The organism is Nioella aestuarii (genome assembly GCF_050896395.1).
GTDB classification, from domain to species: Bacteria; Pseudomonadota; Alphaproteobacteria; order Rhodobacterales; family Rhodobacteraceae; genus Nioella; species Nioella aestuarii.
Window position 1 is genome coordinate 1 of the sequence record NZ_JBPBBA010000024.1, and the last position, 55,958, is coordinate 55,958.

Annotated in this window: 55 protein-coding genes and 1 pseudogene (1 of these 56 running past the window's edge); 25 read left to right on the forward strand and 31 right to left on the reverse strand. The window is 58.4% G+C overall.

The genetic code is table 11. From position 1 onward, the window contains the following. The 7 genes and pseudogenes from ACROHD_RS13545 to ACROHD_RS13575 form a co-directional block, all read right to left on the reverse strand. A pseudogene (locus ACROHD_RS13545) lies at positions 1-139 on the reverse strand (IS3 family transposase); the annotation flags it as partial. 147 nt (positions 140-286) lie between these two features. Further along, complete coding sequence (locus ACROHD_RS13550) at positions 287-1,291, reverse strand: ABC transporter ATP-binding protein (RefSeq protein WP_432678626.1); 1,005 nt, start codon at positions 1,289-1,291, stop codon at positions 287-289. Further along, positions 1,288-2,322, reverse strand: a complete 1,035-nt coding sequence (locus tag ACROHD_RS13555) for a Gfo/Idh/MocA family protein (protein WP_432678630.1) — start codon at positions 2,320-2,322, stop codon at positions 1,288-1,290. The genes ACROHD_RS13550 and ACROHD_RS13555 overlap by 4 nt, the downstream gene beginning before the upstream one ends. 142 nt (positions 2,323-2,464) lie before the next feature. Next, positions 2,465-3,304 carry a carbohydrate ABC transporter permease gene (locus tag ACROHD_RS13560; RefSeq protein ID WP_432678632.1) on the reverse strand — a complete coding sequence of 280 codons (840 nt, stop codon included), beginning with the start codon at positions 3,302-3,304 and terminating at the stop codon, positions 2,465-2,467. A 13-nt stretch (positions 3,305-3,317) separates the two neighbouring features. Beyond that, positions 3,318-4,232, reverse strand: coding sequence for a carbohydrate ABC transporter permease (locus ACROHD_RS13565; protein WP_432678635.1), 915 nt, complete (start codon positions 4,230-4,232; stop codon positions 3,318-3,320). A 66-nt stretch (positions 4,233-4,298) separates the two neighbouring features. Further along, positions 4,299-5,555: an ABC transporter substrate-binding protein gene (locus ACROHD_RS13570; RefSeq protein ID WP_432678637.1), complete on the reverse strand. Its 1,257-nt coding sequence runs from the start codon at positions 5,553-5,555 to the stop codon at positions 4,299-4,301. 39 nt (positions 5,556-5,594) lie between these two features. After that, complete coding sequence (locus tag ACROHD_RS13575; RefSeq protein WP_432678639.1) at positions 5,595-6,491, reverse strand: N-acetylmuramic acid 6-phosphate etherase; 897 nt, start codon at positions 6,489-6,491, stop codon at positions 5,595-5,597. Positions 6,492-6,638: 147 nt separating this feature from the next. On the opposite strand from ACROHD_RS13575, the gene ACROHD_RS13580 reads away from it, so the two are divergent. The 10 genes from ACROHD_RS13580 to ACROHD_RS13625 all read left to right on the forward strand — a co-directional run bounded on the left by ACROHD_RS13580 (position 6,639) and on the right by ACROHD_RS13625 (position 14,414). Continuing rightward, on the forward strand, positions 6,639-7,520 hold the full coding sequence (locus ACROHD_RS13580) for a glucosamine kinase nucleotide-binding domain-containing protein (RefSeq protein WP_432678641.1): 882 nt from the start codon (positions 6,639-6,641) through the stop codon (positions 7,518-7,520). Further along, positions 7,517-8,272, forward strand: coding sequence for a GntR family transcriptional regulator (locus ACROHD_RS13585; protein ID WP_432678643.1), 756 nt, complete (start codon positions 7,517-7,519; stop codon positions 8,270-8,272). Before ACROHD_RS13580 ends, ACROHD_RS13585 begins: the two co-directional genes overlap by 4 nt. Before the next feature lie 16 nt (positions 8,273-8,288). Continuing rightward, positions 8,289-9,320, forward strand: coding sequence for an SIS domain-containing protein (locus ACROHD_RS13590; protein WP_432678645.1), 1,032 nt, complete (start codon positions 8,289-8,291; stop codon positions 9,318-9,320). Beyond that, positions 9,317-10,483 carry an N-acetylglucosamine-6-phosphate deacetylase gene (nagA, locus tag ACROHD_RS13595; protein WP_432678648.1) on the forward strand — a complete coding sequence of 389 codons (1,167 nt, stop codon included), beginning with the start codon at positions 9,317-9,319 and terminating at the stop codon, positions 10,481-10,483. The genes ACROHD_RS13590 and nagA overlap by 4 nt, the downstream gene beginning before the upstream one ends. A 135-nt stretch (positions 10,484-10,618) precedes the next feature. Then, on the forward strand, positions 10,619-11,230 hold the full coding sequence (locus tag ACROHD_RS13600; RefSeq protein ID WP_432678650.1) for a ribonuclease D: 612 nt from the start codon (positions 10,619-10,621) through the stop codon (positions 11,228-11,230). A 10-nt stretch (positions 11,231-11,240) separates the two neighbouring features. Continuing rightward, positions 11,241-11,837 (forward strand): LPS export ABC transporter periplasmic protein LptC, encoded by a 597-nt coding sequence (locus ACROHD_RS13605; RefSeq protein WP_432678653.1) that lies wholly within the window; start codon positions 11,241-11,243, stop codon positions 11,835-11,837. Positions 11,838-11,847: 10 nt separating this feature from the next. Beyond that, on the forward strand, positions 11,848-12,333 hold the full coding sequence (gene lptA / locus ACROHD_RS13610) for a lipopolysaccharide transport periplasmic protein LptA (RefSeq protein WP_432678654.1): 486 nt from the start codon (positions 11,848-11,850) through the stop codon (positions 12,331-12,333). Positions 12,334-12,336: 3 nt separating this feature from the next. Continuing rightward, positions 12,337-13,098 carry an LPS export ABC transporter ATP-binding protein gene (gene lptB, locus ACROHD_RS13615; protein WP_432678656.1) on the forward strand — a complete coding sequence of 254 codons (762 nt, stop codon included), beginning with the start codon at positions 12,337-12,339 and terminating at the stop codon, positions 13,096-13,098. Positions 13,099-13,330: 232 nt separating this feature from the next. Continuing rightward, positions 13,331-13,897, forward strand: coding sequence for a ribosome hibernation-promoting factor, HPF/YfiA family (gene hpf / locus ACROHD_RS13620; RefSeq protein WP_432678657.1), 567 nt, complete (start codon positions 13,331-13,333; stop codon positions 13,895-13,897). A gap of 52 nt (positions 13,898-13,949) precedes the next feature. Next, positions 13,950-14,414 (forward strand): PTS sugar transporter subunit IIA, encoded by a 465-nt coding sequence (locus ACROHD_RS13625; protein ID WP_432678659.1) that lies wholly within the window; start codon positions 13,950-13,952, stop codon positions 14,412-14,414. On the opposite strand, the gene ACROHD_RS13630 is transcribed toward ACROHD_RS13625, so the two are convergent. From ACROHD_RS13630 to cysQ, 8 genes are all read right to left on the reverse strand, one after another. After that, the gene (locus ACROHD_RS13630) at positions 14,411-15,841 is read right to left on the reverse strand and encodes a nodulation protein NodH (RefSeq protein ID WP_432678661.1); all 1,431 of its coding nucleotides are present in this window, start codon (positions 15,839-15,841) and stop codon (positions 14,411-14,413) included. The two genes, ACROHD_RS13625 and ACROHD_RS13630, sit on opposite strands and share 4 nt — an antisense overlap. A gap of 3 nt (positions 15,842-15,844) precedes the next feature. Continuing rightward, positions 15,845-17,545, reverse strand: coding sequence for a DUF5927 domain-containing protein (locus ACROHD_RS13635; protein ID WP_432678662.1), 1,701 nt, complete (start codon positions 17,543-17,545; stop codon positions 15,845-15,847). Further along, on the reverse strand, positions 17,542-18,552 hold the full coding sequence (locus tag ACROHD_RS13640) for a glycosyltransferase family 2 protein (RefSeq protein ID WP_432678663.1): 1,011 nt from the start codon (positions 18,550-18,552) through the stop codon (positions 17,542-17,544). The genes ACROHD_RS13635 and ACROHD_RS13640 overlap by 4 nt, the downstream gene beginning before the upstream one ends. After that, entirely contained in the window at positions 18,549-19,436 is an 888-nt protein-coding gene (locus ACROHD_RS13645) for a glycosyltransferase family 4 protein (protein WP_432678664.1), read from the reverse strand. The genes ACROHD_RS13640 and ACROHD_RS13645 overlap by 4 nt, the downstream gene beginning before the upstream one ends. A gap of 342 nt (positions 19,437-19,778) precedes the next feature. Then, the gene (gene galU / locus ACROHD_RS13650) at positions 19,779-20,672 is read right to left on the reverse strand and encodes a UTP--glucose-1-phosphate uridylyltransferase GalU (protein WP_432678665.1); all 894 of its coding nucleotides are present in this window, start codon (positions 20,670-20,672) and stop codon (positions 19,779-19,781) included. 84 nt (positions 20,673-20,756) lie between these two features. Continuing rightward, the gene (locus ACROHD_RS13655; protein ID WP_432678666.1) at positions 20,757-22,007 is read right to left on the reverse strand and encodes a glycosyltransferase family 2 protein; all 1,251 of its coding nucleotides are present in this window, start codon (positions 22,005-22,007) and stop codon (positions 20,757-20,759) included. Further along, a complete protein-coding gene (locus tag ACROHD_RS13660; protein ID WP_432678667.1) occupies positions 22,004-22,804 on the reverse strand; it encodes a 3-deoxy-manno-octulosonate cytidylyltransferase in 801 nt (266 codons plus the stop codon). Before ACROHD_RS13660 ends, ACROHD_RS13655 begins: the two co-directional genes overlap by 4 nt. Next, positions 22,805-23,602, reverse strand: a complete 798-nt coding sequence (cysQ, locus tag ACROHD_RS13665) for a 3'(2'),5'-bisphosphate nucleotidase CysQ (protein ID WP_432678669.1) — start codon at positions 23,600-23,602, stop codon at positions 22,805-22,807. It abuts the gene before it with no gap. Between the two features lie 258 nt (positions 23,603-23,860). On the opposite strand from cysQ, the gene ACROHD_RS13670 reads away from it, so the two are divergent. After that, positions 23,861-24,559, forward strand: coding sequence for an ABC transporter permease (locus ACROHD_RS13670; RefSeq protein WP_432678670.1), 699 nt, complete (start codon positions 23,861-23,863; stop codon positions 24,557-24,559). Beyond that, positions 24,556-25,176 (forward strand): SH3 domain-containing protein, encoded by a 621-nt coding sequence (locus ACROHD_RS13675; protein ID WP_432678672.1) that lies wholly within the window; start codon positions 24,556-24,558, stop codon positions 25,174-25,176. The genes ACROHD_RS13670 and ACROHD_RS13675 overlap by 4 nt, the downstream gene beginning before the upstream one ends. On the opposite strand, the gene ACROHD_RS13680 is transcribed toward ACROHD_RS13675, so the two are convergent. Continuing rightward, complete coding sequence (locus ACROHD_RS13680) at positions 25,173-25,781, reverse strand: alpha-ketoglutarate-dependent dioxygenase AlkB family protein (protein ID WP_432678673.1); 609 nt, start codon at positions 25,779-25,781, stop codon at positions 25,173-25,175. The genes ACROHD_RS13675 and ACROHD_RS13680 overlap by 4 nt on opposite strands. Before the next feature lie 207 nt (positions 25,782-25,988). On the opposite strand from ACROHD_RS13680, the gene dnaK reads away from it, so the two are divergent. Continuing rightward, positions 25,989-27,902, forward strand: a complete 1,914-nt coding sequence (gene dnaK, locus ACROHD_RS13685) for a molecular chaperone DnaK (RefSeq protein ID WP_432678675.1) — start codon at positions 25,989-25,991, stop codon at positions 27,900-27,902. Positions 27,903-27,982: 80 nt separating this feature from the next. Next, complete coding sequence (gene dnaJ, locus ACROHD_RS13690; protein WP_432678677.1) at positions 27,983-29,131, forward strand: molecular chaperone DnaJ; 1,149 nt, start codon at positions 27,983-27,985, stop codon at positions 29,129-29,131. A 60-nt stretch (positions 29,132-29,191) separates the two neighbouring features. Here dnaJ and ACROHD_RS13695 read toward each other — a convergent pair whose 3' ends face one another. Beyond that, positions 29,192-31,453: an NADP-dependent malic enzyme gene (locus ACROHD_RS13695; protein WP_432678679.1), complete on the reverse strand. Its 2,262-nt coding sequence runs from the start codon at positions 31,451-31,453 to the stop codon at positions 29,192-29,194. 133 nt (positions 31,454-31,586) lie between these two features. Between ACROHD_RS13695 and mutS the strand changes: the two genes are divergently transcribed. After that, a complete protein-coding gene (mutS, locus tag ACROHD_RS13700; RefSeq protein WP_432678680.1) occupies positions 31,587-34,226 on the forward strand; it encodes a DNA mismatch repair protein MutS in 2,640 nt (879 codons plus the stop codon). A gap of 98 nt (positions 34,227-34,324) precedes the next feature. Here the strand turns inward: mutS and ACROHD_RS13705 are convergent, their stop codons facing one another. Both ACROHD_RS13705 and hrcA read right to left on the reverse strand, forming a co-directional pair. Further along, positions 34,325-34,900: a nucleotide exchange factor GrpE gene (locus ACROHD_RS13705; protein ID WP_432678681.1), complete on the reverse strand. Its 576-nt coding sequence runs from the start codon at positions 34,898-34,900 to the stop codon at positions 34,325-34,327. Between the two features lie 10 nt (positions 34,901-34,910). After that, positions 34,911-35,975 (reverse strand): heat-inducible transcriptional repressor HrcA, encoded by a 1,065-nt coding sequence (gene hrcA, locus ACROHD_RS13710; RefSeq protein WP_432678721.1) that lies wholly within the window; start codon positions 35,973-35,975, stop codon positions 34,911-34,913. Positions 35,976-36,096: 121 nt separating this feature from the next. On the opposite strand from hrcA, the gene rph reads away from it, so the two are divergent. Genes rph through hemW form a run of 3 tightly spaced genes read left to right on the forward strand, consistent with a single transcriptional unit; the run spans position 36,097 to position 38,568 of the window. Next, positions 36,097-36,810, forward strand: a complete 714-nt coding sequence (rph, locus tag ACROHD_RS13715; protein ID WP_432678682.1) for a ribonuclease PH — start codon at positions 36,097-36,099, stop codon at positions 36,808-36,810. Next, on the forward strand, positions 36,810-37,418 hold the full coding sequence (rdgB, locus tag ACROHD_RS13720; protein WP_432678684.1) for an RdgB/HAM1 family non-canonical purine NTP pyrophosphatase: 609 nt from the start codon (positions 36,810-36,812) through the stop codon (positions 37,416-37,418). Before rph ends, rdgB begins: the two co-directional genes overlap by 1 nt. Then, a complete protein-coding gene (hemW, locus tag ACROHD_RS13725; RefSeq protein WP_432678722.1) occupies positions 37,381-38,568 on the forward strand; it encodes a radical SAM family heme chaperone HemW in 1,188 nt (395 codons plus the stop codon). The genes rdgB and hemW overlap by 38 nt, the downstream gene beginning before the upstream one ends. Here the strand turns inward: hemW and ACROHD_RS13730 are convergent. The 7 genes from ACROHD_RS13730 to hemJ all read right to left on the reverse strand — a co-directional run bounded on the left by ACROHD_RS13730 (position 38,565) and on the right by hemJ (position 45,924). Beyond that, entirely contained in the window at positions 38,565-39,464 is a 900-nt protein-coding gene (locus ACROHD_RS13730; RefSeq protein ID WP_432678685.1) for a ParB/RepB/Spo0J family partition protein, read from the reverse strand. The genes hemW and ACROHD_RS13730 overlap by 4 nt on opposite strands. 13 nt (positions 39,465-39,477) lie before the next feature. Then, the gene (locus ACROHD_RS13735; RefSeq protein WP_432678686.1) at positions 39,478-40,278 is read right to left on the reverse strand and encodes a ParA family protein; all 801 of its coding nucleotides are present in this window, start codon (positions 40,276-40,278) and stop codon (positions 39,478-39,480) included. Next, positions 40,262-40,888 (reverse strand): 16S rRNA (guanine(527)-N(7))-methyltransferase RsmG, encoded by a 627-nt coding sequence (gene rsmG / locus ACROHD_RS13740; RefSeq protein WP_432678687.1) that lies wholly within the window; start codon positions 40,886-40,888, stop codon positions 40,262-40,264. Before rsmG ends, ACROHD_RS13735 begins: the two co-directional genes overlap by 17 nt. Then, entirely contained in the window at positions 40,885-42,750 is a 1,866-nt protein-coding gene (gene mnmG / locus ACROHD_RS13745) for a tRNA uridine-5-carboxymethylaminomethyl(34) synthesis enzyme MnmG (protein ID WP_432678688.1), read from the reverse strand. Before mnmG ends, rsmG begins: the two co-directional genes overlap by 4 nt. 11 nt (positions 42,751-42,761) lie before the next feature. After that, positions 42,762-44,045 carry a tRNA uridine-5-carboxymethylaminomethyl(34) synthesis GTPase MnmE gene (gene mnmE / locus ACROHD_RS13750; RefSeq protein ID WP_432678689.1) on the reverse strand — a complete coding sequence of 428 codons (1,284 nt, stop codon included), beginning with the start codon at positions 44,043-44,045 and terminating at the stop codon, positions 42,762-42,764. A 16-nt stretch (positions 44,046-44,061) separates the two neighbouring features. Further along, positions 44,062-45,333: a transcription termination factor Rho gene (gene rho / locus ACROHD_RS13755; RefSeq protein ID WP_432678690.1), complete on the reverse strand. Its 1,272-nt coding sequence runs from the start codon at positions 45,331-45,333 to the stop codon at positions 44,062-44,064. Between the two features lie 132 nt (positions 45,334-45,465). Beyond that, positions 45,466-45,924, reverse strand: coding sequence for a protoporphyrinogen oxidase HemJ (gene hemJ, locus ACROHD_RS13760; RefSeq protein ID WP_432678691.1), 459 nt, complete (start codon positions 45,922-45,924; stop codon positions 45,466-45,468). Positions 45,925-46,338: 414 nt separating this feature from the next. Between hemJ and ACROHD_RS13765 the strand changes: the two genes are divergently transcribed. From ACROHD_RS13765 to dnaQ, 4 genes are read left to right on the forward strand one after another with little or no spacing between them, the layout of a single operon-like run. After that, a complete protein-coding gene (locus ACROHD_RS13765; protein WP_432678692.1) occupies positions 46,339-46,935 on the forward strand; it encodes a Maf family protein in 597 nt (198 codons plus the stop codon). Continuing rightward, positions 46,932-47,765 carry a shikimate dehydrogenase gene (locus ACROHD_RS13770; RefSeq protein WP_432678693.1) on the forward strand — a complete coding sequence of 278 codons (834 nt, stop codon included), beginning with the start codon at positions 46,932-46,934 and terminating at the stop codon, positions 47,763-47,765. Before ACROHD_RS13765 ends, ACROHD_RS13770 begins: the two co-directional genes overlap by 4 nt. Beyond that, complete coding sequence (coaE, locus tag ACROHD_RS13775) at positions 47,762-48,355, forward strand: dephospho-CoA kinase (protein WP_432678695.1); 594 nt, start codon at positions 47,762-47,764, stop codon at positions 48,353-48,355. Before ACROHD_RS13770 ends, coaE begins: the two co-directional genes overlap by 4 nt. After that, positions 48,348-49,085 carry a DNA polymerase III subunit epsilon gene (gene dnaQ, locus ACROHD_RS13780; protein ID WP_432678696.1) on the forward strand — a complete coding sequence of 246 codons (738 nt, stop codon included), beginning with the start codon at positions 48,348-48,350 and terminating at the stop codon, positions 49,083-49,085. The genes coaE and dnaQ overlap by 8 nt, the downstream gene beginning before the upstream one ends. Here the strand turns inward: dnaQ and secB are convergent, their stop codons facing one another. Continuing rightward, a complete protein-coding gene (secB, locus tag ACROHD_RS13785) occupies positions 49,086-49,589 on the reverse strand; it encodes a protein-export chaperone SecB (protein WP_432678697.1) in 504 nt (167 codons plus the stop codon). Positions 49,590-49,644: 55 nt separating this feature from the next. After that, the gene (locus ACROHD_RS13790) at positions 49,645-50,121 is read right to left on the reverse strand and encodes an FxsA family protein (protein ID WP_432678698.1); all 477 of its coding nucleotides are present in this window, start codon (positions 50,119-50,121) and stop codon (positions 49,645-49,647) included. A gap of 119 nt (positions 50,122-50,240) precedes the next feature. Here ACROHD_RS13790 and ACROHD_RS13795 point away from each other — a divergent pair, with 119 nt between their 5' ends. From ACROHD_RS13795 to ACROHD_RS13805, 3 genes are all read left to right on the forward strand, one after another. Beyond that, positions 50,241-50,897, forward strand: coding sequence for a Tim44/TimA family putative adaptor protein (locus ACROHD_RS13795; RefSeq protein ID WP_432678699.1), 657 nt, complete (start codon positions 50,241-50,243; stop codon positions 50,895-50,897). 66 nt (positions 50,898-50,963) lie between these two features. Beyond that, positions 50,964-51,929 (forward strand): murein transglycosylase A, encoded by a 966-nt coding sequence (gene mltA, locus ACROHD_RS13800; protein ID WP_432678700.1) that lies wholly within the window; start codon positions 50,964-50,966, stop codon positions 51,927-51,929. A gap of 1 nt (position 51,930) precedes the next feature. Then, complete coding sequence (locus tag ACROHD_RS13805) at positions 51,931-52,536, forward strand: Smr/MutS family protein (protein ID WP_432678702.1); 606 nt, start codon at positions 51,931-51,933, stop codon at positions 52,534-52,536. Here ACROHD_RS13805 and ACROHD_RS13810 read toward each other — a convergent pair. The 3 genes in view from ACROHD_RS13810 to hslU are tightly spaced (at most 36 nt apart) and all read right to left on the reverse strand, a layout consistent with a single transcriptional unit that may run on beyond the window. Then, positions 52,519-53,745, reverse strand: coding sequence for an MFS transporter (locus tag ACROHD_RS13810; protein WP_432678704.1), 1,227 nt, complete (start codon positions 53,743-53,745; stop codon positions 52,519-52,521). The two genes, ACROHD_RS13805 and ACROHD_RS13810, sit on opposite strands and share 18 nt — an antisense overlap. Beyond that, positions 53,742-54,833, reverse strand: a complete 1,092-nt coding sequence (locus ACROHD_RS13815) for an alpha/beta hydrolase (RefSeq protein ID WP_432678706.1) — start codon at positions 54,831-54,833, stop codon at positions 53,742-53,744. Before ACROHD_RS13815 ends, ACROHD_RS13810 begins: the two co-directional genes overlap by 4 nt. A 36-nt stretch (positions 54,834-54,869) precedes the next feature. Then, a protein-coding gene (gene hslU, locus ACROHD_RS13820) for an ATP-dependent protease ATPase subunit HslU (protein ID WP_432678708.1) crosses the window boundary here: on the reverse strand, positions 54,870-55,958 show its 3' portion. It continues 225 nt past the right edge of the window; the window shows 1,089 of its 1,314 coding nt (coding positions 226-1,314); its start codon lies beyond the right edge, outside the window — the gene reads right to left on this strand; the stop codon is at positions 54,870-54,872.

The following is a 55,958-nucleotide window of genomic DNA, read 5'->3' on the forward strand; positions in this document are numbered from 1 at the left end:
CGCCCCTGACGTGCTCCATGCCCTTTTCTTCGATGTAATCCGCCAGGTCGCCAGCAATGTAGGACGAGCCGTTATCGATGAGCAGTCTGGGCTTGGCGACCACGGTTGCGCTGTCGCAGCCGGAGGCGGCGAGCGCCAGAACGCACATTCTTCGTGCGACATGAGGCCATGTACCAAACGGGTCTCTATCGTAGAGGCCCGCCTGAATCATACCTGAAACCCGTCTTCCAGGCTGCCGCAAAAAGTCTGGAAACTCGAAAGTATACGTCGGATTTGAACACGATACTTACGTTTCGTAAATCCGCGAGCCATCCGATCCAAAGATGAAGGAATCACCGATGGCATAGTCCAACCCAATGTCCTGATCTGCCTTGATACTATGTTGCCCGAAAAGGCGCAGCGTCACGGAGTGTCCGCTTTCCGTCGTCGCCAGAACGTTGGTGTCGCCCCCAAGATTTTCGACATGGGTCACGGTTGCCCGCAATCGGCCCTGATCCGTGATACGCAGATATTCTGGGCGAATACCGATGGTCTGGCCCTGTTCACCACCCAAGGTCTCGGCGGGCAGGAAGTTCATCGCAGGTGATCCGATGAACCCAGCCACGAACTGATTTGCGGGGTTATTATACAGCTCCATCGGGCTGCCAACCTGCTCCACTCGACCATCCCGCAGCACAACGATCTTGTCTGCCAGTGTCATCGCTTCGATCTGATCATGTGTGACATAGATCATGGAGGCGGCAAGGGTCCGATGCAGTCTGGCGATTTCCACACGGGTGTTCATCCGCAAGGCCGCATCAAGGTTGGACAGCGGCTCATCAAAGAGGAACAGCTTGGGCTGCCGTACCACGGCCCTGCCGATGGCGACGCGCTGGCGCTGACCGCCTGACAGTTCCGAGGGGCGGCGGTCCAGATATTCACCTAGCGACAGCATTCGCGCCGCTTCGGCCACGCGCTCCTCAATCACCTGTTTCGGTTGGCCTTCCTGCTTCAGCCCAAGCGCCATGTTCCCGCGCACCGTCAGATGCGGATAGAGCGCGTAGCTTTGAAACACCATGGCGATGCCACGTTTGGCAGGGGGGACGGTGTTCACCTCTTCGCCCGCAATTTCGACAGTGCCCGAGGTCGCATCCTCCAACCCCGCTATAACGCGCAACAATGTTGACTTTCCGCAGCCGGATGGGCCGACGAAGACGACGAATTCACCGTCCTCGACCTCCAGGTCGATGTCTTTCAAAACATGGACAGAGCCGAAGGACTTGTTGACATTTTTCAGGCTGAGGGCGGTCATGATTTGCGTTCCTTCAGGTCGATCGGTTTGCCGGTGCGAATGCTTTCATCTGCGGCAAGGCAGATGGCCAGCGATTGCACGGCGTCTGTCATGTGTCGGGTCAGGTCGATATCCTCGGCAATGGCGCGTAGCATGTAAGCCTGTTCGGCGGCGCACAGATCGTCATGACCGGGCTCGCCCTCCATCTCGATCAGCGTGTCGCCAGTGGGTCGGTGGACCAAAATACCGCCGACCTTGGTATGGCCGTCCACGTCGTCGGAGGAACCCTTGTTGCCCTCGGTGATCGACACGGCACCATTGGGGCTGACGATGTCTTTCACGAAGAAGGCAGTTTCCGACATCATCGGGCCCCATCCGGCCTCATACCAACCGACAGAGCCATCTTCGAAAATCACCTGGAACTGGCCATAATTGTACATGTCCGGCGCTATCTCGTCCGACAGGCGCAGGCCCATGCCATGAACGCGCACTGGGGCCGCGTCGGTGATCTGGCACATCACATCAACGTAATGCACTCCACAATCCACGATGGGGCTGGTGGTCTGCATGAGGGCCTTGTGCACTTCCCATGTCTCGCCCGTTGATTGCTGGTTCAGGTTCAGCCGGAAGACATATGGCCCACCAAGACCACGCGCCTCGGCAATCAGCCGCATCCATGACGGATGATGGCGCAGGATATACCCCACAACCAGTTTCCGCCTCTTGGCCTTGGCCGTGTCAACGACGCGCTGCGCTTCACTTACGGTCATCGCCAGCGGCTTTTCCACGAACACATGCGCACCAGCCTGCAACGCAGCGACGGCATAGTCCGCATGAGTATCCGTGTAGGTGGCAATGACGGCCAGATCGGGAGTCACATCGGCCAAGGCTGCGTGGAAATCGGTGAACACGGGATATCCCTGCAATTCCGGATGATCCGTTTGGCCAGACCGGTTCACCAAACCCACGATTTGCGCGTCGGGGTGACGGTGATGGGCCAGGGCGTGGCTCAGCCCCATATTGCCGAGACCTGCAATCAGAACACGGGTCATTTTCCACCCCCTTGCGAAGTCGAGGTCGGGACGGGCTTTCGAAAGCCCGTTGCGAAGCCGCGTCGACGCGGCTTGAAAGCGGTTTCGAAACCGCTTGGCAAAAGCCCGTTCGAACGGGCTTGCGGGTGGTTTGCGAGAACGTTCATTTCACCGCCCCCGAGGTGATGCCGCGGATCAGCTGGCGCGAGAAGATGACGTAGAGCACCATGACCGGCAGGATCGCCATGCCAAGCGCCGAGAGAACCGCGTTCCAGTCGGTGACGAACTGTCCGATGAAGACCTGGCTGCCAAGGGTCAGGGTCTTGGTTTCCTCAGCCGGTGCAAGGATCAGCGGGAACCACAGGTCATTCCAGATTGGGATCATGTTGAACACTGCCACCGTCGCCATGGCGGGCCGAACCAGCGGCAGCACGAGGCGAAAGAAGATCGTGTACTCACTAAGCCCATCAATCCGGCCCGCATTCTTCAAGTCATCTGACACCTGCCGCATGAACTCGCTTAGGATGAAGACCGCCAGCGGCAGGCCTTGCGCGGTATAGACGAGGATCAGCGCCCAAAGGGTGTTCACCAGCCCGGTGTTGACCATCATTTCCAAGATCGCGACGGTGCCGATGCGGATCGGGATCATGATGCCAAGGGCCAGATACAACCCCATAAGGGTGTTGCCTTTGAACCGGTATTCACTGAGTGCAAAGGCCGCCATCGCACCAAAGAGCAGGATGAAGAACAGCGACGCCACGGTCACGATCATCGAGTTCTGGAAGTAGCCAAAGAAATCACCCTGGTTGAAGACGGTTTCATACCCGACGGTGGAAAAGCTGTCGGCATCGGGCAGCGCCAGCGGTTCGCGAAAGATGGCACGGCGGGTTTTAAAACTGTTGATCAGGATCACGAAGACCGGGAACAGCGCGATGACCGTGTAAAGGATCAGGATGCCATGCGCGGCGGCGATGTTGACGGGGTTTCTGCGGGCCTTGTTCATGCTCTCATCCCCCTCAGAACTGATACCGGCGCATCCGGGTCTGGATACCGAAGAGGTAAATGCAGACCCCGATCAGGATGATCGCGAACATGGCACTGGCAATGGCGGACCCCATATGCGGATCACCCAGTTGCAGCTGGAAGCCAAAGAAGGTGCGGTACATGAAGGTGCCCAGAATATCAGTTGAGAAATCCGGCCCCGCCAGCGCGCCTTGCGCAGCATAGATAAGGTCGAAGGCGTTGAAGTTGCCCACGAATGTCAGGATGGAGATAATCCCGATGGACGGCAGGATAAGCGGCAGTTTGATCTTCCAGAAGGCCGCAGCCCCGGTGATGCCGTCGCATTCGCCTGCCTCCAGAATCTCCTCCGGGATCGACAGCAATGCGGCATAGATCAGCATCATCGGGATGCCGACGAACTGCCAGACGGAGATCAGCGCCAGCGTGGTCAGCGCAGTGCTTTCCAGCCCCAGCCATGGCAGGAAGAAAGCGTCAAGACCGACCGCATCCATCATGCCGGGCGCAATGCCCCAGATGGGTGACAGGATCAGCTTCCACGCGAAACCAACGATCACGAAGCTCAGAATCGTGGGCACGAAAATGGCGGTGCGATAGAGCGCGGCAAAGCGCAGGCGCGGGTGGCTCAGGATCGCGGCCAGAAGAATGCCGATAGGGTTCTGAACCAGCATGTGAATGAGGAAAAACCAGAAGTTGTTGCCAAGCGCATTCCAGAAGGCATCGGACCACAGCGGATCCCCGAACAGGGTGCGGAAATTGTCCAACCCGACAAACACGCGTGTCCGGTCGACCTCGTCGAACAGGGCCAGCCTCAGAGTGTTGAAGAGTGGGATGATCATGATCGCCGTGTAGACCAGCACCGCAGGGGCGAGGAACACGAGGATATGCCATCTGATCGGGGGTTTGCGCATCACGGCCTCCGGTGACTTGAGGTCCGGGCAGCACGAGGCCGCCCGGATAATTTGCAGCAGGGGAGGTTACTGCTGCGGTTCGTACCAGCTGGCCAGACCAGCTTGCAGGCGGGCGCCGGCCTCTTCCGGGGTTTCAGCCCCGCGGATCACCTGGGCGGATGCGTTCCAGGTGTCGTTTTCAAGGTTTGGAGTTCCGCGCGACAGGATCTGGTAGGTGGAGCGAATGGTGGAGTTACATTCACCCCGCCAGGACACAAATTCCTGCGCCAGCGGGTCTTCCATTGCCACGTCGAAGTTCGACAGCGAGAAGAAACCAGGCAGGGCGTTGGCGTAGATCGTCGCGAACTCTTCCGAGCCGACCCATTCCAGGAAGGTGCGCGCTGCTTCGGCATTGGGCGATGCCGGGTTCAGACCGATGGCGATGTCGGTGTGATCCGAGATGTAGCATTCATCGCCCGCATTCGGCACCGGCGGCGGGAAGGCCCCCATGGCGAAGTCAGCCTGCGCGTTGAAGCCGGTGATTTCCCACGACCCGGCGGGATAGATCGCCGCGCGGCCAAGGGTGAACAGGTTCTGGCTGTCAGGATAGGTCTGTGCCTCGAACCCGCGGCCCAGATACTGGCCCCAACGGGCAAGCTGGCGATAGGGGGCAACCCATGCCTCGTCTGTCAGTGATTGTTCACCCGCGATCAGGGCAAGACGGCCTTCTTCACCGCGCCAATAGTTCGGGCCGATATTGTTATAGCCCATCGTGGCCGCTTCCCACTGGTCATTAACGCCCATGGCCATCGGGATGTATCCGCCATCTTCCTCAATCGCGTCGAGCACGGCGAAGAATTCGTCCACAGTGGTGGGTTCTTCCAGGCCAAGCTCAGCAAAGGCGTCTGCGTTGTAGATGAAGCCGTGGATCACGGAGGCCATCGGAACGCAGAACGTGGCAGAGCCGTCATCGGTCTGCCAGGCGGATTGCGCCACGGAGGAGAAGTTGGACATTGCGTCCAGATCGCTCAGATCGGCAAGGTGGCCGGCTTCATATAGTGCCAAAGACGCATCGAACGGACGGCAAGTGATCAGATCACCGGCAGAGCCTGCCTCCAGTTTGGAATTCAGCACCGCGTTGTATTCCGCCGGGGCAGACGGGGTGAATTCCACGTGGATGCCGGGATTATTGGCCTCAAACGCGGGGATGATCACATCCTGCCACAGCAGAAGGTCATCGTTGCGCCAGCTTTCGATGGTCAGGGTGACATCCTGGGCCGAGGCGACGGTTCCCGCCAGAATGGTTGTCGCCAGAAGGCCGGCGCCGAGTTTTTTCATGGACATTTTGTTTTCCTCTCTGTGGTCCTGGTAAAAGCCCGCTTCTCAGGCGTGGCTGTGCAAAGCCGCCATTGCGGCACGAAGTCGGCCGTCTGCTTTTGTCAGCAGATTTTCGGCCAAAGTCAGATTTGGGGCACCCATGGCCAGCAGAACGGCGGGCTTAACCCGGCCCTCTGCTTTTGCCAGGGCTTCGATCGCATCCGCGTGCGGCACCGAGGCGATATCGGCCACCATGCGGGCAGCGCGGTCTCGCAGCTTGTCGTTATCGGCATACAGATTGACCATCATTCCGTCATGCACATGGCCCAAGGCCACGCCCATGATCGTCGACATCATATTGAGCGCCGCCTTCTGCGCCGTACCGGCACCCATCCGTGTAGAGCCAGAAATGACCTCTGGCGGAGTCGGCAGGCAAATGGCCACATCTGCCAGCTCCAACAGCGGTGTGTCCGGGTTGTTCGCGATGCAGATCACATGGGCCCCACGGTCGCGCGCAATCGCGGCGATTGTCAGGGGATATGGGGTGCGGCCAGAGGCGCTGAGCAATATGACCGCGTCACCCTTACCGATGATGGCCGCCGCGTTTTGTGCCTCTTGCGCGTCATCCTCGGTATCGCCGGGCATTGCAGAGCTGGTAGGGATACCGCCAGCCATCAGGATGCGGGTTCGTTCCGGCGGCAACCCGAAGGTGCCGGCCAGTTCACAGGCATCCGCCATCGCCATAAGGCCGGAAGACCCGGCTGCGGCGTAGACAAGCTGCTGGCCTGCGCGCACGGTCTGGGCCATCAGCTGACCGCCGCGCGCGATCTCTGCGGTGGCGCCAGAAACCGCCCGCAGCGCATCAAGCTGACCAGACAGAAGAACGGCGCCGATCTCCTCAACCGGGCGCATATCCAGCCCACGGGCTGAAGTATGCAGGTCTTCTGTCTTGCGCTGAGGCATGTGATTCCCCTTTCTGACGATGAAAGATACCATTTACGTACCTTTTAGCCAAGAGGGAATATTTCAGTCCTTTTTTGGCACTGTTTGGTACCATATTTTGGATACCACCCCTAGAAATGCCTCAAAAGGTATTGTAATGGTTTCTCCATGGAACGAACCAAGTCAAACCTCGTGATCGGCGTTGATGGTGGTGGCAGCAACTGCCGCCTTGCCCTGGATACAGGCTCGCATGTGCATGAGGTCAAAGCCGGGTCAGCCAATGTTTCAACCGACCTCCACGGGGCTTTGGCCACCCTGCGCAACGGGCTTGAATCCCTTGCGGAATCTGCCGGGATGACCCTTGACGATCTGCGTATGGCGCGGACCTACCTCGGCCTTGCAGGTGTTGTCAGTCCGGCGATTGCCGAGACGGTGGTGAAAGCTCTGCCCTTGGACAATGCCGTGGTGGAGGATGACCGAATCGCTGCCGTTGTCGGAGCGCTCGGGCAGGACAGTGGTGCGGTCATCGGCATCGGCACCGGATCTTTCCTCGCGCGTCGATCTGCTGGCGGGATCGACCTGATCGGCGGTTGGGGGTTCGTTTTGGGTGACGAGGCATCGGGCGCCGACCTGGGCCGCAAGCTGCTTGCCCGCGCATTGCATACCGCCGATGGTCTGACCCCAGGTTCCGTGCTCACGTCCGAAGTCCTAGACGAGATGAACGGCCCCGCCGGGATCGTCGGCTTCGCTACGACAGCAAAGCCGGTGGACTTTGCCCGCTTCGCACCGCGCATTGTGGAAGCGGCCGGGAATGGGGATGCGATTGCCCACAAGCTGATGAGCGAAGGGGCCGCCTACATCCTGGCTGGTCTTGACCGGCTTGGCTGGCAGCGAGCGGAGAGGCTCTGCCTGATCGGCGGGCTGGCTCAGCAGTATCGCGCGTTTCTTCCTGCCCAAGTGTCCGAAGCGCTCACCGATCCTGATGATAGCGCATTGGGGGGGGCCTTGGCGCTGGCCCGGAAGATGCCAGAAACCGGAGGCGCGGCATGAAGATCACCGATTATCTCAAAGACGATGGCTGGCTCGATCAAGTTGCGGGTCCACGCTATGTGCAGCTGCGCAAGAGAATCGAGAGGGCGATGGAACCCGATGTTGGCATTCTGCCTCCGGGCGCATCCTTGCCTTCAGAAAGAGAGATTGCCTCGCTGACCGGGCTGTCTCGCGTCACCGTGCGCAATGCGATTCAGGCGCTGGTAGAGACCGGGACAGTTGTTCAGCGACAGGGATCCGGCACATTCGTTACCGAAAAGGCGCAGAGGGTCGAACAATCGCTATCCCACCTGACCTCGTTCTCCGAGGACATGGCCCGGCGCGGTATGCAGTCTACCTCTGTATGGCTGGAACGCAGTGTCTGCCTGCCATCACCCGAAGAAACCATCGCACTGGCACTATCGGCCAATGACTCCGTCTCGCGCATCTCACGTCTGCGCATGGCGGACGATCGGCCCATGGCCATCGAGCGTGCTGCGCTGCCCGTCGATATTCTACCCAATCCGATTGCCGTCTCATCCTCGCTCTATGATGTGTTGGAACGGGACGGGAACCGACCGGTGCGGGCCATCCAGAAGATTTCGGCCATCAATCTTTCCAAGGACGACGCAGACCTGCTTGGCGTTGCCGAAGGGGCTGCGGGACTGCGGATTGAGCGCGTGTCCTACCTACGCTCGGGCCGGGTCGCAGAATTCACAAAATCCATCTATCGCGGCGATGCCTACGATTTCGTAGCAGAGCTGCGCCTGTAGCAAAGGCAAACCGACCATGACCGATCATTCCACTCAGATGCGCAGGGAGATCCTTGAAATCCCACATGTGGTCGCCCGCCTGGTAGCCGAGAAGTCGGCCAGTATCGCTGCGATTGCTGAGGCCGCCCGCGCCGCCGATCCCCGGTTCGTGGTGACTGTGGCGCGTGGGTCATCAGACCATGTCTGTACCTTTCTGAAATATGCGATCGAGCTGGAACTTGGTCTGCCTGTCGCGTCCATAGGGCCGTCTGTTGCCTCGATATATGGGGCTGATCTGAAGCTTGCGGGCGGGCTGTGCCTATCGGTATCGCAGTCGGGCAAAAGCCCCGATATCGTCGCGATGGCCAAGGGGGCGGGCAAGGGTGGTGCTCTAACGGTTGCGATCACCAACGATCCCACCTCGCCCCTCGCACAGGCCTCGGCCCACACAATCGACATTTTCGCTGGCCCCGAACGCAGCGTCGCGGCGACCAAGACCTTCGTGACCTCTGCCGTCTCCGGCCTGTTGCTGCTGGCCCACTGGTCACGCAATGATGCGCTGCTTGCCGCCCTGACGGACCTGCCCTCCCATTTGGAGCACGCGGCAGAACTTGACTGGCCGGACCTGCGCCGCAGCATCGGGCAGAAAAGATCTCTCTTTACCCTCGGTCGCGGTCCGTCCTGGGCCATGTCCAACGAAGCGGCGCTCAAGTTCAAGGAAACCTGCCAGATTCATGCAGAAAGCTATTCTGCTGCAGAGGTGCTGCATGGCCCGGTTTCCATCGTCGAGGAAGGGTTCCCCGTGCTGTGCTTTGCCGTTGGTGATGCGGCGGAATCCTCTGTCGCAAGAGTTTCTGACGATCTGGCCGAAAAAGGCGCAAGCGTCTTCCTGACGTCCGATCTACCCTCTGGCGCAAAGCAATTGCCGCATGTGCGCACGGGCCACGCCCTGACAGATGCCATTGCCCTTATGGTGTCCTTCTACACGATGGTAGAGCGGGTCGCGGCAGATCGGGGTATCAACCCGGATACCCCGCGCCATCTGCGCAAAGTGACGGAAACCGTATGACAGAGAATCGCACAGCCTATTTATGCCCCCGTATATTCGATGGCTCGGCGTTCCACATGGAAGGCGCGCTGCTCGTTGACGGTGGTCGGGTTGTTGGAATTGTTCCCATCGGCGATCTGGACGACGCCATTCCGCGCCATGTCCTTACCGGCGGCATCCTCTCACCGGGCTTCGTGGACCTACAGGTAAATGGCGGTGGTGGGGTCATGCTGAATGACGACCAATCTGTTGACGCTCTGCGCCGTATCTCCAAAGCACATGCCACACTTGGGGCCACTTCCATTTTACCAACGCTGATCACGGACAGCCCCGAGAAAACCGTGGCTGCCATCGATGCAGTTGAAGCTGCCATCACGGCAGATATTCCCGGCATCATCGGACTACACCTGGAAGGCCCGCATCTGTCGGTGGCCCGAAAGGGTGCGCATGAGGCGCGGTTCATCCGGCCAATGACGGATCGAGACCTTGCCATTCTGACGGAGGCAGCGCGCCGGTTGCCGGTGCTGAAGATGACCGTCGCCGTCGAAAGCGTGACGCCCGCGCAGATCCGGCAACTGACGGATGCTGGGTTGATCATCTCGCTTGGGCATACCGAGGCAAGCGCCGCCCAGGCGAAAGAAGCAGCCGCCGCCGGGGCCACTTGTGTGACCCATCTGTTCAACGCGATGAGCCAGCTAGGCAACCGGGAACCGGGCCTGGTGGGCACGGCTCTATCTCAACCAAATCTGTCCGCAGGCTTGATCGCGGACGGCATTCACGTACATCCCGACAGCATCGGCATCGCGCTACGGTCCAAAACGGGACCAGGGTCGATATTTCTGGTCAGCGACGCAATGGCTGTTGCTGGATCGGATCTGCAGGAGTTCAGGCTTGGCACACGCCGCGTGCTGCGGACAGATGGCAGGCTGACACTGGAAGACGGCACTTTGGCGGGGGCCGATCTGGATCAGTTGACCGCTATACGCAATCTGATCCGATGGGGCTTTGCCGATCATGCAACTGCGCTGGCCATGGCAACCACTGCCCCCGCCGCTGTCATAGGTGAAACCGGTCGTCTGGGATGCCTTGGTCCTGGCACGTGGGCGGATTTCGTACATTTCGATCCAGGCGGCTCGGACCCGGCCTCCGTCTGGCTGAAAGGGACCCGATTGACTGGCGCATAGCCAGGTCGATGCCAATTGACCGGATGCAATTGGCAAGCCATCCCCAAGTTGCCTATCTTCGTGAAAAGTGACATGAACCCCGCCTACAGGACCATTGCACCTGCTGCCCGGCCTGCGATTGATCAGGGGAAGACGATGACGATCCATCTTTACAAGAACGATCTGCCCGACGGGCTGGAGCTTGGTCCTGTTGTGGCAATTGATTGCGAAACAATGGGTCTGAACCCGCATCGCGACCGGTTGTGCCTCGTGCAGATGTCGGGCGGGGACGGCCATGCACATTTGGTTCAGGTAGAAAAAGGGCAGACCCAAGCCCCAAACCTTGCGCGGATGCTGGAAGACCCTGATGTGCTGAAGCTGTTCCATTTCGGCCGCTTCGATATCGCCGCTATGTATCATGCTTTCGGTGCGCTGGCGGCGCCGGTCTTTTGCACCAAGATCGCCTCCAAGCTGGTGCGCACCTACACCGACCGGCACGGATTGCGGAACCTGTGTCAGGAGCTTCTGAATGTAGACATCTCCAAGATGCAGCAAAGCTCGGACTGGGGGGCATCGAAGCTGACCGATGCGCAGATGACCTATGCCGCGTCTGACGTGCTGTACCTTCACCGGCTGAAGGAGATCTTTGAAACCCGGTTGGAACGCGAAGACCGGACCGAGATTGCGCAGGCTTGTTTCGATTTCCTGCCCACCCGCGCCAAGCTGGACCTAGCGGGTTGGCCAGAAATCGACATCTTCTCGCACTGAGGGGACGGGAATGGCCGCACCCAACACCTATTCACGGGTCGTTTCCTGGGTGAAGGTGATCCTTCCGCTGGTGGCACTTGCGTTGCTGTCGACGCTGTTCATGTTTTCCCGAACACCGGACCCCAACCGCGCCATTCCTTTCGCGGATGTAGACGTCGAAGCATTGGCCCGCGAACAAAGCCTTGGCCATCCACGCTTTGCCGGCACCATGTCGGATGGGCGCGAAGTCATCTTTACGGCCGCACGCGTGGTGCCACGTCTATCCAATCCCAACATGTTGGATGCGGAAACGATTGAGGCCCGCATCGATCTGAACGCAGAGTCCATCTTGCTGATCGTGGCGGGAGAGGGTCTTTTTGACTTGCGCAACGAAGCCGCAGATTTGGGCGGGGAAGTGCAGTTGACCACCTCTACCGGGTTTCGGCTAAACACCGAGATCCTGCATTTTGACATGGGCACTTCCAGCGCCGATGCGCCCGGCGAGGTGGAGATAACAGGCCCCGGTCTGACCCTTTCAGCGGGATCCATGCGAATCAGCGTTGTTGATGGAAACGACGTTGTCCTTTTTAATGACGGGGTTCGGGTGCTATACGAGCCCGGAAGTTAACGGAGCTTTCATGCGCGCCTTTCTCATCGCCCTATGCCTGGCCAGCCTTTCCGCCCTGCCGATCTCGGCGCAAACCTCTATCGGGTTTGGCGGTGTTTCGCACGATTCCAACCAACCGATCGAGGTGACATCCGATAGCTTGCGGGTAGATCAAACCACTGGAAACGCGGTGTTCTCCGGGAATGTCGTGGTAATCCAGGGGGATCTGAGGATGGCCGCTGGCGAGGTTTCGGTGATCTACGGAACCTCGGACGCGCAACAAGTCCAAGAGGTGCTGGCCACAGGCGGAGTGCTAATTACCCGTGGTCAGGATGCTGCCGAAGGCGCACAGGCGGAATATTCGGTGGAAACCGGCCATGTGTTTCTGTCAGGCGATGTTCTGGTCACGCAAGGGCGCACAACGATCGCCGGAGACCGGCTGAATATCGATCTCAACACCGGAAACGGGACCGTTGAGGGTCGGGTGCGCACCATCCTGCAACCTGCGGGGCAGTAATCCATGGCGGACCGGCCCGATCTTGTGATGGAACAAGGCCAACAGGGCCTGCGCGTTACCAATCTGCGCAAAAGCTACAAGCGTCGCCCGGTGATCCGCGACGTGACGATGACGTTGGACCGGGGCGAGGTTGTGGCGTTGCTCGGACCCAACGGGTCGGGCAAGACCACCTGTTTCTATTCCATCGCAGGGCTTGTGGCACCCGAGGGCGGCAAGGTCATTCTGGATGGTCAGGACATCACCTACCTGCCGATGTATCGCCGCGCCAAGGCGGGCATTGGTTATCTGCCACAAGAAATGTCCATCTTTCGCGGCCTGACGGTCGAGGAAAACATCACAGCGATTCTCGAAGTGGTCGAAAAAGACCGCCATAAGCGCCATGAGCGGCTTGAAGAACTTCTGTCGGAATTTTCCATTACCCATCTGCGTGCAGCCCCGGCGCTGTCCCTTTCCGGGGGCGAACGTCGCCGGGCCGAGATCGCCCGCTGTCTCGCCTCGAACCCTCGCTATCTGTTGCTCGATGAGCCCTTCGCAGGTGTTGACCCAATCGCCGTTGCGGAAATTCGTGCACTGGTATCCGACCTTAAAAAACGGGGCATTGGCGTGCTGATCACGGATCACAACGTTCGCGAAACGCTGGAAATCGTGGACCGCGCCTACATCCTGCATGACGGCACGATGTTGATGAGTGGCACCGCCGAGGAAGTCGTAAGAGATGAAAACGTGCGGCGGGTCTATCTGGGCCACAGTTTCCGCATCAGTTGATCTTCGCTGCAATCCCGATCACAGCGAGTTGCCGTTGACAGACCGCCCCGATTCAGCGCCAAATAGGGGGGATGTACGAAAGCGTTTCCGATTTTGCACTGCACATCGCCGGACCCACCGGGCGGACGAATGCAAGCAAATATCAGGGGCGCTTTTTCGTTACATCGCTGCACTGACCAACGGCCGATCGGGGACCATCCCCGCGTCGGTCGTTCGCATTTATGGAGGTCCTATGCGCTACCAGATCAGCGGAAAACAAATCGATATCGGCGACGCTCTGCAAACCCATGTAAAGGATAGTCTTGGCGCCGTCGTGGAAAAATACGCTGAACGCCCGACGGATGCGAATATCGTATTCTCGCGCAGTGGCCATGAGCATGTCTGCGAAGCCACGATCCATCTGTCGACCGGTCTGACCGCATCGGCAAAGGCCGCAGACCATGAAATCTACGCATCTTTTGACCAATGCTGCGAGAAAATGGAAAAGCAGCTGCGCCGTTATAAACGCCGCCTGAAAGACCATCACATCAAGCGAGCAGAGCCCGTTGAAACTTTCGCAGGTTCCTCGTATATCCTCGCGGGCTCGGACCATGGGGATGAGGACGAACCGGATTCGCTGCAGCCGATGATCATCGCCGAGATGGAGACGAAAATTCCGTCCCTATCGGTTGGTGAAGCGGTGATGCAGATGGAAATCTCAGGCTCGCCTGTTCTTATTTTCCGCAACGAGGGACACGACGGGTTGAATGTGGTCTACCGCCGCGACGATGGGAATGTCGGCTGGATTGATCCCCGCTAACTGAAACAACCGGGACCGGGCAAATGCGCGGTCCCAACACCGGGACATTTTCATGGATCTTGCGTCACTATTGCGCCCACAGTCGGTTCGTATCATCGCCGATGTCAGCAGTAAGAAGAGACTGATTCAAAGTGTGGCGGATATCGCCGCGCCATTGACTGACCTTTCAGTAACCGATGTCACCTCGGCCCTGCTGGAACGCGAAAGCCTTGGACCGACTGGATTCGGCAAAGGCGTCGCCCTACCCCATGCGCGGCTTCCTGGCCTGACCGCCGTGGAAGGCGTGTTTATCAAGCTGGACCGCCCCGTTGATTTCGACGCCGTGGACCGACTGCCTGTTGACCTGATCTTTGCGCTTTTCGCACCCGAGGAATCCGGCACCGAGCACCTCAAGGCGCTCGCGCTGGTATCACGGACCCTTCGTGATCCGGCCCTGTGTGAAAAGCTGCGCTCCAATTCGGACCCGGCCACTCTGCACACGCTGCTCACGGAAACCCGTGCAACGCAGGCGGCTTAAGGTTCCCACGTCTGGAAGCCAAAATTCAGGAAATCCTTGCGATAGATGTCGAAGATCAATGAACTGATCTCGGCATCATAGATCTCTTCCAGCGGAAACGGCTCCTCTGGCAGGGCCATGTCGAAATCTGCGCCGTCGCGGCCCTGTGCAGCGGCCAGTTTTGGCAGCTCTTCGATCAGATCCTCTTCCCTCAGAATACGGTCAGGCAGGGTGAAATTCGCCATGCCCTGAAGCAACGCCGTCTGCGATGCGAAAATCTGTTCGACCTTCAGGCTGGTCTGGCCCGCCAGGTTGCCCTTTAGGAAATGAAGAAACGCAACAAACGCCTCTTTGTGCTGATCGGCATAGTAGCCGGGAATCAGACCGTCCTTGGGGATAGGTACGCCATAGCGGTTCTTCAGAACCCGTCGGATATTTGCATAAACGGGCCGATCGGCGGGCAGAATGCAGCTGTTGAACACGTGATAAGCGCGTTCCAGCGGGTGGCGCAAAACGGTGAAGCTGCGATGCCCCTCATGTTTGCGCATCCACTGGCGGATGTCTTTCTGCTTCAACCCGGTCAGCAGCTTGTCGGTCGCAAGACCTTCGAGTCCCGCCATCCAGTCTTTGATAGGCTCGACCGCTGCGCCACGGATCGGCATGAACATCAGGCCGGTTTCCGGCATCAAAACAAACCCGGGCACAGCCGCATGGCGCAAAGGCTCAAAGTTCGGGGTTCTTGTCAGATCGAACCGGTCCAGCTTGGCCAATGACCTGACCATATGATCGTAGTTTTCAACTTTCTGACTCAGATCGCTTGGGTTTTGCTTTTTCAGCTTGGAGTTTGTTGCCTCCAACGTGTGACCCGACCCAAGGAACCGCGCCAGGCCGTTCACAATCTCCACATCGTTGATGTCCTCATAGCGGATGTAGAACGCTGCCTGTCCCGTGCTCTGCATTCCCCGCTGCAACAGGATCTGAAACGCCTGAAGATCATCAAGCATCGTCTCGAACTCCCACAGGCGGAACTCTACCTTGGCGCTTTTCTGATGCTTCATATCCGTCAGCCGCCATTGCCCGGTTTCGGTAGCAATCCGGCGGCTGACATAGCTTTCCAGCGGATTGCGGGTCAGGATCACCTTGGCAATGCGAGGATCAGGCAGAATCCGGTCCAGGACACGCGGGTCGTGATCGTGGAAAAACCGAAACCCAGGCAACGCATCGCCCGCATTTTCGACAATTGCATCCAGCAGATCGAGCGGCCTTTTCTCGCGCCGGTCCATATCGATGCCGTGCATCTCGAACGTGTTGTGATGGCCAATGAAGGTAGGATTATAGACCTCTCCCAGACAGTTCAGGTCCGGCAGGTCGTTCAGCGTCGCCTCCAGATAGTTCGAGCCTGTGCGCATTTCGGCGAAGATCACGAAGGCGTCGAAGCGGTCTGACATGGGTTACCTGACAAGATAGGGTCGGGGGCCGCCCGACTTGGATTGCGTTCCAGTCTGATTGACCGGGAAATCGCCGATAATATGAGGGTTCATCCCCTGGTTCTTCAGGTTCTGAAGGAACTGGCCAAAGCCGGTCAGATCAACCATGCGCGGCGCTTCGGATATGCGCGCGCCCGAGGAAGGGCCGCCGATCGCATCGAGGATCGCCTGAAGATTTTCCATCGGCTCCTCAACAAACTCCGCCAGCGACCAGATCCTCACTTCGGCACGCGTCTGAACCCGGCGCAGTATGTTGACGAAATCGATCTCTTCCTTTTGAAGCAGGGCCGCGGTTTTGCGGATTGTCAGAAAATCGAGGTTCGACCGGAACAACGGCACCGCCCATGCCCCGGTGATGACGGAGATCTGTGCATTCCCATCAGAAGCAAGGAAAGACCCGATCCGCTGCTTGTCACGCGGGCTGAACTGAAACACCTGACGTTCACCGCGCGTGTTCCAGATCAGGCTGGTGAGGAAATGTTCCGGGTCATAGTCGCGCAATGCCGCTGCTGATGACAGACAACCAGCATAGACATCCGCATCGCCCGAAAACCGCACGCGGGCTGGATCGAACAGGTTGCCATGCACCCGGGTTCCAAGCCGTCGCGCCAGCCAAGGCTCAAAATTCTCGAAGAGATCGTTAAAGCCCTGAAAGACCGAATAGGGCGCGCTGGTCTTACCGTTTTCCCAGTCGGGGTTGGGAAAGCGACTGTGCATATACATGCCAGCCCGACCCCTCGTCCGCCGCTCCAGCGCCTTGGCAAAGACCCGGTCAATCTTGCCCGGTGCCGGTTCGGCCATGACCGTCCCGCGGTCCTGATCGGCAAGGAAGGTTTCATATAGCCGCTCGGCCTTGTGCCAAATCTTGCGCGCCACAAAGCAATCCGATCGGCGCAGCAAATGCAGATGGTCGTCATAGAAGACATGCGGTTTGCCCTGAAAGTCGAATTTCGACAGGGTCAGCGACCGGCTTTCGATATGGGTCGAATACTTGCGAACCAGTGTCTGATAATAGCTTTCGTCAGGGATCCAGACCAGTTTGAAAAACCGGTCATAGGCGTTGCGCGACGGGTCTTGCAGAATTGCAGACAGGGTCTGCCGTGTCAGACACCACCACTGGCTGCCAAGATGCGCCACGAGGTCATCCGGCATGGTCCGCATGAAGCCAACCTTGCGTTGCAGTTCGACATAGCCGTCAAACAGCCTGCGGTGACGTTTCCAAGAGAACGGAAAGCGCAGTTGAAACCGCTCCGCATGAAGGCCATCGACCGTCCAATCGACATCCTCGGTCGTTACGCTTTCGATGAAGTCCGTTCGCGGTCGGGCGGCAAGATAGGCCTTCAATTCCTCAACCGGGCGCAGGGGCAGGCACGATCCGCTCGCCAGAAAAACGTGTCTGACACTGGGGAATTCGGCCAACATCATCTCTGACGCGGTCTGTGATGCCGCGACGAGCGACCACGTCCCCCATTCGCATTTATGCCGCCCGCTGAACTTTACGTTCGGCAAGTCTGACAGATCGGATTTCAGACCCGAAAACGCCTCTTTCGACACGCGCTGATCGACATGGATCACCACCGGGCAATCCCGTTCCGCCCAGTGCCGCGCCACCTGTGCCGCGCGGTGTAGAGCCGTGTGGCAGAGCATGACGAACCCAACACTCATGCCCAGTTCCCCTTGGACATCAGGCCGAGGATTTCCAGCTGCCGCCAATTGATAAAGCGTTCAGACCACTTACACCACAGGTTCGGGTCTTCCTCCAAACCAGCAGCATATGCCTTGTATTCGTGACTGTTGGCATAGTGCTGTTTGCGTTCCAGTTCTTCGCGCGCCTTTTGGCTGAAGGTGTCCAGGAACTTGGCATGCATCAGAACGCCCGAAGCCTTTTCGCCCCCCCATTCGTCAAACACCAGGTTCAACCCGCGCGGCAACAACATGTGGGTAGAGCTGGCGAAGGCATAGTTCTTGTCCCATTTCACCAGCGGTATCTTGTTCAGTGCCGGGGCGCGTTCGGGATTATCCGGAAAGAACAGGCGCGCCCGTGGGCCGCCCTGAATCCACAGATTGCCGAAATCCCAGTTCCGCTTGATCATGTAGTTGCCGCTGTCGAACCAACAGGCGATATCAAACGGGTTCTGCCCCTCGCTATAGGGTTGGGTCGTGATCGGGCCCTTTGGATACATATCCAGCAGCATGGCGCCGAAAGACTTGATCGAACTGCTTTCCAGCCAATCGGTTAATGCCGGGATCGGGCGCGTATCGCAGAACGGGTAAACGAGGAATTCATCCGGATCGACCACAACGCACCAGTGACCATGCCCATACTCCCGCAGCAGCGCATTCAGCCAATCCATTCCGAAACGGGATCGCTTATAGCTCGCGGGTGTGGTCCAGACCGAACAGTCACCCTGCCCGGCAAGATATTCGCGCGTGCCATCGGTGCTGTCATTGTCCACGAAAATGAAATGCGACACGCCGCGGTCACGGTAGTAGCGCAGGAAGTACGGCAGGCGGATCCGTTCATTGCGCAGAGTGACGAAACACAGGATGTCCTTTGGGCGGATCTGTTCGGTTCGGTCGGCAACAAGAAGCAGGTCCCGCGCCTTTCGCCAGGCACGGATCAAGAACCGCTTACGTTCCAGGCGCAGTTTGTAGCGCCGAACCACTTTCATCCCAAGTCCCCTGCCCGGCCCCCGATCAGAGCCGCCGATACCGTTTCGAAATGTGCCTGCCACGTCGGAAGCTTGACCGCTGGCAGCACATCGTCCGCCAGTCTATCCGCCGATCGTTTCTTAATCGTTTCCACCCAAGAATACGCATCTCGGGGATCAAGGTAAACGGCGCATTCGTTAATGGTTTCACGCAAGACGGGTAGGTCAGAGCAGATCGGCAACACCCCAAGCCGTGCGGCCTCTAGTGGAGGATAACCGAACCCTTCGGCCAGGGATGGGAAAAGCAGCCCATGCGCGCCTTCCAAAAGGGTCCGCATCTGGCCATCCGTTAGGTTGTTATGTTCGAAAATGGCATTGTTTCTAAGAGGGTGGGTATCGAGTTGATGAAAGAATGCATCGGTCACCCACCCCCGTTGACCGATGATATGAAGGTTCGGGCGATTGGTTTCTGGCAGCATTGACCAGACATCGAGCAGCAGCTGATGGTTCTTGCGCGGCTCTATTGTGCCGACACAGACAAATCTCGGTGTATCAGTATCTAATTCAAGGAAAACAGGCTCTTTCTCCGGCAGATCTGCCAACCCTAGATGCGCAGTAACATAGGTTATGTCTGTCCCCAAATGGCGCGCCAGGCATTGCTTTGTGTCTTCTGAATTGCAGATGATCAGGTTCGCATGGTCCCTGCTGGCCTCTAACATCTTCCCGAAATGATCCGGGATCTCGGGGCGAGAATACTCCGGAAAATCCACCGGAATCGCATCATGCAGCAGAACGGCAACCCGCACATCTGGGTTTGCTCTAAACGCCCTCAGGCAATCTTTGGTCAGGTTGCTGTGGCCCGTGTTCAGATAGATCGTGTCCTTGCGCAAGTGCTGGGACAGCATCCGAAACAGGTTGGCATGAAGACAGCGAGCAACGGCATGGCGGCGCAACAATGCCTCTGCCCGGTGGCGCGGCACGTCGGCTTTACCAGTCAAGCGAGACAGAAAATCGGGGGCAGGCCAGTCCGCGTCGCCATCCAATGCGGCCAGGAACGCGCGGGCACCTTCTGCGCCGAGCAAGATGTAACCACGCGAGCTGCGCACAAGAAACCTGGGGTCGGAGTCCACCTCCAGAACCCAGGTTGCATAAGCCCGTTCCACCCGATCCACACCAGTCAAAGGTCCACGCCCGACGCGGGACAATAGCCGCGTCAGGTCAAGGCACAGGGCGGGCTCGGGCATCCGTTATTGGGCGGCGTTCTTGGTGGCCGTCATTTGGTCAAGGAACTGGGAAAACTCGCCCCGCAGGTCTTCACGCGCAAGACCAAAGGCAACCGTGGCATGAAGGAAACCGGCCTTGGACCCACAGTCATAGCGCTGACCACGGAAGCGGAAGCCATAGACGTTGTCCGAGGTTGCGATTTCTTCAGCAATGGCGTCGGTCAGCTGAATCTCACCGCCCGCGCCAGACTTCGCACGGTTCAGGTTGCGCATGATATCTGGGGTCAGGATATAACGGCCAATGACCGCCAGGTTGGACGGCGCCTCATTGACTGCGGGCTTTTCAACCATGCCCTTGACCGACACGACAGATCCCATGTCTTCGCGAACATCCAGCACCCCGTAGGACGAGGCCATCTCAGGCGGAACTTCCATCGCGGCAACCATGTTGCCACCGGTTTCAGCATGGGCCTCGATCATCTGTTGCAGACAGGGTTTTTCTGCTGCGATCACGTCATCGGGCAGGATAACCGCGAAGGGTTCATTCCCCAGCAAACGCCGTGCACACCAGACGGCGTGTCCAAGTCCAAGGGCCTTGTTCTGGCGGATATATGCGATCTGGCCGGAATCCATGTTGGTGGATTTCAGATTCTGCAAAAGTTCGGTCTTGCCCTTCTTTCGCAGCGTATTCTCCAGCTCTGGCGCGATATCGAAATAGTCTTCCAGCGCGCTCTTACCGCGTGCGGTGACGAAGATGAATTCCTTGATCCCCGCTGCGCGTGCCTCGTCGATCGCGTACTGAATCAACGGACGATCGACGAGTGTCATGATCTCCTTAGGAATGGACTTTGTCGCGGGCAAAAAACGTGTCCCAAGTCCTGCAACGGGAAAAATCGCTTTGGTAACTTTTTTCATCATCGTCTCCAACGGGGTGGAACGTTCGGTTTGTCTGCTCCACCCTTCAATATCGGTGAAACACGGCAAACTTAGCTCCTAAGATCGCTAACATTGTGACACTTTGCCCGTATTGCATTCAGGTGGGCCGGAAATCCAGCGAATTTTTTTCTGACGCTGAATCTCAGAGCCAACTCGCCTATCGAATGACCATACTGTGAAAAGCCGCTGATTTCTTAACGATTTTCCGAACAATCCGCCGCTTTGGATCCAGTAGCCCTCAGAACAGAAGCTTACTTTGTGTGCGCGGATCGTGTGGTCAAAGACCATCAGCGTGACAGACTTGCCTGCACGCGCAAGGAAATGCGCCTTTTGCATCAGTCGTGTGCGAGAAAACCAGCGCCCGGCAAGCAGTGCTGATCCCGGTGCAGATGTGGTCAGCAGAGGGCGAAATTCCGCGCCGGGCGTGCGAGACAGAGGCGTTGGGGTGGTCAGGGTCTGACCGGCAACCAACCCAGCCTCGAATCCTTCAAGCAGTTTTGCGCCGTCATTGCGGCTCAATCGCCCTGCCTTCACCAACCGCTCTATCCTGTCGGTCTGCTCTGCTCTTATCTGTTCAACGCCGGCCTGTAGCTCTTGGTTTGACGCGTGTTTCCGCAAGTACCGCATGCTGCTTTGACCGATCTGAAACAGGCTGAGCGGAACACGATCGTCGGTGCGTCTTTCGCTGGCTGCAAACCCGTGATGCACGGTTGCAAGCGGCGCGTGAACCACCCGATGATCTGCCAACATTAGCCTATAGGCCAAATCCGTTTCATCGAGATAAAATCCGAATCCGTCGTCAAACCCGCCAAGCTGCTGGACCACGTCCCGACGCATGGCCATGTTTGTCCCTTCCAGCTTTAGTGCCATCCCCTTCGGCAATGCACCAGAAGGGGCTGAATGCGCTCTTCCCAGACTGTCAACAACGCGGTTTGCCCATTGCACACTAATCCCGTTTCGACCCAGAACCGTCCCCGTAGACGCGGCAATTTCAGTGTCTAACAAAGGGGAAACGAGATGATTTAGCCATGTCGGTTCAGGCACGGCGTCATCGTCGATAAAAGCAGCGATCTGACCGGAGGACATGGCAAGGCCCAGGTTCCGAGCGGCAGAGATATTGGGGCTGTCTTGAACGGCTGTCTTGATGTGGGTCGAAAAGGGAAGATCCGAAATCGCAGCAAGGCCAGGCCCGTCGGCCACGACCACCAGTTCAAACGGGCGATAGAAAAGCTGTCCGATTCCAATCAGTGCGCGGCGCAGCAGGGCGGGACGCCCGTAGCTGACAACGATCACGCTGACGGAGGGCTGATCTGTCAAGGCGCCCCCATCTCAGCCAGCATTGTTTCAATCCGCGGCACGTCTTCTGGGTTGTTCAACTCCCAGAATTTGCGGCCGCGTGCCTCGACCTCAACACACAGAACATTGTGCCCGTTCTCAAGGAAGCGAAGCTGTTCCAACCCCTCCAACGTTTCCAGCGCCCCGACAGGCCAGGTTGGATAGGCTGACAGGGCTTCGGGCCGGTAGGCATAGACACCAACATGGTGAAACACCGGCGTCGGTTCGTCACGCTGATAGATGCGACCGGTATAGGGGATCACCTCTTTCGAGAAATAAAGCGCATGGTTATCCCGGTTGAAAACTGCCGTTGTGCCACCCACGCGGCCCGCATGTCGATCCGCCATCAGCGCCGAATGGGTTTCTCCGTCGCAACACAGCACCGGCGTCGCCAACGCCGCATCCGGCGCGGCCTTAAGCCCGTTGATCAACTCTTCAAGGAACCACGCCGGGGTCAGCGGCGCGTCACCCTGAAGATTCACAACCATATCTACATCATCCCCGAGAAGGCCCAGCGCCTCGGCACAGCGTTCGGTCCCGTTGCGGCAGGTGTCAGAGGTCATCAGAACCTCTGCCCCGAAAGCCTCTGCCGCCTCTCGAATGCGGTCATCATCCGTCGCGACATAGACTGCGTCCAAGCCCTCAACCTCCTGCGCGGCAAGCCAGCTGCGTTCTATCAGGCTGCGGGAAATACCGGTGGCGCCTTTCAGCTCGGCAAGCGGCTTGCCGGGATAACGGGTCGAAGCGTACCGCGCGGGGATGATGCAGACATTGGTCATTCAGCCAGCCTTTAGATCGACGCCTGGGGCATGGGCGATAAAGAAAGGGTTCTCATATTCTGGTTTACCATAGGTGAACGGGGTGTGGTCATCGAACCGGATCACCTGCCCTCCGGCGCCGCGCAGAACCGCATCCCCCGCGGCGGTGTCCCATTCCATCGTACGGCCAAGTCGGGGGTAAAGATCGGCCTCACCCGTGGCCACCAGACAGAACTTGAGCGACGAGCCCGCACTCTTCATGTCTTCGACACTGTACTTGCCGATATACGCATCGGTCGCGGCATCCCGGTGCGACTTGCTTGCGACCACCAAAAGAGCCGAATTGTCCGGTTTAGAGACTGAAATTGGGGTCACGGTACCCTTTGTATCAGTGTCGAACGGGCCGGTTTCCTCCACCGAGCGGCCATCGGCTTCGGTATAGAACAACCGCCCCTTGGCAGGGGCATATACGACACCACGGATCGGCACGCCGTCCTGGACAAGGGCGATGTTGACAGTGAAGTCACCACGCCGCTTGACGAATTCCTTGGTGCCATCCAGCGGGTCGACGATGATGAAATTGTTGGCGGATTGTGCGTGGCTGGCAGCCTGTTCCTCAGTCACCAAAACCATGTCCGGAAACGCCGACCGAATCCCTGCCGAGATCAGCGCATCGGCTGCTTCATCCGCCTCGGTGACAGGGCTGTCGTCCGACTTTGCCTTCACCTCGAAATCATCGGAGTTGTAGATCTCCATGATCCGTTTACCCGCTTGCAGGGCCAGAGTACGAAAGACACGTTCGATACTGGGGAAATCCATCCCGTTCCTCCTTGGGAGTTTCATTGAAAAAACCACTTTTTGCCGTTATCGTCACCTAACAAGAATTGAGCAAGGTATCCCTGCGACAAAGATGGGGGCCGTTCGTTCGGGCAGATTAAAATCGGTATCCACATGCAGTTCGGTCATTCCAGACGAAAATCTACGCTTAGCATTTTGTTAAGTTTGACAGAGTTGATCTACACCTCAACCGTTCGGAAGGTCAGGGCAACGCATGGCAATGCCATCATGGCGCTGCTGATGAGTATGCTGCAGGCGATCCTGTTCGTTGTGGCGTTCTACTTCATGTTTACGGTTCTGGGCACTCGCAACATGGCAATCCGTGGGGATTTCCTGATTTACCTTGTGACCGGGATCTTCCTGTACCTCACTCACATCAAGGCACTAACCGCTGTCATGGGGGCAGAGGGACCGACCTCTGCCATGATGCTACATGCGCCGATGAACACAATTGTCGCTATCGTGTCTTCGGCGCTTTCGACGCTGTATATCCAGACACTTTCACTCTTCGTGATCATGTTGGGCATTCATACGATCTTTGACGGTCTCGTGATCCACGACTGGTCAGGCGTTATTTTCATGTATCTTCTGGCTTGGGCGACAGGGTGTGCCGTGGGCCTGATCTTCATGAACCTGAAACCTTGGTTTCCCGACGTGATAGGGATCGTGCAAAGCATCTATACGCGCGCGAATATGATCGCTTCCGGGAAGATGTTCGTTGCCAACGCTTTGCCTGCGATGATGATCCCTTGGTTTTCATGGAACCCGCTCTTTCATCTGATTGATCAGGCGCGCGGGTTTGCCTTCAACAATTACTTCCCGCATCACACCAATTGGCACTACCCGATTTATTTCACCATCGCCCTCGTGATGCTGGGTCTGATGGGCGATTTTTATACCCGGAAACGGGTTTCCGCTAGCTGGACGGCAGGACGATGAAAAAGCTTTTCTTGACCCTATTCCTTGTGTTTTTTGGCCATGCTGTGGCCGCCCAAGTACATGATTACCCCGCACTCTACCGTGTCACTGGTGTTGTGGCGACCGACGTGCTGAACGTCCGGGCCGGACCCGGCGCAAACCACCAGATCATCGGGTCATTCGCCCCGAACCAGACTCATGTCGAGGTTGTGGGAACGACCGAAGACCGCAGATGGGGCCGCGTGATCATCGGAGAAACATCCGGCTGGTCGTCGATGCGTTATCTGACCCGCATGGGACCGGACTGGAACGCAGGTCTTCCGGCGCCGCTTTACTGTCACGGAACAGAACCTTTCTGGAGCTTTGAGCGCCTGATCGGCGGCGGCAACTTCAACAGCGTCACAATGGCCGCCCCCGAACCTTTCGCAGAGTTGTGGAGCGGGGAACCCTCTGGCAGGGGTCCGCAAACCTTTGGGATGGTCCTCGATAGCGGAAATTCCAGGATGACAGCCTTTATCCGCCGCGGCATCTGTTCCGACGGGATGAGCGACCGGGACTACGGCATGATCGCATATTTCCTGCGCACGACTTCTCAAGGGTCGGAGCTGTTGGAAGGCTGCTGTTCTCTGTCGCGCTAATCGACCACCCGTAAGGTCAAATTGATCCTCCCCCCGTTCGGCAAGAGCGGGGAGGAGCCGAATCTCAGTCGGTCGACCCCGTGATGACGCAGCCTTGCCTCACCGCCCATAACCACCACATCGCCTGACCTTAGCCAGACAGATTTCGTCGGGCCGCCGCGTTCGACATTGCCCATTCGAAACAGTGCATCATCCCCGAGTGAGATGGACAGAACCGGCTGGCTAAAATCCTGTTCGTCCTTGTCCTGATGCAGACCCATGCGCGCCGCTTCGCCATAGAAGTTTACCAAACAGCAATCCGGGTCCCTCTCCGTTCCTGAGAGATCCCGCCAGACAGTCAGAATGCTGTCCGGTATCGGCGGCCAGGACATGCCGTCGGGATGCACCCGATCATAGCGATACCCGCGCCGGTCGCTGACCCAACCAACACGCCCGGCGGAGGTCATCCTGACCGACATTTTCCGACCGCTCGGGGTGATCGGATGAAACAACGGGGCTGCGCTTGCTATAAGCCGAACATCCGCAACCATCCGCGATTGGACATCGGGTGAAAGGTAGTCCGGGTAGATATCAAAGCCCTGAACCTGCACCCTGTTGAAATCCATATGCTCCTACATCCCTGCTTGCATGACGAAACTGAATCAGATTCCGCCCATTTCACCGCTTTGCCATGCTTGCAGCGGCTTGAAGCCCCACTTATATACCCTCCGAAGCTTGGTTGGGGCACTCTCTGACCAAATTGGGATAAGGGGCCGGGGGCCGCAATCGGACCCGCTCCTGCAACATCGCCTTGAAGAAGGAATGACAAAGACATGGCCAAAGTGATTGGTATCGACCTCGGCACCACGAACTCGTGCGTTGCCATCATGGACGGATCTCAGCCCCGGGTTATCGAAAACTCGGAAGGCGCGCGGACCACGCCCTCGATCGTCGGCTACACCGATGATGAAAAACTGGTGGGTCAGGCTGCTAAGCGTCAGGCTGTCACCAACCCCGACAACACGATTTTCGCCGTCAAACGCCTGATCGGCCGCCGCGTGGGTGACCCCGCGGTCGAGAAGGACAAGAAATTGGTGCCCTATGCCATCGTCGATGGCGGCAATGGTGACGCATGGGTTGAGGTGAAGGGCGAAAAGTTCAGCCCCAGTCAGGTGTCCGCACTGATCCTTGGCAAGATGAAAGAAACCGCCGAGAGCTATCTTGGCGAAGAGGTGACGCAAGCCGTCATCACCGTGCCCGCCTATTTCAACGACGCCCAGCGTCAGGCCACCAAGGACGCCGGCAAAATCGCCGGTCTAGAAGTGCTGCGGATCATCAACGAACCGACTGCAGCTGCCCTCGCCTACGGCTTGGACAAGAAAGACAGCAAAACCATCGCGGTCTATGACCTTGGCGGTGGTACCTTCGACATCACCATCCTCGAAATCGACGATGGCCTGTTCGAAGTGAAATCCACCAACGGTGACACGTTCCTGGGTGGTGAAGACTTCGACATGCGCATTGTCGATTACCTCGCCAACGAGTTCAAAAAGGAACATGGCGTTGACCTGACCAAGGACAAGATGGCCCTCCAGCGTCTGAAAGAAGCTGCCGAGAAAGCCAAGATCGAACTGTCCTCGGCCACCCAGACCGAAATCAACCAGCCCTTCATCTCGATGGGCAAGGACGGCGCGCCGCTTCACCTGGTGATGAAGCTGACCCGTGCCAAGCTGGAATCTCTGGTCGGTGATCTGATCAAGGCGTCGCTCAAGCCCTGTCAGGCCGCACTGAAAGACGCTGGCATTTCCAAGGGTGAGATCGACGAGATCGTTTTGGTCGGCGGTATGACCCGTATGCCCAAAGTGATCGCGGAAGTGTCGAACTTCTTCGGCAAGGAGCCCCACAAAGGCGTGAACCCCGACGAAGTCGTTGCCATGGGCGCCGCCATTCAGGCCGGTGTTCTGCAAGGCGACGTCAAGGATGTGGTTCTGCTGGACGTGACGCCGCTGTCGCTTGGCATTGAAACGCTTGGTGGTGTGTTCACCCGTCTGATCGACCGCAACACGACGATCCCGACCAAGAAGTCGCAGATCTTCTCGACCGCGGAAGATAACCAGAACGCCGTGACGATCCGCGTCTTCCAGGGTGAACGCGAGATGGCCGCTGACAACAAGATGCTCGGCCAGTTCAACCTCGAAAACATCCCGCCCGCACCGCGTGGTATGCCCCAGATCGAAGTGACCTTCGACATCGACGCCAATGGCATCGTGTCCGTCGGCGCCAAGGACAAGGGCACCGGCAAGGAACAGCAGATCACCATCCAGGCATCTGGTGGCCTGTCCGATGAGGACATCGAGCGCATGGTGCGTGAAGCCGAGGAAAACGCCGAGGCCGACAAGAGCCGTAAGGAACTGGTCGAAGCGAAAAACCAGGCTGAAAGCCTGATCCACTCGACCCAGAAATCGATGGAAGAACATGGTGACAAGGTTGACCCGACCACCATCGAAGCCATCGAGCTGGCCATCAAAGCGCTGGAAGAAACGCTGGAATCCGAAGACGCAGCCAAGATCAAAGGCGGCATCCAGAACGTGACCGAAGCGGCCATGAAACTGGGCGAAGCCATCTACAAGGCGCAGGCCGAGGAAGCTGGTGAAGACGCGCCGGACGGCGTGGATGAGCCCGGCGGCGTCGACGATGATATCGTGGACGCAGACTTTGAAGACCTCGACAACGACCGTCGGTCGTGATCGCGTGAACTGACCCACGTGCGACCGGCTGAGGAAAACCCCTTGGCCGGTCTGCTCGTTTGAGGAAGGCAGCAATCCAAATGGCAAAACGCGATTATTACGAGGTTCTCGGGGCCTCCAAAGGGGCCTCGGCGGACGAGTTGAAAAAGGCCTACCGCAAGAAGGCCAAGGAACTGCACCCGGATCGCAACGCGGACAATCCGGACGCCGAAGCTCAGTTCAAGGAAATCAACGAAGCCTACGAAGTGCTGAAGGATGCCGACAAGAAGGCCGCCTATGACCGCTATGGTCACGCGGCATTCGATGGTGGCATGGGTGGCGGCCCGCGTGCGGGCGGCGGCCGGGGCCAGGGTGATTTCGCCAGCGCCTTTTCCGACGTGTTCGAAGACCTGTTCGGCGATTTCATGGGCGGTCAGCGCGGTGGCGCCCGGCAACGGGCAACGCGCGGCTCCGACTTGCGCTACAACCTCGGAATTACTCTGGAAGAGGCATTTACGGGTCTGCAAAAGGCGATCACCGTTCCCACCTCTGTCGCGTGTGGTGAATGCAGCGGCAGTGGCGCGGAAGGCGGGGCCGAACCCCAGACCTGCCCGACCTGTTCCGGCATGGGCAAGGTTCGCGCGCAGCAGGGCTTCTTCACCGTTGAACGCACGTGCCCCACTTGTTCGGGTGCCGGTCAGATCGTGAAAAACCCCTGCCGTGTCTGCGGAGGTTCGGGCCGGACCGAGAAGGAAAAGGCCCTGTCCGTGAATATCCCCGCCGGCGTCGAAACTGGCACCCGCATTCGCCTTTCTGGCGAGGGCGAGGCCGGGCTGCGCGGCGGCCCTACGGGTGATCTCTATATTTTCATCGAAGTGCAGGATCACGCAATCTTCCAGCGTGACGGGCTGGACCTATTCTGCCGTGTGCCCGTGTCTATGACCAAGGCCGCCCTTGGCGGGGAAGTCGAAGTTCCTACAATCGACGGTGGCCGCAGCCGTGTGAAGGTTCCCGAAGGGTCACAGTCAGGCCGGCAGATGCGCCTAAGGTCCAAGGGGATGCCAGCGTTGCGCGGCACCGGTCAGGGCGACATGTACATTGAGCTGGCCGTTGAAACCCCCGTGAAACTGACCAGCGAACAGAAAGAGCTGTTGCGCCAGTTCGAAGAATCCTGTGCCAAGTCGAACAACCCCAATGCCAGCGGGTTTTTCGACAAGGTCAAGAATTTCTGGGACGGCATGACAAGCTGATTTCGCCCGGTTCAGAGACGAAAATGGCCCGCTGGAAACGCTCCGGCGGGCCTTTTCTGTTCAGTGACCGATGCGGCTTGCGGCCATCGCGGCCATGTTCAGAATGTCGTTCGAGGTCGAGCCCGTCGAACAGATCTGTACCGGATGTTCCAGCCCCGTAAGGATCGGGCCGATCACCGTCGCCCCGGCCATTTCCTGCATCAGCTTGACCGAAATCGACGCCGAATGCCGCGCCGGCACCACTAGAACATTCGCGGGGCCAGACAATCGGGTAAACGGATATTGCGCCATGACATCGCGATTCAGGGCGACGTCAACGGTCATCTCGCCGTCGTATTCGAAATCCACGCCCAACTTGTCCAAAACCTTCGGCGCGAGGTGCATCTTTTCGGCCCGCTCGGACACCGGATAGCCATAGGTCGAGAAGCTGACAAAGGCGACGCGGGGCTCGATCCCCAAACCGCGCGCCACGGTTGCACCGCGCTGCGCGATCAGGGCCAGATCCTCTGCCTCGGGCCATTCATGGACCAGCGTATCGCCGACCAGCACGATCTTGCCCTTGTTCATCAGAACCGTGACACCAACCGCACCATCCTGCGCCCGCGCGTCGAAGACATGCCCGATCAGCCCCAGCACATGCGCCGATTTGCGAGTAGCGCCAGTCACCAGCCCGTCACCATGACCATGCGCCAGCATCAGCGACGCAAACACATGGCGGTCGCGGGCCGCAAGCCGGTGAATATCCGTCCGGTCAAAACCCTTGCGCTGCAACCGGTCGTAGAGAAACGCCTTGTAGGTATCCAGATGCTGGGTGTTGGCGGCATTCACGATCTGCAATTCGCGCACCGCATCGGCCAGGCCGACACTTTCCAGCTTTTGCTTCACATCAGGCTCTCGTCCGACGACGATGGCCTTGCCCATGCCGTTGCGTTGATAGGCAACCGCAGCACGCAAAACGCGCACATCGTCCCCTTCCGCAAAGATCATGCGGGCTTGGGCTGCACGGGCACGGGCATTGATCCCCCGCAGGACCGACGCCGTTGGATCCATCCGCGCGTTCAGGGTCTGCGCGTAGGCATCAAGGTCGATGATCGGCCGCCGCGCCACGCCAGTTTCCATCCCGGCCTTCGCCACGGCGGGTGGGATCGTATAGATCAGCCGCGGATCAAAGGGCGTTGGAATGATGTAGTCGCGCCCGAATGACAGTTTACGGCCATAGGCCATCGCAACCTCATCCGGCACATCTTCACGAGCCAATTCAGCCAGCGCTTCGGCACAGGCAATCTTCATCTCGTCGTTGATGGCGCGCGCGTGAATGTCCAGCGCCCCGCGGAAGAGATAAGGAAAGCCCAGAACGTTGTTCACCTGGTTTGGGTAATCACTGCGGCCTGTGGCGACGATGGCATCCACCCGGACTTCATGCGCCTCTTCCGGGGTGATCTCGGGATCTGGATTGGCCATGGCGAAGATCACCGGGTTATCGGCCATCGACAGCACCATGTCCTGCGTCACAGCACCCTTGGCAGACACGCCAAGGAACACGTCGCAGCCCTTCATCGCATCTTCCAGAGTGCGCGATTCGGTCTTCACTGCATGGGCCGATTTCCACTGGTTCATACCTTCGGTGCGACCCTGATAGATCACGCCCTTGGTGTCGCACATAATGCAGTTTTCGTGCCGCGCACCCATAGCTTTCAACAGCTCAAGACAGGCAATTCCGGCAGCGCCCGCGCCGTTCAAAACGATCTTCACATCTTCGATCTTCTTATTCGACAGATGCAGCGCATTGATCAGCCCCGCAGCGCAAATCACCGCAGTACCGTGTTGGTCGTCATGAAACACCGGAATGTCCATGATCTCTTTCAACTGCTGTTCGATGATGAAGCATTCAGGCGCCTTGATATCCTCAAGGTTGATGCCGCCAAAGCTCGGCCCCATCAGCTTGACCGCGTTGATGAACTCAGTCGGGTCTTCTGTGTCCAGCTCGATATCAATGGAATTGACGTCGGCAAAGCGCTTGAACAGTACCGCTTTGCCCTCCATCACCGGCTTGGACGCCAAGGCCCCAAGGTTCCCGAGCCCCAGCACCGCCGTGCCATTGGAAATAACCGCCACCATGTTGCCCTTGGTGGTGTAGTCATAGGCCAGTTCCGGGTTCTCAGCGATCGCTTCGCAGGGAACGGCCACGCCGGGCGAATAGGCCAGGCTAAGATCCCGCTGTGTGGTCATGGCGGTCGAGGCCTGAATGTCGATCTTTCCTGGACGCGGTTCCAGGTGGTAGGCCAAGGCCTCTTCGCGGGTGACTTTGGTCTTGTTCGACATTTTTTGATCGGTCTCCGTTTTTCCAGCCAGATCGTATTAGAGCGATTGCCCCTACGTCACAACCAAGCATGTTTGCGGCCTTTTACCCGGCCCGCGCAATTTGTAGTGTGGCGGCGCAGGCAAGGGGATGTCGATGACCGCACAAGTGACGCCGATGATGGCGCAATTCCTGGAGATCAAGGCGCAACACCGCGACGCGCTGCTGTTTTACAGGATGGGCGACTTTTACGAGATGTTTTTTGACGATGCCGTGGCGGCAGCCGAGGCGTTGGATATCGCGCTGACGAAACGCGGCAAACATCTGGGCGAAGACATTCCGATGTGTGGCGTTCCCGTACATTCGGCCGAGGGCTATTTCCTGACGCTGATCCGCAAGGGGTTTCGGGTCGCAGTCTGCGAACAGATGGAAGACCCGGCAGAGGCGAAAAAGCGCGGATCAAAGGCCGTGGTTCACAGGGCGGTCGTGCGGCTGGTCACCCCCGGCACCCTGACCGAAGACACACTGCTAGAGGCACGCCGCCACAATTATCTGGTGGCCTACGCAGATATCCGGGGCGAATCATCGCTCGCCTGGACCGATATTTCCACCGGTGCGTTTCACGTCATGCCCTGCCCCCTGGTCCGGCTTGCCCCGGAACTTGCGCGGCTTGCGCCACGGGAGATTCTGGTTGCCGACGGCATGTCCAATGACACCGTTTCGCTGATCGAAGAAACCGGTGCTGCAATCACTCCGTTGTCGCCATCCAGCTTTGACAGCGGGTCGGCTGAGCGGCGAATTCAGTCTCTATTTCAGGTGAAATCAATCGAATCGTTTGGGTCTTTTACCCGCTCAGACCTCGCTGCTATGGGCGCGATCATCGACTATCTGGAGATCACACAGAAAGGCAAACTGCCGCTTCTTCGCGCGCCATCGCGGACGCTTGCACAACGGATGATGCAGATTGACGCCGCGACCCGGCGCAACCTGGAACTGACGACATCGATAAACGGGGGACGCGCCGGATCGTTGTTGGCGACGATCGACCGAACCCTGACCGCCGGTGGTGCGCGTCTTCTTGAACATCGCCTGTCCAGCCCCTCGACCCAGATACCGATTGTCACCGAACGGCTGGATGCCGTTTCCGCCTGCGTCGCGGATTCTGCGCTGTCCGAAACGCTACGCGACACGTTGCGCAAGGTGCCAGACATGGACAGGGCCCTGTCCCGGCTTGGGCTCGATCGGGGCGGCCCGCGGGATCTGGCCGCCATTCGCAACGGTCTGGCTCAGGCTGCACACCTTCATGAAACCCTTCGAAATCAAGACCTTCCAAAGGTTTTATCAGACAGTGTCAACGCTTTGTCCGGGCATGATGATCTTCTGAACCTTCTCGAGGCCGCCCTGATCGCAGAGCCGCCCCTATTGGCGCGTGACGGTGGGTTCATCGCGCCGGGCTATGACGCAGATCTTGATGATACCCGGCAATTGCGGGACGAAGGCAAGGGCATCATCGGCAAGATGCAGGCCGAGTTCATCGCCACCACCGGCATCCAGTCGCTGAAGATCAAGCATAACAACGTGCTTGGGTATTTCATCGAAACGACCGCGACCCATGCCCAAAAGATGCTGTCGCCGCCGCTGTCCGAAACCTTCATCCACCGGCAGACAACCGCAAACCAGGTGCGCTTCACCACGGTAGAGCTATCTGAAATCGAGACGAAGATCCTTAACGCCGGCAATCGGGCATTAGAGATCGAAAAGACCCTGTTTCAGTCTCTAAAACAGGCAGTTTTAACCCGAAACGAGCAAGTGGGCGCCGCCGCAGCTGCCCTGGCTGAGATCGATCTGACGGCCGCGCTGGCCCATCTCGCTCGGTCTGAGAACTGGGTGCGTGCCCAGATTGACGACAGCCGAGATTTCGTGGTCGCCTCGGGTCGTCATCCCGTCGTGGAACGCGCGCTTCAAAAGGAGGGAGAGCCATTCATTGCTAATGACTGCACCCTGACGGCAGAGGGCGACAAGGCCGCGCTTACCTTGCTGACCGGCCCCAATATGGCCGGTAAATCAACCTATCTGCGCCAGAACGCCTTGATTGCCATCCTTGCCCAGATGGGCAGTTTCGTCCCCGCGACATCCGCGAAAATCGGCTTGGTCAGCCAGGTTTTCAGCCGCGTCGGTGCTTCGGACGATCTGGCGAGGGGCCGGTCGACCTTCATGGTTGAAATGGTTGAAACGGCTGCGATCCTAAACCAGGCCGATGAACGGGCGTTGGTCATTCTCGATGAGATCGGACGCGGCACCGCCACATATGATGGCCTGTCCATCGCATGGGCCACACTGGAGCACCTGCACGAAGTGAACCGCTGCCGTGCCCTGTTCGCCACCCACTATCACGAGATGACAAGCCTCGCTGATCGGATGGACGGCGTGAAGAACGCCACCGTCGCTGTCCGAGAATGGGAAGGAGAGGTCATTTTCCTGCACGAGGTACGCCCAGGTGCCGCAGACCGCAGCTATGGTGTTCAGGTTGCAAAACTGGCTGGCCTACCAGCCTCAGTCGTCGCACGGGCCCATGATGTTCTGGATGCGCTTGAAAAAGGCGAACGCGAAGGGGGAGAACGCCAAAAGGCCCTGATCGATGACCTGCCGCTGTTCTCCGCCACCCCGGCACCTGCCCCGCAATCTGTGAAACCGTCTCCGGTTGCAGACAGGCTGAAGGACATTCACCCAGATATGCTGACCCCAAAAGAGGCGCTGGACCTGATCTACGAACTGAAATCGCTCGAAAAAGACTAGACGCGAGCAATTTCACTGAAACTGTCCGCGCCCCTTCTTCTTGGCTCAATTACTCCGGGGGTGCGGGGGCTGGCCCCCGCTGCGCGCCCTGTCCGCCTTCACGACGCCGGGGTAGAAGACACGCCGACCTGCGCAGGGCGCAACAAGCGGTCATGCAGCAAGAAGCCAACCGCCATAACCTGAATGATCTCGCCCGCCTTTGTGCCGGGCACGGGCGCTTCGAACATGGCCTCGTGCTCATTCGGGTTAAAGACGTCGCCGTTTTCCGGAACGATCGGGGTCATACCGTGCTTGGAAAACACGTTCAGCAGCTCTCGCAGGGTCAGTTCAACCCCCTCGATCACAGCCGCCGCAACTTCGTTTTCTTCCTTATTCGCTGCTTCCAGCGCGCGTTGCAGGTTGTCATAGACCGGCAACAGATCCCGTGCCAAACGGGTGCTGCCGTAATGCTCGGCCTCGCGCCGGTCACGGTCCGCGCGTTTACGCACGTTTTCGGACTCCGCCAGAGTCCGCAGCAGGCGGTCCTTCAGCTCATCGCGTTCTGCGCGCAGAGCATCCAGTTCCAGCGCTTCAGCAGAAAACTCTTCCTGCTCTTCATCTTCCAGCGCGGCGTCCAGTTCTGCCTCGAGCGCATCGGGGTCGTCCAGGAACATCTCTTCCTTGGGGTCTGCCATCTCAAACCTCTTATGACTGGTCCGAAATCAGCTTTCCGACCAGTTGTGCCGTGTAATCCACAATCGGAACGATCCGGCCGTAATTAAGCCGCGTGGGCCCAATCACACCGACCGCGCCGATGATCTTTCGATCAGCGTTCATATATGGGGAAACCACCAGAGAGGAACCCGAAAGTGAGAAAAGTTTGTTCTCTGACCCGATAAAAATGCGCACACCGTCGCCCTCTTCGGTCAGTTCAAGGAATTCCGCGATGTCCCGCTTGCGTTCAAGGTCATCGAAGAGCGTCCTGATGCGCTCCATTTCTTCGGACTCGCCACCCGACTCGAGCAGATGAGACCGGCCACGCACAATCAGCCGTTCCGTACGATCGCCTTCGTTTTCCCAGATTGCCGCTCCGCTCTCGATCAGTTCACGCGCCAGCTGATCGATCTCCTGACGCCGGGCGCGCACCTCGGTCTCCATGAGGCGGCGAATCTCGGTCACGGTCTTTCCTTCCGCCAGCGCGTTCAGGAAATTTGCCGCCTCTCGCATGGAGCTTGGCGTCTGACCCGGCGGCGGGGTAAAGATCCGGTTCTCAACATGACCATCGGCAAAGACCAGCACCACAAGCGCCTTGTTGGACGCCAGTTGAACGAACTCGATATGCTTGATCGGCGCTTCATGTTTCGGCGCCAGAACAAGGCTTGCGCCTTGGGTGACGCCAGACAAAGCCGACCCCAGCAGATCAAGCTTGTGTGCAACGTCAGTGTTATTGCCACCTACTGTAGCTTCAAGCTTTTCACGGTCTGACAGGGTCAGGTCGCCAACTTCCAGCAGCCCGTCTACGAACATTCGCAAGCCCAGTTCAGTCGGGATGCGGCCCGCCGATACGTGCGGGCTGTTGAGCAATCCAAGAAACTCCAGATCCTGCATCACATTTCGGATCGTAGCTGCTGAAACTTTCTCTGACAGGGTGCGCGTCAAGGTGCGCGATCCCATAGGCGATCCGGTTTCCAGATAGCCTTCGACCACCCGGCGAAACACCTCGCGCGAGCGTTCGTTCATCTCAGCAAGTATATTCGCGGTTTCCGGCATCTTTTTCTGTGCTGTCATGTCAGAAACATTAAGCGGCGGCAGCGACGGAAGGTCAATCGGGGTTGCGTGTCGCAGGGGCTAGGGACTATCCCCATGCCCAAGCGATATGCAGGAGATAGATATGCGCCCGTCAGGCAGAAACCTAGACCAGATGCGTCCGATTGCAATTGAAACCGGCGTAACCCGCCATGCAGAGGGCTCGTGCCTGATCAAGGTCGGCAACACCCATGTGCTGTGCACCGCATCATTGGAAGAGCGTGTACCGCCCTTCCTGCGCAATACCGGGCTTGGCTGGGTGACGGCAGAATATGGGATGCTGCCACGCGCCACCCATACCCGTATGCGGCGCGAGGCATCGGCTGGCAAACAATCTGGCAGAACGCAGGAAATTCAACGGCTTATCGGTCGCTCCCTGCGGGCAGGCATCGACCGGGTTGCGCTTGGCGAACGTCAGATTACCGTCGACTGTGACGTGATCCAGGCCGATGGCGGCACCCGCTGCGCCGCGATCACCGGTGGTTGGGTTGCGCTGCGCCTTGCGGTGAACAAGCTGATGAAGGCGGGTGACATTATCTCTGACCCGATCATGGATCATGTGGCAGCGGTATCCTGCGGGGTTTTCGCCGGTCAGCCGGTGCTGGATCTCGACTATGACGAGGATTCCGAGGCCGGAACCGACGGCAATTTCGTCATGACGGGATCTGGCCAGCTCATCGAGCTGCAAGCCAGTGCCGAGGGCGCCACCTTTAGCCGTGCTCAGTTCAACGAACTGATGGATTTGGCCGACAAGGGTGTTGCCGATCTGGTTGCAGCCCAGAAAGCGGCCGTCGCCTGATGCGCAAGTTCACCGGCGATACCCTTCTTGTTGCGACCCACAACCAGGGCAAGCTGGAGGAGATCGCACATCTTCTGGAACCTCTGGGCATTTCCGTAACATCCGCCAAGGAACACGGACTGCCCGAGCCAGAGGAAACTGGGACGACCTTCGTCGAGAATGCCCGCATCAAGGCCCATACGGCGGCGAAGGCCACCGGACTACCGGCGCTTGCTGATGATTCCGGCATCGAGATTGACGCACTTGGCGGCGCGCCGGGTGTCTACACCGCCGATTGGGCGGAAACGCCGAATGGGCGGGATTTCGTGATGGCCATGACCCGGACACATGAAGAACTGGAGAAGGTCGGGGCCAAAGCCCCCCGCACCGCCCGGTTCTGCTGCACTCTGGTGCTGGCCTGGCCCGACGGACATGACGAGGTCTTCCCCGGCGTGATGGAAGGCGCGGTCGTCTGGCCAATGCGGGGCGATCAGGGTCATGGCTATGACCCGATTTTCCAACCGAAGGGGTATGACATCACCTTTGGCGAAATGGATCGTTGGGAAAAGAACCAGATCAGCCACCGCGCTGATGCGTTCCGCAAACTGGTGGCCGCACTTGGCAAGTGAGGACTGGCAGAAAGGCGGGTTCGGGCTCTACCTGCATTGGCCTTTCTGTCTGGCGAAATGCCCCTATTGCGACTTCAACAGCCACGTCGCCTCGCATGTAGATCAGTCTCGCTGGAAGGCAGCCTATCTTTCGGAAGTCAGAAGATATGGTGAGCTCACCCATGGGCGCACACTAAATACGGTGTTCTTCGGCGGCGGCACGCCATCCCTCATGAACCCCGATCTGGTTCATGCAGTGCTAGAGGAAATCCGCGCAACATGGTCTGTTTCCAATAGTTTTGAGGTCACGCTAGAGGCGAATCCAACATCGGTTGAGGCAGGTCGCTTTTCCGGCTTCCGCGATGCGGGTGTTAACAGAATTTCCATGGGAATTCAGTCACTTAACGACAGTGACCTAAAGCGCCTTGGCAGGATGCACACCGCCAAGGAAGGGCGAGATGCCTTTGATGTCGCCAGAAAGCTGTTTGATCGTGTCAGTTTCGACCTGATCTATGCCCGGCAACACCAGACCCCACAGGAATGGTCAGAGGAGCTAAAACAGGCTCTAAATATGGCGATTGATCACCTTTCGCTCTACCAGCTGACTATCGAGGACGGCACCGCCTTCGGGGATCGCTATGCCATCGGCCGCCTGCCCGGCCTGCCGACGGATGACAGTGCCGCTGATATGTACGACATCACACAAGAGATCACGGAGGCGGCAGGAATGCCCGCTTATGAGATCTCGAACCATGCGCGCGATATGGCGGAGAGCCGGCACAACCTGATCTATTGGCGCTATGGCGACTACATCGGCATCGGCCCCGGCGCGCATGGGCGCTTGACCTTGGGCGGAACCCGCTACGCGACCGAGACCCCGCTGACCCCCACCACCTGGCTTACCCAGGTCGAAACCAAAGGTCACGGCGAATCCTTGCGGGAACCGATCAACCCCAAGGACCAGGCAACCGAGTATCTGATGATGAGTTTGAGGCTGTCCGAGGGGAGCTCTCTCGTGCGGTTCAATGAGCTATCGGGCGTTGAGTTACCACGAGATCGACGAGAGAGACTACAAGATATGGGGTTTTTGACCGAAAGCGCCAACAAAATAAGGGCGACCAGCACTGGTCGCCCCATACTAAACAGTCTACTCAGAGAGCTGCTTTCCTAGCCATTTGAGTTCAGAATCTGGATGATATCGTCCAGCTGGCCAAGATCTGCGTATTTGATAGAAATCTTCCCGGATCCACCGTCAGCGTCATGATCAATGCTGACGGGCAAACCAATCGCAGCAGACAGATCGGATTCCAGCGCCTTTGTATCCGCATCCTTGTCACTAGCGGGGCGCGGTCGTGAAGCGCCACCGGTCGGTGCAGTCGGCTTGCGCATCAGCTTTTCGACCTCTCGCACAGACAGGCCCTTGTTGATCACCTCGCGCGCGATCCTGACAGCATCATCGCTGCCGACAAGCGCACGGGCGTGCCCGGCACTTAGCTGCCCGTCCCGCAGATAACCCTGGACCTCTTCGGGCAGTGTCAGCAAACGCATGAGGTTGGCGATATGAGACCGGCTTTTGCCCATTGCCGTCGCCAGCCGTTCTTGTGTGTGGTTGAACCGGTCCATCAGCTGTCGATAGCCCATGGCCTCTTCCACGGGGTTCAGATCGGCGCGTTGGATGTTCTCGATGATCGCGACTTCCAACACCTCTGTGTCATCAAAATCACGCACTAATACGGGGACTTCATGCAGCTGCGCCATCTGCGCCGCGCGCCAGCGGCGTTCACCGGCAACGATCTGATATGCCCCTTCCTGCGTTGGATCTGGCCTGACGATCAGCGGCTGGATAATCCCTTTCTCGGCGATCGAGTCTGACAGCTCCTCCAGCGCTTCCTGCGTGAAGGCGCGGCGCGGCTGATCGGGGTTCGGGCGCACCTGTTCAATCGGCACGTTCATATCGGGGCGGCGCGGGCTGTCAGGCGCGGCAGTTTCATCTGCGCTCGGCTCGTTGATATCCGCCATCAAGGCCGACAATCCGCGCCCCAGGCCCCTGCTCTTTCTCGTTGCCATTTTCTTGTTCCTCTCAGGCCTGTTGCAACTGCCGGTCCAGCACTTCCCGGGCCAGATCACGATAGGCTTCGCTTCCGCGCGAGGTCGGGTCGTATTGCAGGATCGGCATGGCATAAGACGGCGCTTCGCTGAGCCTCACATTCCGGGGAATCCGGGTCTGATACACCAGATCACCAAGGTTTTCGCGGGCGTCTTCCTCTACTTGACGACACAGGTTGTTGCGCATGTCGTACATTGTCAGAACCACGCCCTCGATCCGCAGCGCAGGGTTTGCCGACTGCCGCACCTCACGGATGGTCAACATCAGCTGCGAAAGGCCCTCCAGCGCAAAAAACTCGGATTGAAGCGGCACCAGAACGGCGTCAGCTGCCACCATGGCGTTAACCGTCAGCAGGTTCAGCGACGGGGGGCAATCCATCAGGATGATGTCAAAACCGGCGACCATAGTGGGTGCCAGCGCGTCTTTCAGCAGGAAAACCCGATTCTCATTGCTCACTAGCTCCACATCAGCGGAACTCAGATCCGTGGTCGACGGCGCAATCCACAGGTTGTCGACACCGGTCGGCAGCACAATTTCTCGCAGTGGCATGTCTTCGATCAACAGATCATAAGTGGTCACGTTGCGCTGATCAGTATCGATTCCAAGCCCGGTTGAGGCATTTCCCTGCGGGTCCAGGTCGATGACCAGTACCCTTTGCCCTTCAGCGGCCAAGGCCGCGCCAAGGTTGATAGCGGTTGTCGTCTTCCCGACCCCGCCTTTCTGGTTTGCAATCGCTATACAGCGGGGCCGCCGGAACTCAGGCACGTTGTACATCTCCGATTTTCAGAATCACGGCCCCGTCGGCCGTTTGGCTGGGTATAGATTCCATCGTCATGCGCCATGTCTCAAGCGCTTCTTCCACTTCCTGCCCATGTGTCGCGCCTTTCAGGAAAAGGGCGGTGCCATCAGGTGACAGGTGCCGCTCCGCGTGGCCAAGCAATTTCGTTAGCGAGGAAAGCGCCCTTGCAGACAATATCACGGCGTTTTGCGGGGGGGCCTCTTCGATACGGCGTGTCAAAACGCCGATCTTCAGGCCCATCTGAGCTGCGACGGTACGCAGAAAGCTGCCCTTGCGAAGATCGCTTTCGATGAAGGTAAATCTAAGGCCAGGCGCCTTTTCAGCAGCAATTGCAGCGCAGACGAGCCCGGGGAAGCCCGCACCAGACCCGATGTCCAGCCACAATCCCTCTTTCACCGGGCAAAGATCGAATACTTGCGCAGAATCAAGGAAATGACGCGTCCAAAGTTCCGGGATCGTACCCGGCGCCACCAGATTGATCGCCTTCTGCCATTTCACCAGCGCAGCGGCATAGGTTTCGAGGCGTTCGAATGTTTCACGTGAAACATCGGCTTGCAGACGCGCGCGCGCCTCTTCCTCGGTCATGCGCTTTTCCGTTCATGCTGGCGGATCTTGGTCAGCAAAAGCGTCAAGGCAGCAGGGGTCATCCCCTCTATCCGGCCCGCCTGCCCCAGGGTCTGAGGGCGGATCATGGTCAGCTTGCCCCGCAATTCATTCGACAGCCCATCAATGCCATCATAGGAAAAGGATGCTGGTATCTTGTGCGCCTCGTCGCGCTTCAGCGCGGCCACGTCGGATTTCTGTCGCTCGATATAACTTGAATAGAGCGCTTCGCGGCTAAGCTGATCCTTGGTTTCCCGGTCCACGGCGTCGACCTCGGGCCAAATACCGGACAAGTCCTCAATTGTGATATCCGGGAACGACAACAGGTCCAAAGCCGTTCGCCTTTGGCCGTCTTGATTGACATTCAGCCCGTGGCGGCGCGCTTCGGTCGGGGTCAGGTCCACGCCACGCAGCGTGTCATAGCCCTTTGCCAGCCGCTCCATCTTGTCCTCAAACGCCGCGATCCGCGCTTCGCTGGCGATTCCCAGCTCCATTGCACGAGGTGTAAGGCGCTGATCCGCATTATCAGCGCGCAGGGTCAGACGGAATTCAGCGCGCGAGGTAAACATGCGATAGGGCTCCGCCACGCCGCGCGTCACAAGATCGTCGATCATCACGCCGATATAGGATTCGCTCCGGCTGAATGTCACAGGCTCCTGATCCAAGATTTGTTGAGCAGCGTTCAACCCAGCCACAAGACCTTGTGCCGCAGCTTCCTCATATCCCGTGGTGCCGTTGATCTGCCCGGCCAGGAACAGGCCCGGTACATCCTTAACCTCCAGCACCGGGCTCAGCGCGCGGGGATCGACATAGTCATACTCGATGGCGTAGCCGGGTTGCAGGATCTCTGCCTGTTCCAGTCCTCTGATCGAGTGAACGTAGTCGTGCTGTACCTCTTCCGGCAGCGACGTGGAGATGCCGTTAGGATAGACGGTGTCATCGTCCAGCCTCTCTGGCTCCAGAAAGATCTGATGGGAGTCCTTGTCAGCGAACCGCACGATCTTGTCTTCGATCGACGGACAATAGCGCGGGCCAATGCCCTCTATGTGCCCACCATACATGGCGGAGCGGTCAAGGTTATCGCGGATGATCTGATGGGTCTTCTCGTTTGTATGGGTGATCCCACAAGAGATCTGCCGCACCTGTGGGCCTTTGGACAGGAACGAAAACATCACCGGATCCTCATCCGCCGGCTGGCTTTCGAGGATATCCCAGTTGATGGTCTTGCCGTTCAAGCGCGGCGGCGTTCCGGTTTTCAGGCGGCCGAGCGGCAGGCCGAAATCGGCTATCCGCTCTGCCAGCAGGTTGGATGGTTTATCCCCCATGCGTCCGCCGGGGCGTTGCTTGTCGCCGATATGGATGATCCCACGCAGAAAGGTACCCGTGGTCAGAACCACTGCGCGAGCACTGATCTCACTGCCATCTTCAAGCCTGACACCCGCGATACGGCCACCGTTCAGCATCAGATCGGCGGCTTCGCCTTCCAGGATGGTCAGATTGGGCAGCGCGGCCAGTTCGGCCTGCATAGCAAGACGGTAGAGCTTTCGATCCGACTGCGTGCGCGGGCCCTGAACGGCGGGCCCTTTACGGCGATTGAGCAGGCGGAACTGGATACCAGAGGCATCCGCCACACGGCCCATGGCCCCGCCAAGCGCATCAATTTCGCGAACGAGATGGCCTTTACCCAAGCCACCGATCGCCGGGTTACAGGACATGACCCCAATCGCGTCGGCCCGCAAGGTCAACAGCGCCACCCGCACACCCCGACGTGCAGCCGCGTGGGCAGCATCAGAACCAGCGTGGCCGCCACCGATAACCACTACATCGAAATCCAGATGTTTCACGTGAAACACTCCTACTTGCCGAGACAGAATCGCGAAAAGATTTCGCCCAACACCATCTCCACATCTATGCGACCAATCAGAGAATCAAGCCGGCGGATCGCACTGCGCAGATGTTCCGCGGCCAACTCGGTCCTATCTGGTCCGGCTTTTACCTCATCCATTCCCGCTTCCAAAGCCCCAAGCGCGGCCTGCATTGCTTCTGCATGGCGGGCATGCGTTGCGGTCTGTTGGCGCGCAGCGCGATTGGACAGCGTATGCGTAACCTGATCAATCAGCGCGGACACACCCTGCCCCGTGGCCCCGGAAATTCCATCGATCCCATGAAGGTCCGACTTTCCCAGCAACACGATATCATCTTCGAGCAGCTCGATATTTGGCTGCTCATCCGGTGTGGACTTCAGAAAAACCCGCAGATCTGCTGCCTCTGCCCTGGCGCGGGCGCGGTCGATGCCGATACGTTCAATCTCATCCCCGGCCTCTCGCAGACCAGCGGTATCCAGAACTGTGACCGGCAATCCGCGCAAATCCATCCGCACTTCGATCACGTCACGAGTGGTGCCCGCAATATCAGAAGTGATCGCCGCCTCTCGCCCGGCGAGAGCATTCAGAAGCGTGGATTTTCCCGCATTTGGCGCACCCAGAATGGCCACTTCAAATCCATCACGGATACGTTCTGCTACATCTACCCCGGCGATCTCGCGGGTCAGGTCATTCATGACAGGGGTCAGCAACGACAAAACTTCGGGCGTCACATCGACTGGCACCTCTTCATCGGCGAAGTCGATTGTGACCTCAAGCAACGCTGCCGCGCGCAGCAGGTTTTCGCGCCACTGATCAACAAGCTGGCCCAAACTGCCGGAAAGAACCCGCAGGGCCTGCACCCTTTGCGCTTCTGTTTCCGCATCAATCAGGTCTGCCAGCCCCTCCACCTGTGCCAGGTCCATCCGGTCGTTTTCCAACGCGCGACGGGTAAATTCCCCCGGTTCCGCCATGCGAGCCAAGCCAGTGGCGGAAATTGCGCTTAGGACAGCCTTAACCGTTGCCGGGCTCCCATGGACCTGAAACTCCACCACATCCTCTCCAGTGAAGCTGTGGGGGGCCTGGAAGGCCAGGACAAGGGCATCGTCAAGATGGGCGCCCTGCCCGTCTTTCAGCCGCCGAAGACGCGCCTGTGACGGTGCAGGAATAGATCCGGCCAATGCTTGGCCAACGGCGAACGCGTCCAGACCCGAAATACGGATCACCGCGACGCCGGCTTTTCCCGGCGCCGTAGCCAGCGCAAAGATCGTATCCATGGGCCCCTCCGCGGGGTCAGCTGTTCATCGAATCGAAGAATTCAGCGTTCGACTTGGTCTGCTTGAGCTTTGAGATCAGGAACTCGATGGCATCCGTCGTACCCATCGGGTTCAGGATACGGCGCAGAAGGAATGTCTTGTGGAGGTCTTTGGAATCGACCAGCAGATCTTCCTTCCGGGTGCCGGATTTGAGGATGTCCATCGCCGGGAACACACGTTTGTCTGCAACCTTGCGGTCCAGCACAATCTCGCTGTTGCCGGTGCCTTTGAATTCTTCAAAGATCACCTCGTCCATGCGGCTGCCGGTGTCGATCAGCGCTGTGGCGATAATGGTCAGGGACCCGCCTTCCTCGATATTCCGCGCCGCACCAAAGAACCGCTTCGGCCGCTGCAGGGCGTTTGCATCCACACCACCCGTCAGAACCTTGCCAGAGCTGGGGACCGTCGTGTTGTATGCACGCCCAAGGCGCGTGATGGAGTCTAGCAGGATCACCACGTCACGCTTGTGTTCTACAAGGCGTTTGGCTTTCTCGATGACCATCTCGGACACGGCAACGTGGCGCGTGGCAGGTTCGTCGAAGGTAGACGAAATGACCTCGCCCTTCACCGACCGCTGCATGTCGGTCACTTCCTCGGGCCTTTCGTCAATCAGCAGAACGATCAGGTAACATTCCGGATGGTTCTTCTCGATCGAGCTGGCAATGTTCTGCAACAGAACCGTCTTACCGGTGCGCGGCGGAGCCACGATCAGCGACCGCTGCCCTTTACCAATCGGAGCCACAAGGTCGATGATCCGGGCGGACCGATCCTTTGTGGTCGGATCATCCAGTTCCATCTTCAGCCGCTCATCAGGATAGAGCGGTGTGAGGTTATCAAAGTTGATCTTGTGCCGCGCGCGTTCCGGATCTTCGAAGTTGATCTGAGCAACCTTCACCAGCCCGAAATATCGTTCGTTTTCACGAGGCGCATGAATGACACCTTCAACCGTGTCACCAGTGCGCAGGCTGTGCTGGCGGATCATGTCCGGCGAAACGTAGATATCGTCTGGACCGGGCAGATAGTTCGCCTCGGGTGAGCGGAGAAATCCAAACCCATCCTGCAAAACCTCCAGCACACCATCGCCGGAAATCTCCCAACCCTCCTCAGCGCGTTCCTTGAGGATTTGGAACATCATCTCGCCCTTGCGCATGGTCGAGGCATTTTCGATGTCCAGATCTTCGGCCATCGCCAACAGGGCTTTGGGGGATTTAGCCTTAAGATCGGCCAGGTTCAGCTTTTCAATGGTCATGGGGGATAGTCCCTTGGCTGGCCCTGCCGTGTTTCAGGCATGCCGCGTGTCGATATTCATAGGGAAACAGCAAGGCCGGACGGCCAAGTTGAAAAGCGAGATAAGGAAAGGCTGCGGTTAAGTCAACCGGGCTTAGGAAAACGGCCTTGCGATGACGGAAATCACGATGACAACCATCAGAACCGTGGGAAGCTCGTTCATCATCCGGTAGGTGCGCCCAGTGCGGATATTCTCGCCCTTGGCAAAATCCTTGCGACGCAGGGCCAGCCAATGATGAAACCACGTCATCCCCAGCACAGCCGCCGCCTTTGTCCAAGGCCAGACTTCGCCCCAATAGACGATGCCGGGTGTGAAGACGAGTGCGAGGCCAAAGACCCAAGTGGCGATCATCGCCGGGTTCATGATCACACGCAGCAACTTGTATTCCATGGTCTGGAAGAGCTGATCGGTTTCATTGCCCTGACCTACCTGCTCTGCGTGATAGACGAAAAGACGTGGCAGGTAGAACAGCCCAGCCATCCAGGCGAGTACTGACATCACATGCAGGCTCTTGGTCCAGGGATAGGCCGCTGCCAAAAAATCGCCGATCATGGGTCTCTCCGTTCTCTGCTCTCTTCAATAAATATATTTATTTAAAAGAAAAGATGATGTGGTTGTTGTACCGTGGATAACTGGGAAAACCCAGTTTGACAGATTCCATGCCAAGGGTTCTCCACAGGTCTCACCGTTCGGATTGGCGGGTATCGAAAACTTCGAGTATCACATATTTGCATTTAATATCAAATAGATAGGGAAAGCTCCCCTGTGTATAACTGTGGGAGAACCTGTGGTTTGTTCTACAGAGGACAAACCAGTCCACTTCAGTCTGGTGAAGAATTGTCCCCGTGGAAAACAGCTGCGTAAACCATCGAGAATGGGCGATCCGGGCTTGGATGACCCGACAAGAGCAAGATATACTCACCCCATACCCGGGCTTGGCCCCAGACTTGTTCATAGAGTTATCCCATGACGCAGATCATTCTGGCCTCAAGCTCTGGCATCCGTCAGACTTTGCTGGCAAATGCCGGCATTCCCTTTACTGCTCTGCCCGCACGCATTGACGAGGACGCTATCAAGGCTTCCTTGCTGGCCGAGGACGCGACACCGCGTGATGTTGCCGATGCCCTGGCAGAATTCAAAGCTCGAAAGATTGCTGAAAAGCATCCGGATGCCACAGTGATCGCATCGGATCAGGTTCTGGAATTTCAGGGGCAGATCCTATCCAAGCCCACCAGCAAAGAGGCTGCCGCGGATCAGCTGCGCGCGCTTCGTGGTAAACAACACAAGCTGCTCTCTGCCGTTGTGGTCTATTCAGGGGCTGAGCCGGTATGGCGCTATGTAGGCCAAGTGCGCTTGCTGATGCGTGATATCAGTGACGACTACCTTGCCGCCTATCTGGACCGAAATTGGCCAGGCATCGGTGACAGCGTGGGCAGCTACAAGCTGGAAGAAGAAGGCGTACGGCTTTTCAGCCGCATCGAAGGCGACTACTTTACCGTTCTGGGTCTGCCACTTCTGGAACTCATCGGGTTCCTGACCCAAAAGGGAGAGATCGAGGGATGACGGAAAAGCTGTTGCTGGCCGGGGTGATCGGCGACCCGATCGCGCATAGCCGGTCGCCTCGCCTGCATGGCCATTGGTTGTGGCGCTACGGAATAAACGGCCACTACGTACCGCTGCATGTTACCCGCGAACGGTTGCATGATACGTTGCGACTGTTGCCGGATCTGGGGTTCAAGGGCGTCAATGTCACGATTCCGCATAAGGAAACCGTGCTGCAAATCGCAGACTCCGTCACCGACCGCGCTGCGTTGATCGGGGCAGCCAATACGCTGACTTATACTGCGAACGGAAAACTTCAGGCTGACAATACCGATGGTGTCGGCTTCATGGACAATATCAAGCAATATACGCCCGGCTGGTCTGCTTCTGAGGGCCCCGCGCTGGTGCTTGGTGCAGGCGGCGCAGCCCGCGCCGTTGTGTCTGCACTGCTGTCTGACGGCTGCCCGCATGTGTTTTTGGTAAACCGCACCCGCGCCCGGGCCGAGGCCCTTCAGGATCACTTCGGAGCCAAGGTTCATGTCGCGGACTGGACCCGCATTCCCAATGTATTGGATGAGGTTGCCCTTTTGGTGAACACCACGTCCCTTGGCATGGTTGGCAAACAGCCCCTTCATATCGACCTTGAACGGCTGAACCCTGCCACGGTGGTGAATGACATCGTCTACAATCCCCTGCGCACTGATCTGCTGGAAGAGGCCGCGGCGCGCGGCTGTCACACCGTGGATGGTCTGGGGATGTTGCTGCATCAGGCTGCACCAGGGTTTGAACGCTGGTTCGGCGTGAAACCCGAGGTCGATGACGAGCTTCGCGCCGTGGTGCTGGGGGAATGAGCTACATCCTTGGCCTTACCGGCTCCATCGGGATGGGTAAGTCGACAACGGCCCAGTTCTTCCGAGAAGCTGGCGTACCCGTCTGGGATGCCGATGCCGCCGTTCACCGGATCTATGCCAAGGGCGGCGCGGCGGTAGAGCCGATCAGCCGGATTTGCCCGGATGCGACCGGCATAGGCAAAGTTGATCGAGATATTCTGAAAGCGTGGATTGCTCGAGACGACACCGCACTGGCGCAGCTGGAACAGGTCGTGCATCCGCTTGTTGCAGCGGACCGTGCGGAATTTATTTCCGCCAACTCAGACGCACCCCTGATCGTGCTCGACATTCCCTTGCTGTTTGAAACCGGATCGGCAGCCAACATGGACGGTGTGCTTGTCGTATCCGTCGATGCAGAAGAACAGCGCCGTCGTGTGTTGGACCGGGCTACGATGACAGAGCAGATGTTCGCCTCCATCCTCGCCCGGCAGACGCCTGATGCAGAAAAACGCGCCCGCGCGGATTTCGTGATCGAAACCTATGATCTGGACAGCGCCCGCGCTGACGTGCTGAAACTGATCGACAAGCTGACCGGGGAACACCATGCGTGAGATTGTGCTCGACACTGAAACGACCGGATTCGACCCTGAATCAGGCGACCGGATCGTCGAGATCGGGGCGATTGAGCTTTATAACCACCTGCCGACCGGTGAAACGTTCCACGTCTATATCAACCCCGAACGGTCCATGCCGGATGAGGCATTCGGTGTGCACGGGATCGGGCCAGACCTTCTGGAATCAGGCCCGCGCGGACCGAACCCCGGGGAAGTCACGCTAAAGGACAAACCGGTTTTCGCGGCCTTCGGGCAGAAGTTTCTGGATTTCGTCGGTATGGATTCCAAGCTGGTCATCCACAATGCCAGCTTTGACATGAAATTCCTGAACGCTGAACTGCGGTGGCTGAACCTGCCGCAGATTCCTTGGGAACGGGCCGTCGACACGCTGGCGATTGCGCGCAGGAAGTTTCCCGGTTCTCCCGCGTCGCTCGATGCCCTTTGCCGCCGGTTCGGGATCGACAATTCCTCGCGCACTTTGCACGGCGCGCTGCTCGACTCCGAGATCCTGGCAGAGGTCTATCTGGAACTTATCGGCGGACGGCAGCCCGATTTCGCATTGTCTGCGCGGGTGGAAACCACTTCGACAGGTCAACCGACCGAAGCCTGGCGACCCAAACCCCGGCCCACTCCGCTGCCATCCAGGATCACCCAAGAAGAAGCCGCCGCCCATACATCCTTTGTTGAGGAAATGGGCGACGGCGCTGTCTGGAAGAAATTCGGCTGATCAGGCGTCTGCGTGCGGCTTGGACTGTGCGACGCGGGCCAGCTGATTGCGGTAGATCTGCACGAAATCCATGTTGTCGAGGTTCAGCGGCGGATAGCCACCATCGCGCGAGATGTCCGACACGATGCGGCGGATGAACGGGAACAGCATCCGCGGGCATTCGATATGCAGGAACGGATGCAGTTGCTGTTCGTTCACGTTCTCGATCTGGAACACACCAGCGTAATCCAGCTCGATCAGGAAGATCTGCGAGCCGTCTTCCTTGGTTTTGTTGTCGATCTTCAGTTTGACGACAACATCGTACTGGTTCTCTGTCTGGCGCTTGCGTGCCTCAACACCGACCTGCACCTGAATTTCAGGCTGAGTGTTGCCCTGAAGGGACTTTTGCGCGGCGATGTTTTCGAAAGACATGTCGCGGATGAATTGGGCAAGGACCTGCATCTTGGGCAGGACGGGTGCCTGCGCTGCGCCTTCGGGGGCTTGGGTCCCGTTTTCTTCGGCCATCTGTATCTCCGGGTTTATAAGGTTGAAGGCGGTTTATCAGGTGAATCCGGTCGCCTCAATGGCGAGTCCAGCCAGAAGGGCCGTTTCGTGGCGTGTTATCGTCCACTTCGTATTCCCCTTCTATGATCACATCGGGCCCTTGGCGGGTCTGGGTCCATTGTTGCTGGCCCGCGACCACGGATTCCACCTTAATCCGCTTGCGCAATTCCCGTAGCACCAGATTGCGGAAACCCGGCATCAACAAAGCAAATCCAAGCGCATCGGTGAAGAACCCTGGCGTCAGAAGCAGGGCACCGGAAAACAAAATCATCGCGCCGTGGGCCAGCGGCTCCGTAGGATCGTTCAAATCGTTGAAACTGTTGCGCAGGTTGGCCAGCGCTCGTGCCCCCTGCGACCGCACAAGCATGGACCCTATTACAGCGGTCAAAATCACAATACCGAGTGTTGGCCACAATCCGATCAGCCCGCCAACCTGAATAAACAAGGCGATTTCAATGATCGGCACGCCGACAAACAGGAAAAACAGCCACATCTTGTGTCCTTTCTTCGATCAAGGAAGCGGTTGGCACATGGACTTGACCGCCCCTCGCGCCTACATATGTGCAATCGAGCTACAAGATTTAACCCCAATCGCCCGAAAGAGGTTCCGACATGAACTCCCTACTGCAACTGCTGGTGTTGGCCGGGATTGCGATTTTCCTGATCCTGAAGCTACGCAGTGTTCTGGGCACGCGGGACGGGTATGAAAATCCGCACGCGGATGCCCCCGTTCAACGCAGCGGCACAAGGCGGGATTTTGCAGTTATCGAAGGCGGTCCTGACCGGGATATCACCGATCACGTCGATGATGGCACTGATGCTGCAAAGGCGCTTGCCGCGATGAAAATGGCAGAGCCCGGATTTTCTGTCTCGGAATTTCTGCAAGGGGCACGTGGCGCTTACGAAATGATCCTGATGGCCTTTGAAAATGGCGATGTCGAAGGGCTGCGCCCATTCCTGGCAGATGACGTGATGGAGACCTTTGAAGAGGTAATCCGCAATCGTGAGGAACAGGGACTTTCTATCGACGCCAACTTTGTCGGCGTGCGAGAGCTGGCCTTGCAGGATGCCAGCTTTGACCGGTCTGACAGTATGGCAGAGGTCACCGTGCGTTTCGTGGGCGAGCTAACCTCTGTCGTTCGGAACGCGGCCGGTGAATTGGTCGAGGGCGATCCCAATGCGATCAAGCGCCAGCGCGATGTCTGGACATTTGGCCGCAAGATGGGCAGCTCTGACCCCAACTGGGTTCTGGTCGCAACCGGCGGGTAATCGTGTATGCGCGGCGGGCTTTTTTCTCTGGTCTTGTCCGCCGCGACCCTGTTTTGTGCCCCTGTGATGGCACAGAACAATGCGCAAATTCTCAGCTTCAACGATCTCGACGGATGGGCGGAGGACGACCACCAAGCCGCGCTTGAGGTCTTTCTGAACACATGTCCCGACATGGATGACGGTGAATGGCTGCGTCTTTGTGCCGTAGCGCAGCAGCAACCCAACGCCCGCACGTTCTTTGAGCTGTTCTTTCGCCCCGTCCTGATTGGCGGTGATGAACCCGCTCTGTTCACCGGTTATTTCGAACCGGAACTGCATGGCTCACTCACCCCGACATCGCGCTATCGATATCCCGTCTACCGAATGCCACCCGATGTGGTCGAACCCTGGCATACAAGGCGAGAAATTGAACAGGACGGACTGCTAGAAGGCCAAGGGCTGGAGATTGCCTGGGTCGATGATGCCGTGGAACTGTTTTTTCTCCAGATCCAGGGATCGGGCCGAATTCGCCTGCCGGATGGAAGGGTGATCCGTGTGGGTTATGCCGGACGCAACGGGCACGAGTACCGATCTATCGGGCAAGAATTGATCCGCCGGGGAATCTATCAGCCGCATCAGGTGTCGGCGCAGGTGATTGGATCGTGGGTCAGACGCAATCCAAGCGCCGGGCGCGAGTTGCTCTACCACAATCCTTCCTATGTTTTCTTCCGGGTGATCCGCACGCGGAACCCGGATGATGGCCCGCTTGGCGCAATGAACCGGTCGATTACGCCAATGCGGTCGATTGCTGTCGATCCAAGGTTCACGCCATTGGGCGCACCCGTCTGGATCGAAAAGGACGGTGAAACGCCGCTGCGCCGCCTGATGATCGCACAGGATACCGGATCAGCCATTCAGGGCGCGCAACGGGCCGATGTATTCTACGGTTTCGGGGATGAGGCCGGGTTGGAAGCAGGCCGTATCAGAGACCCGGGTAGGATGATCGTTTTGATGCCGATCGAACGGGCCAATCTCATGGTCCCGGACGTCTGAGATGGCGCGAAGAAGGCCCAAATCCCTTAGCGAGGAAGACCGCAAGCTATGGTCCGCAGTTACCCGGACTGTCACCGCTTCGAGACCGGAAAAACCAAAGCCGGATCATCCCGCTGCGTCTGATCCGCATCACCATCCAAAGCCGAAACACAAGCCAAGCTTTGAAGTACGCGACTTCCGCATTGGCGAAACCGTTACAACCGCCCTGCCCGGCAGCCAGCTTGCGCCTTCGGTATCCGAACGGCTGGCCCAAGCGCCGGTGCGGATGGATCACGGCACACACAGAAGGATGCTGCGGGGCAAACTAAAACCAGAGGCCAGGATTGACCTTCACGGGATGACTCTGGCGCAGGCGCATCCGGTTCTGACGCGGTTTATTCTTGGTGCGCATGAAGATGGGCTAAGGCTGGTGCTGGTGATCACCGGCAAGGGAAAGGACCGAGATGATCCGGGCCCAATCCCGATCCGCCGAGGCGTGTTGAAACATCAGGTGCCCAACTGGCTGCATATGCCACCGCTTGGCCGCGTCGTTCTGGATATTCGAGAGGCGCATATTCGCCATGGCGGAACAGGCGCCTATTACGTCTATCTACGTCGTTCTCGGTAGGCTTCGAACTGCGGTTCCAACGCCGAACCAAATCAGGCAGGACGCCCCCAGAAACCACGCGGCAATACCCAGCATCTGTTCCGGGAAGGTGATGCCCCGGTCGATCAAGACACCTGATATTGCCGGGCCAATCGCCGAACCCAGCACCATCGCCGCCGTCGCGATGGATTTGATGCCGCCGATATGGCGGGTGCCGTAGAATTCTGCCCAGAACGCCGACGGCAGAGTCGAATTTGCCCCTGTTGTCACCGCCATCAGCGCAAACGCGATAGCAGCCCACCAAAGGGAGTCCGCACTGGCCATGACAACAAAGCTGATGGCCACGGGGATCTGGTAAAATGGCATCAGGCGACGCGTGCCGAACCGGTCAATCGCCCATCCCGCCAAAAGCATGAACGCCGTTGAGATGATCGTATAGACCGGGAACAGGGCGACGAAGCCCACGTGGCTCCAACCTTTGACCTCGGCCAGATGCACCTGCTGGAAAAACAGCGCGGTGACGAAGGCAGAGGGACCGAGAATAGAGGGCAGAACACACCAGAACAGCGGATGACGCAGCATGTCGCCACGTGTCCAGTGACGGTTGTCTATCCCGACGGCGGATTCACTTTCTGCCAAGGATTGCGGGGTCCGTTCCTGCCTTAGCAGGCGTTGCATCACCGGCAGCATCAGCAGCACAAACACCGCTGACACAATCCACAAATAGTGCCAGTCCATGATGGTCATCGCAGCGACAAACAATACCGGCAAAAGCGCTTCACCAATGGCAAAACCGGTGGCCGAGATCGCCAGCGCCTTGCCGCGTGTGGCCACGAACCAGCGGGCCATGGCGACAGCGGCGATATGGCTGGTCATTCCCTGCCCGGTGAAACGCAGCAGGAAGATGGCAACCGGCAACAGGACGGCGAACGGGTTGAGCGCCATGAACAGACACGCAAAGGCGAGACCCGCAAAGACGAACGCCCCAAGAACCCTGACCCGCAGGCGGTCCGTCAGAACACCTGACCAGACCATAACGATGGCAGACACCGTGGTTCCGGCTGAATAGATCAGGCCCCAATCCCCGTCGGACAGGGAAAAAGTGGACATGATCTGACCCGCAAAGATCGAGATGAAGAAGGTTTGTCCGAAACTGGACGTAAAGCTCAGCAGAACCCCTGCCAGAAGAAACGCAGCATTGTCGCGCAGGAAGGCAAGGGTCGCTGTCATTGGCTGATCGGGCTGAGCAGGATCTGCGTGGCATTGCGCACGGTCAGAATTGTGCCAGACCAAAGATCGACGGGTATCTCCGCCGAATCCTGCCCGAACTCGGGCAATCCCCGGAACATCTGGATGAGCGAGGGTGAGGTCGCCACGGTGGCGTGGTTCGTCCAGTCCCCGACCCCGGATCGGAAGGCAGAGATATCGACTAGCAAGACGTCAAACTCGGCCACGTCCTCCGGTGTACCGATATTGCCCAAGCGGTTCTGACGACCGGTGATGCCAGCCGACAGGCGAAGGGCACGGTCGTTTGACGATGTGAAAACCACAAAGGGCTGCGGAAGCGGGTCAACAGCACGAGCCTGGCTTTGGAACACCTCGATGTCGATATCTGGCGAAATCAGGACAACCCCGGAGAGCGACTGTAAAACAGCGTCATTGCCGGAGATCCTGATCTGCCGAAGGGTTTCCATGGTGATGTAGGCACCAAGCGAATGGCCTACCAACAGAATGCGCCGCGCCCCGGCTGCGTGCAGATCCCTTAGAAACTCTTCTAACGCGTCACGCGAAAATGCGGCGCTTTCCCGGTCAAAGACATAGCCGAAGGGCGTTCCCGCGCTGGGCCACGCGAAATGCGCGGTCAGGCCGGGGGCCTCATAGTCATGGGCCATCTGGGCAATGCGAAACAGGCCCGAGGCGAAGTTGTTGTTGTAGCCGTGAACGAAAACCACGACCTCCCGATCCTCGGGCGGCAGCGCTTGCAGCGCATCGCGTATGTCGGAACGGAACACACCGGGGCTGGCATAGCTTCCAGCATCGGTCACAACAAAATCGGTTACGGGATCGGGAACCGGTCCTTGCGGCCAGGTCACTTCCCCCAATTCGCGGTCGGGCGGGATGGACACCTCAAACCGCGCATATTCCACCCCACTTTCCCGACCTGCGGTAAAGTGCTGATCCTCAAAAGCGCGGTTCGTGGCGACGAAAACAGTGCGCATCCCCGCATCCGGCACAGAGCGGGCGACCATCGCGATATTGGGTGGGGTTCCGCAGGCAGCTGTCAGGAACAGAAGCGCGGCGAGCAGAAAGCGTGGCACAGGAAAGGACCGGGGTAAAAAAGGGCGTTCGCCGCCCTATAGCACGTAACGCCCCAGATCGGCAGAGCGCATCAGCTCGCCCAGGTTCTTTTCTACGAATGCGGCATCCACGACAACGGTTTCGCCGGGTCTGTCCGGTGCAGTAAAGCTGAGCTCTTCGAACACCCTTTCCATCACGGTATAAAGCCGCCGCGCGCCGATGTTTTCGACGCTGCTGTTCACCTCGGCCGCGATGCCAGCCAGTGCCTTGATCCCGTCCTCGGTGAAGCTGACCGTTACCTCCTCGGTCGCCATCAGCGCGGTATATTGCAGGGTCAGGGCGTTGTCGGTTTCCGTCAGGATGCGCACGAAGTCATCCTCAGTCAGCGGTCGCAGTTCTACCCGGATGGGCAGCCGGCCCTGTAGTTCAGGCAACAGGTCTGAGGGCTTGGCGATGTGGAAGGCGCCCGATGCGATGAACAGGATGTGGTCGGTTTTCACCGGCCCATGCTTGGTGCTGACGGTCGTTCCTTCGATCAGCGGCAGCAGGTCACGCTGCACGCCTTCGCGGGACACATCCGCGCCGCGCGCGTCCGACCGGGCGGACACCTTGTCGATCTCGTCGATGAAGACGATGCCATTCTGTTCGACCGCTCGAACGGCTTCACGCGTTACAGCTTCTGCGTCCAGCAGCTTATCGGCCTCTTCGTCGATCAACACTTCATAGCTGGCGGCGACGGTCATTCGCCGTTTCACGGTGCGCCCGCCAAAAGCTTTCCCGAAGATGTCACCGAGGTTCATCATTCCTCCGCCCATCCCGCCGGGCTGGCCGGGAATTTCGAACATCCCTCCCATCGGGGTCGAGGTATCGGCCACCTCCAGTTCGATCATCTTGTCGTCCAGCTCGCCCGAGCGCAGTTTCTTGCGAAACATTTCACGAGTCTGTTCGCGTGCATCGGTTCCCGCCAACGCTTCGATCACGCGTTCTTCCGCGGCGTTGTGGGCATTCGCCTTGACCTCTTCGCGCATATGTTCACGCACCATGATCTGGGCGGCATCCACCAGATCGCGGATGATCTGTTCCACGTCTCTCCCGACATAGCCCACCTCGGTAAACTTGGTGGCTTCAACCTTGATGAAAGGTGC

Excerpts from the sequence above, each read along its gene's own strand:
- mltA (WP_432678700.1), top strand. The coding sequence starts at position 50,964 with ATGGCACAGAACAATGCGCAAATTCTCAGCTTCAACGATCTCGACGGA.
- ACROHD_RS13565 (WP_432678635.1), bottom strand. The coding sequence starts at position 4,232 with ATGCGCAAACCCCCGATCAGATGGCATATCCTCGTGTTCCTCGCCCCT.
- galU (WP_432678665.1), bottom strand. The coding sequence starts at position 20,672 with ATGATGAAAAAAGTTACCAAAGCGATTTTTCCCGTTGCAGGACTTGGG.
- dnaQ (WP_432678696.1), top strand. The coding sequence starts at position 48,348 with ATGCGTGAGATTGTGCTCGACACTGAAACGACCGGATTCGACCCTGAA.
- ACROHD_RS13600 (WP_432678650.1), top strand. The coding sequence starts at position 10,619 with ATGACGATCCATCTTTACAAGAACGATCTGCCCGACGGGCTGGAGCTT.
- rdgB (WP_432678684.1), top strand. The coding sequence starts at position 36,810 with ATGCGCAAGTTCACCGGCGATACCCTTCTTGTTGCGACCCACAACCAG.
- ACROHD_RS13580 (WP_432678641.1), top strand. The coding sequence starts at position 6,639 with ATGGAACGAACCAAGTCAAACCTCGTGATCGGCGTTGATGGTGGTGGC.
- ACROHD_RS13730 (WP_432678685.1), bottom strand. The coding sequence starts at position 39,464 with ATGGCAACGAGAAAGAGCAGGGGCCTGGGGCGCGGATTGTCGGCCTTG.
- ACROHD_RS13805 (WP_432678702.1), top strand. The coding sequence starts at position 51,931 with ATGGCGCGAAGAAGGCCCAAATCCCTTAGCGAGGAAGACCGCAAGCTA.
- mnmE (WP_432678689.1), bottom strand. The coding sequence starts at position 44,045 with ATGGATACGATCTTTGCGCTGGCTACGGCGCCGGGAAAAGCCGGCGTC.
- ACROHD_RS13575 (WP_432678639.1), bottom strand. The coding sequence starts at position 6,491 with ATGCCTCAGCGCAAGACAGAAGACCTGCATACTTCAGCCCGTGGGCTG.
- ACROHD_RS13670 (WP_432678670.1), top strand. The coding sequence starts at position 23,861 with ATGAGTATGCTGCAGGCGATCCTGTTCGTTGTGGCGTTCTACTTCATG.
- mutS (WP_432678680.1), top strand. The coding sequence starts at position 31,587 with ATGACCGCACAAGTGACGCCGATGATGGCGCAATTCCTGGAGATCAAG.
- ACROHD_RS13770 (WP_432678693.1), top strand. The coding sequence starts at position 46,932 with ATGACGGAAAAGCTGTTGCTGGCCGGGGTGATCGGCGACCCGATCGCG.
- coaE (WP_432678695.1), top strand. The coding sequence starts at position 47,762 with ATGAGCTACATCCTTGGCCTTACCGGCTCCATCGGGATGGGTAAGTCG.
- ACROHD_RS13585 (WP_432678643.1), top strand. The coding sequence starts at position 7,517 with ATGAAGATCACCGATTATCTCAAAGACGATGGCTGGCTCGATCAAGTT.
- hrcA (WP_432678721.1), bottom strand. The coding sequence starts at position 35,975 with ATGCCGGAAACCGCGAATATACTTGCTGAGATGAACGAACGCTCGCGC.
- ACROHD_RS13660 (WP_432678667.1), bottom strand. The coding sequence starts at position 22,804 with ATGACCAATGTCTGCATCATCCCCGCGCGGTACGCTTCGACCCGTTAT.
- ACROHD_RS13640 (WP_432678663.1), bottom strand. The coding sequence starts at position 18,552 with ATGAAAGTGGTTCGGCGCTACAAACTGCGCCTGGAACGTAAGCGGTTC.
- ACROHD_RS13635 (WP_432678662.1), bottom strand. The coding sequence starts at position 17,545 with ATGAGTGTTGGGTTCGTCATGCTCTGCCACACGGCTCTACACCGCGCG.
- ACROHD_RS13570 (WP_432678637.1), bottom strand. The coding sequence starts at position 5,555 with ATGTCCATGAAAAAACTCGGCGCCGGCCTTCTGGCGACAACCATTCTG.
- hpf (WP_432678657.1), top strand. The coding sequence starts at position 13,331 with ATGCGCTACCAGATCAGCGGAAAACAAATCGATATCGGCGACGCTCTG.
- ACROHD_RS13630 (WP_432678661.1), bottom strand. The coding sequence starts at position 15,841 with ATGTCAGACCGCTTCGACGCCTTCGTGATCTTCGCCGAAATGCGCACA.
- ACROHD_RS13810 (WP_432678704.1), bottom strand. The coding sequence starts at position 53,745 with ATGACAGCGACCCTTGCCTTCCTGCGCGACAATGCTGCGTTTCTTCTG.
- hemJ (WP_432678691.1), bottom strand. The coding sequence starts at position 45,924 with ATGATCGGCGATTTTTTGGCAGCGGCCTATCCCTGGACCAAGAGCCTG.
- nagA (WP_432678648.1), top strand. The coding sequence starts at position 9,317 with ATGACAGAGAATCGCACAGCCTATTTATGCCCCCGTATATTCGATGGC.
- ACROHD_RS13790 (WP_432678698.1), bottom strand. The coding sequence starts at position 50,121 with ATGTGGCTGTTTTTCCTGTTTGTCGGCGTGCCGATCATTGAAATCGCC.
- ACROHD_RS13695 (WP_432678679.1), bottom strand. The coding sequence starts at position 31,453 with ATGTCGAACAAGACCAAAGTCACCCGCGAAGAGGCCTTGGCCTACCAC.
- rho (WP_432678690.1), bottom strand. The coding sequence starts at position 45,333 with ATGACCATTGAAAAGCTGAACCTGGCCGATCTTAAGGCTAAATCCCCC.
- hemW (WP_432678722.1), top strand. The coding sequence starts at position 37,381 with ATGCGTTCCGCAAACTGGTGGCCGCACTTGGCAAGTGAGGACTGGCAG.
- ACROHD_RS13795 (WP_432678699.1), top strand. The coding sequence starts at position 50,241 with ATGAACTCCCTACTGCAACTGCTGGTGTTGGCCGGGATTGCGATTTTC.
- ACROHD_RS13735 (WP_432678686.1), bottom strand. The coding sequence starts at position 40,278 with ATGTACAACGTGCCTGAGTTCCGGCGGCCCCGCTGTATAGCGATTGCA.
- secB (WP_432678697.1), bottom strand. The coding sequence starts at position 49,589 with ATGGCCGAAGAAAACGGGACCCAAGCCCCCGAAGGCGCAGCGCAGGCA.
- ACROHD_RS13560 (WP_432678632.1), bottom strand. The coding sequence starts at position 3,304 with ATGAACAAGGCCCGCAGAAACCCCGTCAACATCGCCGCCGCGCATGGC.
- ACROHD_RS13765 (WP_432678692.1), top strand. The coding sequence starts at position 46,339 with ATGACGCAGATCATTCTGGCCTCAAGCTCTGGCATCCGTCAGACTTTG.
- ACROHD_RS13680 (WP_432678673.1), bottom strand. The coding sequence starts at position 25,781 with ATGGATTTCAACAGGGTGCAGGTTCAGGGCTTTGATATCTACCCGGAC.
- lptB (WP_432678656.1), top strand. The coding sequence starts at position 12,337 with ATGGCGGACCGGCCCGATCTTGTGATGGAACAAGGCCAACAGGGCCTG.
- ACROHD_RS13625 (WP_432678659.1), top strand. The coding sequence starts at position 13,950 with ATGGATCTTGCGTCACTATTGCGCCCACAGTCGGTTCGTATCATCGCC.
- rsmG (WP_432678687.1), bottom strand. The coding sequence starts at position 40,888 with ATGACCGAGGAAGAGGCGCGCGCGCGTCTGCAAGCCGATGTTTCACGT.
- ACROHD_RS13605 (WP_432678653.1), top strand. The coding sequence starts at position 11,241 with ATGGCCGCACCCAACACCTATTCACGGGTCGTTTCCTGGGTGAAGGTG.
- ACROHD_RS13590 (WP_432678645.1), top strand. The coding sequence starts at position 8,289 with ATGACCGATCATTCCACTCAGATGCGCAGGGAGATCCTTGAAATCCCA.
- ACROHD_RS13675 (WP_432678672.1), top strand. The coding sequence starts at position 24,556 with ATGAAAAAGCTTTTCTTGACCCTATTCCTTGTGTTTTTTGGCCATGCT.
- lptA (WP_432678654.1), top strand. The coding sequence starts at position 11,848 with ATGCGCGCCTTTCTCATCGCCCTATGCCTGGCCAGCCTTTCCGCCCTG.
- ACROHD_RS13555 (WP_432678630.1), bottom strand. The coding sequence starts at position 2,322 with ATGACCCGTGTTCTGATTGCAGGTCTCGGCAATATGGGGCTGAGCCAC.
- rph (WP_432678682.1), top strand. The coding sequence starts at position 36,097 with ATGCGCCCGTCAGGCAGAAACCTAGACCAGATGCGTCCGATTGCAATT.
- ACROHD_RS13550 (WP_432678626.1), bottom strand. The coding sequence starts at position 1,291 with ATGACCGCCCTCAGCCTGAAAAATGTCAACAAGTCCTTCGGCTCTGTC.
- cysQ (WP_432678669.1), bottom strand. The coding sequence starts at position 23,602 with ATGGATTTCCCCAGTATCGAACGTGTCTTTCGTACTCTGGCCCTGCAA.
- dnaK (WP_432678675.1), top strand. The coding sequence starts at position 25,989 with ATGGCCAAAGTGATTGGTATCGACCTCGGCACCACGAACTCGTGCGTT.
- dnaJ (WP_432678677.1), top strand. The coding sequence starts at position 27,983 with ATGGCAAAACGCGATTATTACGAGGTTCTCGGGGCCTCCAAAGGGGCC.
- ACROHD_RS13645 (WP_432678664.1), bottom strand. The coding sequence starts at position 19,436 with ATGCTGTCCCAGCACTTGCGCAAGGACACGATCTATCTGAACACGGGC.
- ACROHD_RS13705 (WP_432678681.1), bottom strand. The coding sequence starts at position 34,900 with ATGGCAGACCCCAAGGAAGAGATGTTCCTGGACGACCCCGATGCGCTC.